At 36.6% G+C, this 57,671-nt stretch carries 44 protein-coding genes, 1 tRNA gene and 1 pseudogene (1 of these 46 running past the window's edge); 20 read left to right on the plus strand and 26 right to left on the minus strand.

What is annotated here, in order from left to right:
- Positions 1-72: 72 nt before the first annotated feature.
- The 3 genes from IIF7_RS03735 to IIF7_RS03745 form a co-directional block, all read right to left on the minus strand.
- Positions 73-145: transfer RNA gene (locus IIF7_RS03735), tRNA-Gly, on the minus strand.
- Between the two features lie 90 nt (positions 146-235).
- Positions 236-2,836, minus strand: a complete 2,601-nt coding sequence (mutS, locus tag IIF7_RS03740; RefSeq protein ID WP_084840550.1) for a DNA mismatch repair protein MutS — start codon at positions 2,834-2,836, stop codon at positions 236-238.
- A 580-nt stretch (positions 2,837-3,416) separates the two neighbouring features.
- Positions 3,417-4,928 (minus strand): GH3 auxin-responsive promoter family protein, encoded by a 1,512-nt coding sequence (locus tag IIF7_RS03745; RefSeq protein WP_084840345.1) that lies wholly within the window; start codon positions 4,926-4,928, stop codon positions 3,417-3,419.
- A gap of 113 nt (positions 4,929-5,041) precedes the next feature.
- Between IIF7_RS03745 and IIF7_RS03750 the strand changes: the two genes are divergently transcribed.
- From IIF7_RS03750 to IIF7_RS03760, 3 genes are read left to right on the plus strand one after another with little or no spacing between them, the layout of a single operon-like run.
- Positions 5,042-5,836, plus strand: coding sequence for a DUF2797 domain-containing protein (locus IIF7_RS03750; protein WP_084840551.1), 795 nt, complete (start codon positions 5,042-5,044; stop codon positions 5,834-5,836).
- A 10-nt stretch (positions 5,837-5,846) separates the two neighbouring features.
- The gene (locus tag IIF7_RS03755; RefSeq protein WP_084840346.1) at positions 5,847-6,407 is read left to right on the plus strand and encodes a sugar O-acetyltransferase; all 561 of its coding nucleotides are present in this window, start codon (positions 5,847-5,849) and stop codon (positions 6,405-6,407) included.
- A gap of 34 nt (positions 6,408-6,441) precedes the next feature.
- Positions 6,442-6,999 (plus strand): hypothetical protein, encoded by a 558-nt coding sequence (locus tag IIF7_RS03760; RefSeq protein WP_084840347.1) that lies wholly within the window; start codon positions 6,442-6,444, stop codon positions 6,997-6,999.
- A gap of 83 nt (positions 7,000-7,082) precedes the next feature.
- Here the strand turns inward: IIF7_RS03760 and IIF7_RS03765 are convergent, their stop codons facing one another.
- Entirely contained in the window at positions 7,083-7,994 is a 912-nt protein-coding gene (locus IIF7_RS03765) for a LysR family transcriptional regulator (protein WP_084840348.1), read from the minus strand.
- A 90-nt stretch (positions 7,995-8,084) separates the two neighbouring features.
- Here IIF7_RS03765 and IIF7_RS03770 point away from each other — a divergent pair, with 90 nt between their 5' ends.
- Positions 8,085-8,675, plus strand: a complete 591-nt coding sequence (locus tag IIF7_RS03770; RefSeq protein ID WP_084840349.1) for an NAD(P)H-dependent oxidoreductase — start codon at positions 8,085-8,087, stop codon at positions 8,673-8,675.
- 137 nt (positions 8,676-8,812) lie between these two features.
- Here IIF7_RS03770 and IIF7_RS03775 read toward each other — a convergent pair whose 3' ends face one another.
- From IIF7_RS03775 to IIF7_RS03785, 3 genes are all read right to left on the minus strand, one after another.
- Positions 8,813-9,454, minus strand: a complete 642-nt coding sequence (locus IIF7_RS03775) for a hypothetical protein (protein ID WP_139801263.1) — start codon at positions 9,452-9,454, stop codon at positions 8,813-8,815.
- A 180-nt stretch (positions 9,455-9,634) separates the two neighbouring features.
- Positions 9,635-12,331: an AsmA family protein gene (locus IIF7_RS03780; protein ID WP_084840351.1), complete on the minus strand. Its 2,697-nt coding sequence runs from the start codon at positions 12,329-12,331 to the stop codon at positions 9,635-9,637.
- A 48-nt stretch (positions 12,332-12,379) separates the two neighbouring features.
- A complete protein-coding gene (locus tag IIF7_RS03785; protein WP_084840352.1) occupies positions 12,380-13,087 on the minus strand; it encodes a queuosine precursor transporter in 708 nt (235 codons plus the stop codon).
- A 110-nt stretch (positions 13,088-13,197) separates the two neighbouring features.
- Between IIF7_RS03785 and folK the strand changes: the two genes are divergently transcribed.
- Entirely contained in the window at positions 13,198-14,328 is a 1,131-nt protein-coding gene (gene folK, locus IIF7_RS03790; RefSeq protein ID WP_084840353.1) for a 2-amino-4-hydroxy-6-hydroxymethyldihydropteridine diphosphokinase, read from the plus strand.
- Between the two features lie 392 nt (positions 14,329-14,720).
- Here folK and IIF7_RS03795 read toward each other — a convergent pair whose 3' ends face one another.
- Complete coding sequence (locus IIF7_RS03795) at positions 14,721-15,290, minus strand: RNA methyltransferase (protein ID WP_084840552.1); 570 nt, start codon at positions 15,288-15,290, stop codon at positions 14,721-14,723.
- Positions 15,291-15,538: 248 nt separating this feature from the next.
- Here IIF7_RS03795 and IIF7_RS03800 point away from each other — a divergent pair, with 248 nt between their 5' ends.
- From IIF7_RS03800 to IIF7_RS03815, 4 genes and pseudogenes are all read left to right on the plus strand, one after another.
- Positions 15,539-18,778 carry a S41 family peptidase gene (locus IIF7_RS03800; RefSeq protein WP_084840354.1) on the plus strand — a complete coding sequence of 1,080 codons (3,240 nt, stop codon included), beginning with the start codon at positions 15,539-15,541 and terminating at the stop codon, positions 18,776-18,778.
- A gap of 301 nt (positions 18,779-19,079) precedes the next feature.
- Positions 19,080-20,909, plus strand: a pseudogene (locus IIF7_RS03805) (ABC transporter ATP-binding protein).
- A 225-nt stretch (positions 20,910-21,134) separates the two neighbouring features.
- Positions 21,135-22,046, plus strand: coding sequence for an alpha/beta hydrolase (locus IIF7_RS03810; protein ID WP_084840355.1), 912 nt, complete (start codon positions 21,135-21,137; stop codon positions 22,044-22,046).
- A gap of 3 nt (positions 22,047-22,049) precedes the next feature.
- Positions 22,050-23,300 (plus strand): ATP-binding cassette domain-containing protein, encoded by a 1,251-nt coding sequence (locus tag IIF7_RS03815; protein WP_084840356.1) that lies wholly within the window; start codon positions 22,050-22,052, stop codon positions 23,298-23,300.
- Between the two features lie 512 nt (positions 23,301-23,812).
- On the opposite strand, the gene hemL is transcribed toward IIF7_RS03815, so the two are convergent.
- From hemL to IIF7_RS03835, 4 genes are read right to left on the minus strand one after another with little or no spacing between them, the layout of a single operon-like run.
- A complete protein-coding gene (gene hemL, locus IIF7_RS03820; RefSeq protein ID WP_084840357.1) occupies positions 23,813-25,105 on the minus strand; it encodes a glutamate-1-semialdehyde 2,1-aminomutase in 1,293 nt (430 codons plus the stop codon).
- 12 nt (positions 25,106-25,117) lie between these two features.
- A complete protein-coding gene (locus IIF7_RS03825; RefSeq protein ID WP_386274148.1) occupies positions 25,118-25,924 on the minus strand; it encodes a glucosaminidase domain-containing protein in 807 nt (268 codons plus the stop codon).
- A gap of 28 nt (positions 25,925-25,952) precedes the next feature.
- Positions 25,953-26,912 (minus strand): 1-aminocyclopropane-1-carboxylate deaminase/D-cysteine desulfhydrase, encoded by a 960-nt coding sequence (locus IIF7_RS03830; RefSeq protein WP_084840359.1) that lies wholly within the window; start codon positions 26,910-26,912, stop codon positions 25,953-25,955.
- 39 nt (positions 26,913-26,951) lie between these two features.
- A complete protein-coding gene (locus IIF7_RS03835) occupies positions 26,952-27,278 on the minus strand; it encodes a hypothetical protein (protein ID WP_084840360.1) in 327 nt (108 codons plus the stop codon).
- A gap of 33 nt (positions 27,279-27,311) precedes the next feature.
- On the opposite strand from IIF7_RS03835, the gene IIF7_RS20795 reads away from it, so the two are divergent.
- The 4 genes from IIF7_RS20795 (at position 27,312) to IIF7_RS03850 (ending at position 32,058) form a co-directional block, all read left to right on the plus strand.
- Positions 27,312-27,479, plus strand: a complete 168-nt coding sequence (locus IIF7_RS20795) for a DUF5522 domain-containing protein (protein ID WP_176218889.1) — start codon at positions 27,312-27,314, stop codon at positions 27,477-27,479.
- Between the two features lie 125 nt (positions 27,480-27,604).
- Entirely contained in the window at positions 27,605-29,587 is a 1,983-nt protein-coding gene (locus IIF7_RS03840; RefSeq protein ID WP_084840361.1) for a urocanate hydratase, read from the plus strand.
- Between the two features lie 31 nt (positions 29,588-29,618).
- Positions 29,619-30,158: a DUF4136 domain-containing protein gene (locus tag IIF7_RS03845; protein ID WP_084840553.1), complete on the plus strand. Its 540-nt coding sequence runs from the start codon at positions 29,619-29,621 to the stop codon at positions 30,156-30,158.
- 139 nt (positions 30,159-30,297) lie between these two features.
- Positions 30,298-32,058, plus strand: a complete 1,761-nt coding sequence (locus tag IIF7_RS03850) for an aromatic amino acid hydroxylase (protein ID WP_084840362.1) — start codon at positions 30,298-30,300, stop codon at positions 32,056-32,058.
- Between the two features lie 238 nt (positions 32,059-32,296).
- On the opposite strand, the gene IIF7_RS03855 is transcribed toward IIF7_RS03850, so the two are convergent.
- From IIF7_RS03855 to alaS, 3 genes are all read right to left on the minus strand, one after another.
- Positions 32,297-32,911 (minus strand): DUF4230 domain-containing protein, encoded by a 615-nt coding sequence (locus IIF7_RS03855; RefSeq protein WP_084840363.1) that lies wholly within the window; start codon positions 32,909-32,911, stop codon positions 32,297-32,299.
- 289 nt (positions 32,912-33,200) lie between these two features.
- Positions 33,201-34,163, minus strand: a complete 963-nt coding sequence (locus tag IIF7_RS03860) for a GSCFA domain-containing protein (RefSeq protein WP_084840554.1) — start codon at positions 34,161-34,163, stop codon at positions 33,201-33,203.
- Between the two features lie 90 nt (positions 34,164-34,253).
- Entirely contained in the window at positions 34,254-36,863 is a 2,610-nt protein-coding gene (gene alaS / locus IIF7_RS03865) for an alanine--tRNA ligase (RefSeq protein ID WP_084840364.1), read from the minus strand.
- A gap of 131 nt (positions 36,864-36,994) precedes the next feature.
- Between alaS and IIF7_RS03870 the strand changes: the two genes are divergently transcribed.
- From IIF7_RS03870 to IIF7_RS03890, 5 genes are read left to right on the plus strand one after another with little or no spacing between them, the layout of a single operon-like run.
- Positions 36,995-37,972 carry a M23 family metallopeptidase gene (locus IIF7_RS03870; RefSeq protein WP_084840365.1) on the plus strand — a complete coding sequence of 326 codons (978 nt, stop codon included), beginning with the start codon at positions 36,995-36,997 and terminating at the stop codon, positions 37,970-37,972.
- Positions 37,972-38,301, plus strand: a complete 330-nt coding sequence (locus IIF7_RS03875; RefSeq protein WP_084840366.1) for a MerR family transcriptional regulator — start codon at positions 37,972-37,974, stop codon at positions 38,299-38,301. The genes IIF7_RS03870 and IIF7_RS03875 overlap by 1 nt, the downstream gene beginning before the upstream one ends.
- Before the next feature lie 3 nt (positions 38,302-38,304).
- Positions 38,305-38,916: a LemA family protein gene (locus tag IIF7_RS03880; protein ID WP_084840367.1), complete on the plus strand. Its 612-nt coding sequence runs from the start codon at positions 38,305-38,307 to the stop codon at positions 38,914-38,916.
- Between the two features lie 21 nt (positions 38,917-38,937).
- Positions 38,938-39,378, plus strand: a complete 441-nt coding sequence (locus tag IIF7_RS03885) for a TPM domain-containing protein (protein WP_084840368.1) — start codon at positions 38,938-38,940, stop codon at positions 39,376-39,378.
- Positions 39,379-40,185 (plus strand): TPM domain-containing protein, encoded by an 807-nt coding sequence (locus IIF7_RS03890; protein ID WP_084840369.1) that lies wholly within the window; start codon positions 39,379-39,381, stop codon positions 40,183-40,185.
- A gap of 225 nt (positions 40,186-40,410) precedes the next feature.
- Here IIF7_RS03890 and IIF7_RS03895 read toward each other — a convergent pair whose 3' ends face one another.
- The 3 genes from IIF7_RS03895 to era form a co-directional block, all read right to left on the minus strand.
- The gene (locus IIF7_RS03895) at positions 40,411-43,158 is read right to left on the minus strand and encodes an outer membrane beta-barrel protein (RefSeq protein WP_084840370.1); all 2,748 of its coding nucleotides are present in this window, start codon (positions 43,156-43,158) and stop codon (positions 40,411-40,413) included.
- 189 nt (positions 43,159-43,347) lie between these two features.
- Entirely contained in the window at positions 43,348-44,652 is a 1,305-nt protein-coding gene (der, locus tag IIF7_RS03900; RefSeq protein ID WP_084840371.1) for a ribosome biogenesis GTPase Der, read from the minus strand.
- A 186-nt stretch (positions 44,653-44,838) separates the two neighbouring features.
- Entirely contained in the window at positions 44,839-45,723 is an 885-nt protein-coding gene (era, locus tag IIF7_RS03905) for a GTPase Era (protein WP_084840372.1), read from the minus strand.
- Between the two features lie 270 nt (positions 45,724-45,993).
- On the opposite strand from era, the gene IIF7_RS03910 reads away from it, so the two are divergent.
- Positions 45,994-47,535, plus strand: coding sequence for a SulP family inorganic anion transporter (locus tag IIF7_RS03910; RefSeq protein WP_084840373.1), 1,542 nt, complete (start codon positions 45,994-45,996; stop codon positions 47,533-47,535).
- 82 nt (positions 47,536-47,617) lie between these two features.
- Here the strand turns inward: IIF7_RS03910 and IIF7_RS03915 are convergent, their stop codons facing one another.
- Positions 47,618-49,129: a carboxypeptidase-like regulatory domain-containing protein gene (locus tag IIF7_RS03915; RefSeq protein ID WP_084840374.1), complete on the minus strand. Its 1,512-nt coding sequence runs from the start codon at positions 49,127-49,129 to the stop codon at positions 47,618-47,620.
- A gap of 214 nt (positions 49,130-49,343) precedes the next feature.
- Here IIF7_RS03915 and IIF7_RS03920 point away from each other — a divergent pair, with 214 nt between their 5' ends.
- Complete coding sequence (locus tag IIF7_RS03920; protein ID WP_084840375.1) at positions 49,344-50,774, plus strand: nicotinate-nucleotide adenylyltransferase; 1,431 nt, start codon at positions 49,344-49,346, stop codon at positions 50,772-50,774.
- Positions 50,775-50,876: 102 nt separating this feature from the next.
- On the opposite strand, the gene IIF7_RS03925 is transcribed toward IIF7_RS03920, so the two are convergent.
- From IIF7_RS03925 to glpK, 7 genes are all read right to left on the minus strand, one after another.
- Entirely contained in the window at positions 50,877-52,826 is a 1,950-nt protein-coding gene (locus tag IIF7_RS03925) for a M1 family metallopeptidase (protein WP_084840376.1), read from the minus strand.
- Between the two features lie 159 nt (positions 52,827-52,985).
- The gene (locus IIF7_RS03930; RefSeq protein ID WP_084840377.1) at positions 52,986-53,438 is read right to left on the minus strand and encodes an RNA methyltransferase; all 453 of its coding nucleotides are present in this window, start codon (positions 53,436-53,438) and stop codon (positions 52,986-52,988) included.
- Between the two features lie 102 nt (positions 53,439-53,540).
- Complete coding sequence (locus IIF7_RS03935) at positions 53,541-53,981, minus strand: MarR family winged helix-turn-helix transcriptional regulator (RefSeq protein WP_084840378.1); 441 nt, start codon at positions 53,979-53,981, stop codon at positions 53,541-53,543.
- A gap of 6 nt (positions 53,982-53,987) precedes the next feature.
- Complete coding sequence (locus IIF7_RS03940) at positions 53,988-54,464, minus strand: glutathione peroxidase (protein WP_084840379.1); 477 nt, start codon at positions 54,462-54,464, stop codon at positions 53,988-53,990.
- A 188-nt stretch (positions 54,465-54,652) separates the two neighbouring features.
- Positions 54,653-55,438: a hypothetical protein gene (locus tag IIF7_RS03945; RefSeq protein ID WP_084840380.1), complete on the minus strand. Its 786-nt coding sequence runs from the start codon at positions 55,436-55,438 to the stop codon at positions 54,653-54,655.
- Positions 55,439-55,442: 4 nt separating this feature from the next.
- On the minus strand, positions 55,443-56,183 hold the full coding sequence (locus tag IIF7_RS03950; protein WP_084840381.1) for an MIP/aquaporin family protein: 741 nt from the start codon (positions 56,181-56,183) through the stop codon (positions 55,443-55,445).
- Positions 56,184-56,197: 14 nt separating this feature from the next.
- Positions 56,198-57,671, minus strand: partial view of a glycerol kinase GlpK gene (gene glpK, locus IIF7_RS03955; RefSeq protein WP_084840382.1) — the 3' portion only. 20 nt of this gene lie beyond the right edge of the window; the window shows 1,474 of its 1,494 coding nt (coding positions 21-1,494); its start codon lies off the right edge, out of view; the stop codon is at positions 56,198-56,200.

Consider the following 57,671-nt stretch of genomic DNA (forward strand, 5'->3'; position numbering starts at 1 on the left):
TTGCTGTTCATTGGATTTTAAGTCCAACGTGTCTACCAATTCCACCATCCGAGCATAATGCTATATATACTGAGCGAAAAACGGGATTCGAACCCGCGACCTCCACCTTGGCAAGGTGGCGCTCTACCAACTGAGCTATTTTCGCGTATTTAAAAGAACTTTCGGTTTTACCGATGCGCAATTGTTTATTGCGGATGCAAATTTAGCACATTTCTTAAAACGACAAAGCTTTTTTTTATTTTTTTTCGTTTTCTCGCTTCTTTTTTTGTTTTACCGAGAGCATTCGTTTTATCTCGTTTAACTTCATTAAAGCCTCAACCGGCGTAAGTGTATCAATATCAATACTTATCAATTCGTCTCGCAAATCTTCCAGTAAAGGATCATCTAAATTAAAAAAACTGAGTTGCATCTCTTCTTCAGCAGATTTTTTTAAAACCTCGCTACTTTCTTCCATTTTATGAGTTTGCTCCAGCTTTTGTAAAATCTTATTTGCGCGATGCAACACCTGTTGTGGCATTCCTGCCATTTTCGCTACATGAATCCCGAAACTATGCTCGCTACCACCGGGAACCAGCTTCCGCAGAAAAAGAACATTATCTTCTAATTCCTTTACAGAGACATTATAATTCTTTATTCGGCTAAAGGTATCGCACATTTCATTTAGCTCGTGATAATGCGTTGCAAAAAGCGTTTTTGGGCGCGATGGATGTTCATGTAAATATTCACTAATTGCCCAGGCGATCGAAATCCCATCATAAGTACTTGTTCCACGACCAATTTCATCCAGAAGCACTAAACTTCGTTCAGAAATATTATTCAGGATATTCGCTGTTTCGTTCATTTCTACCATAAACGTAGATTCTCCCATCGAAATATTATCGCTGGCTCCTACCCTCGTAAAAATTTTATCCACTAAACCTATATTCGCAGCTTTTGCGGGCACAAAACTTCCCATTTGTGCCATAAGTACAATTAAAGCGGTTTGACGCAAAATAGCCGACTTACCACTCATATTTGGCCCGGTAATCATAATCACCTGCTGCTCTTCTCTATCCAAGAAAACGCTATTGGTCACGTAAGATTCCCCAATAGGCAATTGCTTTTCGATCACGGGATGGCGACCGTCTTCAATTTGTAATTCAAATCCTTCTTCAATTTCTGGCTTACAGTATTGCTCGATCTTTGCCTGTTGCGCAAACGAACATAAACAATCTAACTGCGCAATAAGCTGGGCGTTTTGCTGTACAGGCTGAATATAATCGTTCATCCAAAGCACCAATTTCGAAAATAGATTTTGCTCTAGTTGCAATATTTTCTCTTCGGCTCCCAAAATTTTCGCTTCGTATTCTTTTAATTCTTCAGTAATATAACGTTCAGCATTTACCAGCGTTTGTTTTCTAACCCACTCAGCCGGCACTTTATCTTTATGCGTGTTTCGCACTTCGATATAGTAACCGTAAACATTGTTATTCCCAATTTTCAATGAAGTGATTCCGGTTGCAGCACTTTCTCGCTCCAACATATTATCGAGGTAATCTTTTCCCGAAAATGCGATATCTCGAAGTTCGTCCAGTTCCTTATGAAATCCCCTGGCGATCACATTTCCTTTTTGCACCAATACCGGCGCTTCCTCGTTAATACTTTCGGTTATTTTAGATCTAAGCAACTCACAGGCATGTAAATTATCGCCAATCACTTTTAAAGCTTCATTCTCACATCCTAAAGCTGTTTCCTTTACCGGAATAATGGCTTCTAAAGAATTTTTAAGCTGAATAACTTCTCGCGGTGAAACTTTACCCGTTGCTACTTTTGAAATTAAGCGTTCTAAATCGCTCATTTCTTTTACCTGCTCCTGAATTTTATATAAAACCTCGGGATGTTCTAAAAGATAACCTACAACCTCGTGGCGCTTTTTTATTTTTTCTGAATTCTTTAATGGCAGCGCCAACCAGCGTTTTAGCAATCGCCCCCCCATAGGCGAAATCGTCTTATCGATCACATCTAAAAGCGTTACCGCATTGGCGGCATTACTATGATATAATTCGAGATTTCTAATGGTGAATCGATCCATCCAAACATATTCTTCTTCTGCAATTCGATTTATCGCAGTGATATGCTGAAGTTTGTTATGCTGAGTTTCGGCCAGGTAATGAAGAATCGCTCCTGAAGCAATAATGCCTTCCTCTAAATGCGAAACCCCAAAACCTTTTAAAGAATTGGTCTTAAAATGCCCGTTTAAAGTTTCGCTGGCAAAATCATTTTTAAAAACCCAATCTTCCAGATAAAAAACATGGTAATCTTCACCAAAATCTGCCGCAAAATTCTTTTTATATTTCTTCTGAATTAAAACCTCGCTCGGGTTAAAGTTCTGAAGCAATTTATCAATGTATTCCTGTGTTCCCTGAGCGGTTAAAAATTCACCCGTAGAAACATCCAAAAACGAAATTCCAAGATTTCTTTTTCCGTAGTGAATGGCACAAAGAAAATTATTCGATTTACTATTTAAAACCTCGTCGCTTAAAGCTACACCCGGAGTCACCAATTCGGTTACTCCACGTTTTACGATCTTTTTGGTCATTTTTGGATCTTCTAATTGATCGCAAATAGCCACACGCTGCCCTGCTTTTACAAGCTTAGGCAAATACGTGTTTAAAGAATGATGTGGAAAACCTGCAAGCTCGCTACGCTCGCCGCCGTTATTTCTATTGGTTAGAACAATGTTTAAAATTCTGGCAGCTACCACAGCATCTGCCCCAAAAGTCTCATAGAAATCCCCAACTCTAAACAATAACATTGCATCTGGATATTTAGCTTTTATTGCTAAATATTGCTTCATTAAAGGGGTCACTTTTGCTTCTTTTTTTGCTGCCAAACCAAGGAATTTTTAGAAACGCTAAAATACTGAAACCTCTTTGCGATTAGAAAATTTGAAACCGACTTTTATTCACATTTTTTTGACAGTGAACAGTGAACAGTGAACAGTGAACAGTGAACAGTGAACAGTGAACAGTGAACAGTGAACAGTGAACTAAGTTGAATATTCCGAATTGAAAAAGAAAATCTAATTACAAGATTTTATAAACGTTTTCTTTATTCTAAACCTCTCCACTTCAAAATCACATACCCTGTTTGTTTAGTAAACGGACTTGATTTAACATCTTAATAGAATGAAATTTCTCCTGTTTTTTTTTCAAAATTCATCACTCGAAGTGACATGCGATTCAAATCTTGTCATCTCTACCCTGCGTCGCCGGCAGCCAAGCGAAATAGAACTCTCTCTTATATAAACAATATAGATTTCTCGACTAACACCGACAGTTATAGGAATGTTAGAACTAAAAAATATACCAGGATTGTATAATTTCAGCTATGATTCTTTTTAAGACTGAAAGCTGATAACTGTAAACTAAATACTTCTACATCATCCCCAATAATTCCTCTACATAATCTCTAGAATTTGATAATCTTGGGATTTTATGCTGACCGCCAAGTTTTCCGTTTTTCTTTAACCAGTCATGAAATAATTTTTCTCGGGCTACATGAACTTTAGGAGCATTAAGCGTCATATTTAAATAGCGCTTGGCTTCGTAGTCACTATTTACCTGTTGTAGCGCCAAATCTAAATCTACATTAAACTCGTCCATCGATTTTGGCGGATGTTTAAACTCAATAATCCATTCATGCGCACCTTTTTCTTTTCCTTCCATAAAAACAGGAGCAGCCGTATAATCTACAATTTCGCAATTATTGGTAAGGGAAGCTTTTTTTAAGGCAGCTTCAGCATTTTCAACAATTAATTCTTCCCCAAAAACATTAATATGGTGTTTGGTTCTTCCTGAAACCTTAATTCGATAAGGGCTGGTTGATGTAAATCTTACGGTATCTCCTACTTTATAGCGCCAAAGTCCGGCATTTGTAGTAATCACAATCGCATAATTCTTACCAACTTCAACTTCAGATAAAGGAATAATTTTTTCGGCTTCACTTCCGTAGCTATCCATAGGGATAAACTCATAGAAAATTCCGTAGTCCAACATCAACAACATTTCTTTATTGTCGTTTTGATCCTGGCAGGCAAAAAAACCTTCTGAAGCATTATAGATCTCGTAATACCTAAAGTCTTCATTCGGCAAAATCTTTTGGTATTGTACCGCATAAGGATCAAAGCTTACTCCGCCATGAAAATAAACTTCAATATTTCTCCAAACTTCAAAAATGCTTTCTTTACCGGTATGCTCTAAAACATTATTCAGCAAAACAAGCATCCAGGAAGGTACTCCAGCAAGACTGGTTACATTCTCCTGAATGGTTTCTCTAACAATCGCCCCCATTTTGGTTTCCCAATCGTGCATTAGCGAAACCTCATTACTTGGCGTACTACTAAATTCTGCCCAAAAAGGCATATTATCGATTAAAATAGCCGAAAGATCTCCAAAACTGGTTCCGTTTTCTTTATAAATTTCCTTACTTCCGCCAAGACGTAAACTCTTTCCTGTAAATAATTGCGACTCTGGATTGTTATTTAAATACATACAAAGCAAATCTTTCCCTGCCGCATAATGACAATCTTCCAGCGAATCTTCACTTACAGGGATAAACTTACTTTTTGCATTGGTGGTTCCGCTAGATTTTGCAAACCATTTAATTGGCGTTGGCCAAAAAATATTGGTTTCTCCCTGCCTACTTCTTTCAATGGCTTCGTAATAATTTTCGTAGCAATGCACTGGTACGCGACTGGCAAAATCTCGATAATTCTTAATTTCAGAAAAGTTGAATTTTCTACCAATTTCAGTATTTCGAGCTTTATTAATAAGCTCTTTTAGTAGTTCTTCCTGTACCTCGTTTGGATATTTTATAAATAATTCCATTTGATGGATACGCTTCTTTAAGAACCAGGAAGCAATGGAATTTACTAATGGAATTGGCATTTATTTATTATATATTTATCAGCTCTTGGCAGAGCTTTTTGGTTGGTCGGTTAAAAATAATCGATTCTTTGAAGCCTGCAAAAACGCATCAGTTAAAAATATACGAAAAAGCTATGAGATACGAGGGTGTGCTTACCAAAATGAAAACAGAATTACTAGACGAAGTAGAGTATTATCTTGATTTTGAGAATGATTTTTTAAATCTTAATCAACTTTTAGACAAAACTATTAGTCTTAATTTTTTACGTTTTCAATGTTTAAATTGTGGGCAACAAAAGAAGATTTTTCGCCAGGGATTTTGCTATGATTGCTTTAGCTCGATTCCGCAGGCCGGAGATTGGATTATGAAACCCGAATTAAGTAAAGCACATTTAGACCAGGAAGATCGTGACCTTGAATATGAAAAAAGTGTTCAGCTGCAACCTCATATTGTATATTTAGCGAATTCCAGCAATGTAAAAGTTGGGGTAACCCGAAAAACCCAGGTACCTACAAGATGGATCGACCAGGGTGCGCACGAGGCGATTGAAATTGCTGAAGTTCCTAATCGTTATTTAGCCGGAATTACTGAAGTTGCGCTTAAGGATCATGTTTCAGATAAAACCAATTGGCGAAAGATGCTTACCAACGATATTTTGGATCTAAATCTTGAAGAAGAGCGCGAAAAACTGAAAGATTTTATTCCTGAAGAGGCCAAAGCTTACTTTTTAGCCGATCAAAAAGAAACAGAAATTAAATTTCCGGTAAAGCAATTTCCGAAGAAAATAAAGACCTTAAATCTTACAAAATCGCCTTTTTACCAGGGAACATTAAAAGGAATAAAAGGACAATATCTTTTATTTGAAGATGGGACCGTTTTTAACGTAAGAGCCCACGAAGGTTTTGTAGTAGAAATTCAGGTAAGTTAATGCTATAATTATGAAATCTGAAAAGGAAAAAATGCTTGCCGGTGAATTGTATTTCGCCGGAGATAAAGAACTGACTGCCGAGCGGTTAAAAGCTCGCGAGTTAATGAAAAAGTATAATTCCTGCCCAGAAGATGAACCTGAAAAACTAAAATCTATCCTGAAAGAATTAATTCCTGAAGGTGGGAAAGGACTCTTTATACAACCTCCTTTTTACTGTGATTACGGCTATAATATTAAAACAGGAAAAGGAGTTTATTTCAATTTTAATTGTGTTATTTTAGACGGAATGGAAGTGAAAATTGGCTCCAGAAGTATGTTTGGTCCCAATGTGCAAATCTACACGGCTTCACATCCATTAAATGCAAAAGAGCGTGCCTCGATGCTCGAATTTTCTAAAGCCATAGAAATTGGTGAAGATGTTTGGGTTGGTGGAAATGTTACGATTTGCCCCGGAGTTAAAATTGGAAATCGTGCAGTTATTGGTGCGGGAAGCGTAGTGACTAAAGATATTCCAAATGATGTTTTCGCTGCCGGAAATCCTTGTAAAATCATCAAGAAAATAGAGCAATAGTCTGTTTGTTCTTTTATATTGAAAAACTAAAATTATGCTGAAATTATCGAATCTTGCCCTGCTATTTTTTTTAACTTCTGTAGCTTTTGGCCAGGAAATGAATCATTACTCCAAAAAGTATTCTGAAGATTCCGAAATGCAGGTTATAAACCTAATTAATGGAGCTGATGAAGAAGATCAGGTTGCTTTATTTATTGAAGATGAGTTTGTTGGGAATCAGACGATGTATAGTTCATTAAATCCTGATAAAATAGAAAATCTGGAAGTAGACAAAGAGCCTTTTACACTTCATAATATCCAATTTGATGGTAAAATAATTTTAAGCTATAAAGAGGAATATCAGCCTGAATATGTATCTATAAATGATCTTATTTTAGAGCAAACAGATATTAAAAATCCTGTTATAGTCCAAATAGACGAAGAGGTTTTAGATTTAGATTATGTTATCTGTAAGCTAGATAAAAATTATATCCTGAAATTAATTTTAAAGGAAATCCCTACCTCCCAAAAAGGACAAAATATTCTACTGGCAAAGTTCATTACTAAAACACCGGCAAATATCGCTGAAGCAAATACTATAACTATCAAATAAACTACCTCAGGGTATTAAACCCTATGGCGGTGCCAATAAAAAATACCTAATAAGATTGTATAATTTTAGCGGAGTTTTATGAATTAAATTCTTGACATTTTCTTTAAGAATATTTCTTTTATGCTATCTATTTCAGATTTAAATTGAAAATTTTTCTTTGTAGCAAAATGTAGAATATTTATAATATGGTTTGTTCCACTCCACACATGTACGATCTTTTTCTCCTGAATAGATTTCTCTACTAAAAAATCTGGAATAACCGCAAAACCAGAATTTTTTTCAAGAGAACGTATTATAGATCCCATATTCGGTAAGATATAATTAGGTTTAAAATCGGGTCTCTTTTTAAAGTTTTCAAACCAAAATCTGCTAAAATGTTCCATTTCATCATTTGTTGCACTATACCAAGTTTGCTGTTTTAAAAAACTTTCCAGTTTTTTTAGATCACTACGCTGTATAAACTCTTTAACTTTAGTAAGATCTGTAGGCCCTCCTGCCACAAGAATGATCTTTTCTTTTGTAAAGGCTTGATATTCTACCAAAGGATTATTTTTAGATGTGATCTTTGGAGTAATTACTAAGTCTAAAATCCCATCTTCCAGATCTTTAATCAAATTTGAATGGTCACCAAATTTTGCGACAAGATTGAAAGATATTTCTGGAATTTCTGTTTCTAATATAGTTTGAAAAATTTCTGTACACATTCCAATATTAACCGAGGGTTTTATCTTTTTTGAGGTTTTTTTGAAGTGTAATTCAGCTTTTCCCAGGTGCTCTATGGCGTCTATAGTATGATTGTATAGTTGCCTGGCGTGCTCTGTAGGAATCATTCTTCTTGATGTTCTTTCGAAAAGTTTTTTACCGGTATACGATTCTAATGCATTTAAGTGTAGACTTATGCCAGGTTGCGAAGTATAAAGCGATTCTGCAGCCTTAGTTAAAGTACCCATTTTATAAATAGCTATAAAGCTTCGATACCATTCCAGATTTACCATTACTATAATATTAATTATACAAAAGTATAAAATGTATTATTTTAATAATACTCCAATAGAGCTTAATTTTGTCCTTAAACAGGATAAAGTATGAAGAACATATTCATCATAAATGGAGGGTTTCCTTTTGCTCATTCTCCAGGAAAGTTTAATAGAACATTATTAGAGCAAACAAAAGAGTTTTTTGAGACCAGCGGTAATTATCAGGTTAAAACCACTCAAATAGGAAAATATTACGATTTGCAAGAAGAGGTAGAAAAATACCAATGGGCTGATGTTATTATTTATCACACACCAATATGGTGGTTTCAGTTACCGTTCGCTTTTAAAGAATATATCGATAAAGTTTTTACAGCCGGTCACGATAACGGATTGTATAGAAATGATGGTAGAAGCCGTGACAATCCTGCAATAAATTATGGTACCGGTGGTAGTTTACAGGGCAGGAAATATATTCTGACATCGAGTTGGAATGCACCTAAAGCGGCATTTGAAATGGAAGGAGAATTTTTCGATAAAACATCTGTAGATGAAGGGATACTTTTCGGTTTTCATAAGATGAATAAATTTATTGGTTTAGAATATCTAAATTCTATTCATTTTCATGATATGGAAAAGAACGCAGATGTTCCGAAAGAACTAAACCGATATGCCGAATTTTTGAAAGAGAATTTTATTTAATTAATTCCCAAATACATTTAAACCCTTCTGAATTATATAATTTCAGAAGGGTTTATTTTTTTTTAGTTTTGAATAATAAATATTTTGATACAATAGATTTTTAATCTCATTGCACAATTTCCTACTTAAAAACATAATTAATTTTCTTTAGGTTCAAATCTTTCTCCGTTCCATATATATGAAAATTTCTCTGTTTTAACCCATTCGTAATATGGGGCTATTTCTGGATAAATGTTGTATTCTACACAATTATTATCATTTGTTTTTAAACTGTAGCTCGTGTTCATATTAAGCTTTTTTCCATCTAAGCTATCCAGTATCTTTTCTTTCAAAAACTCTTTTGTTTCAATGGTTTTTGGTAGCCCTAGATTCTCAATTGGTTCTAGGGAATTATTTTCATAACTAAAAGTCATTAGAATATGCTGGTCAAAAGCTTTAGGCGAACCACCGAATTTCGAATAAACCACGATAGGTGTACCATCATTCTTTTGGAATTTCTTCAATTCAATAATAAAAAAACCGCTGGGTCCATCCGGAAAGTAATATTGTAATCTAATGTAATTATTTTCGGTCCAGTAGTCAGCTTTCATAGTTTCCATGTAATCCTCAGCTTTCGGAAAAATATAGGTGCCGTTCTCCGATAATGAGTCCTTTGCTTCATTCGTCATTTCAGGTATATACGTTGATGGAAATGATTTAAAGATTTCCTGAATACTCTGTCCAAAACAATAATTAATCCCAAAACAGAAGAGGAAAGTAAGTATCATTAATTTTTTCATCTTAATTGCTTCTAGCTCGCTTTATCACAAGAAATAAACAATAAAGAAATTGAGCGATTTCTACGTCCTTTAAAATTTGCTGAAAGCTGATCGCTAACAGCAAAAAGCTTTCAGGCTAATTGATTATTGTTTATTGAATTTTGTAAACCTGCCAACTGAGACTGCTCTCTGCAAACTGATCTACTGTGCGGTATCTTTCTTCTGTTTATTCCTATTCAGCAAGCCTCCTAAAATAGATTTTGCAGCGTCTTCAATTTTCTTTTCCTGAGTTTTTGTTGAATCAGCTTTAGTTTGCGGCGTTGTAGTCGCTGTGCTATCTGTAGCTGTTTGCTGATTTTGGTTATTTTTACCCAGTTGTTTATTAATAAGATCGTTTAAAGCATTTTTACCTTTGTCTTTCAGGTTATTTTTTTGCTCTTCAACAATCTTTGAAGTTAAACTATTAATCGCCTGCTGCATATTCAAATTAATTTGCGGACTTTGGAAAGTTCCACTCAATCCAACAGGAATTTCAACTTTGGTATCTTGCAAACTCGATCCGCTAAGCTGGCTTAAGGTGTTTCCTACCTGGTTTCCTAAATATTTCGCCGGCACATCCAAATTCAGCTTATAATTCATATTCATATCAAAACCATGACTTCCCGAAATCTGCACCAAAACATCTTTTATTTTAAAATCGAATGGCTGAATATTCACAGCCCCATCTTTAAAAGATAGTTTCGTTTTAAGATTATTAAGATTCAGTTTATCTAAATCAATAAAATTAAGCTGACTGTCTAACTTAGTCAACAACGGCATTTTCTCTGGATTTACATCTGCCGTTAAGATTTGAGCCAAAGCGTCACCAGCTAAACTGGTTAGAATTGGCGTAAGATCGTTATTCAGATTACCTTTTAGATTCAGGTTCGTTTGGATTTTACCCTGCAGTGCGTTGGCGATTGGCGCCAGTCCCTGCATTAATTCTAATCCGTTAAAAGATTCAGCAATACTAATCGCATTTAGATCTAGCGACATATCGAAAGTTGGCGTTTCTGTTTTTGTAGAAACATTACCATTTAGCGCGATATTTCCATTAAAAATATCTGTCGTGATATTTTGCAGTGTCGCGGTTTCATCACGAATAATCAATTTCCCTTTCGCATTCGTAAGCTTCAGGTTGTCGTAAAGAATATTATTCGCGTTGAAAGTAAGTGCTACATCTAAGAAAGACGGGATTTTAATTGCTTCTTCTCCCGTTGCTACTTTTTCAGTTTTAGGTGTTTCAGACGTATTTTCTTCGGAAGTTGCCACCGGCTTTTCTTCAGTTTGAGCCACCATAAAATCGTTCACCGCAAAGGTGTTGGATTTCACATTGAAGTCACCTTTTAATTCCTGATCGGTAAACAGGAAGCCCATTAAATTCTGAATAGAACCTGTTGCCTGCAAATCGGTTTGCCCGGTAGTTAAATTTAGTTCAGGAACAGAAACATTCCCCTGGCTTAAATTGACTCTTGCGCTGGAAATTTTAATTTCATTCGGGATTTCTGGTGATTTATAACTAAAGTTTTTGATCGCTGCCGTACCGCTACTCTTTACGTTTTGATACTGTTCCTTTTCGATACTGTTCATATCAAAACTTGTAGAAGCATCAACAGTTAAAATTCCGTTTAGATCTAGATCCATATCTAAAGGATAAGCTTTATCGAGATTCGCTAAATTTAGCGTTCCATCTAAATCAAGATCAACAAGCATGTTACCCATCAAGTTTTTTACACTTCCGTTAGCTGCAAAACGATCCTGATCGATCCTGAATTTCACATTATTAAAAGTAAGGTAAGTATCTTCTACAATTCCGGTTTCATTTAAAACACGCAAATCAAGATTAATATCTTCAACACTTTTTGGCAAATCTGGATATTTGAAAGAAGCGTTATTTGAAGTTACTTTAATATCTAATTTAGGAATATAAGTTTCATTCGCCGTTCCTTTTATCATTCCATCAACCACAAAATCACCATTGGTTTCTACATTTTCGATATTCTTGGCATAAACTTCAGGAATCACAGCCAGGAAGTTCTTAAAGTCAGATGATGGGGTTTTAAAGGTCAGATCTATATTTGTATCATCACCATCTACCTGAACAAATCCGTCAAAAGTTAAGGGTAATTGATTAATATGCGCTTCGTTTTCAAGGAACGTATATTTCATATTTTCCAGATCCATTTGGATCACGGCATCTAAATCGACTTTATTTCGGCTTAAATAATTAATACTGTCAAACTCAAAAGAAACGATCGCTTCAGTATCGGTATCTAATTCGGTTTGATCTAAAGAAAAATCTCCGGTTCCCTGGTGATTTAGTTCTTCCAGTTTTAAGGTCATTTTGGCGCCTTTATCGATATAATTTAATCTCGAATTATTAATCTCGTAATGCTGAAGATCTAAACTAAAACCTCCGGTAGTATCTGCAGGAGTTGTAGTTGTTGCAGTTGTATCTACTTTTGCAATATCGTAATTAGCTCTTCCCAACGAATCCACCAATATGTTGATATAAGCATTATTTACTTTAAATTCATCAATACGTTTTGGCTCGTCGCTACCTTTAAAAAGTTCTTTGATACTCATTTGCAGGGTAACTTCTTCAACATCGGCAAGTGTATCACCTTCAAAAGGGGCATTATTAATTACGCTCACATCGCTTAAAACTACTGTAGCTTCCGGGAAACTTCTAAACAAGCTAAGGTCGATATCAGCAAATTCAACTTTAGCGTTTACATTATTATTGATCGTCTTTTTAACGAAATTCTCTATTTGAGACGAAAATAGAAACGGCGCTGCAATTAGTAATACTATAATTACAAGCAGTGTTATTCCTATAATTTTAAATACTTTTTTCATCGTAACTAAGGTTAAGTAGTAGTAATTTTTCGGAATATGATTCCCGATTTAATCTTCTTCTTCTAAAACAATTTCTTCGCCTTCAGCCAGCTTAAAACGCTTTCTCATTGCATATACCGCTGCATATAAAAATGGAGTGTCGCAAATCGCAACGATCACTTTAAATAAAAATCCGCTTAACAAAAGCGCTCCAAAACGATCCCATTCAATTTTATTAAAACTACACAGCAAAAACAGTACAGAAAACGTATCTACAAACTGGGATAGAAAAGTCGAAAAGTTATTTCTAATCCAAAGATGTTTCCCTTTGGTGAGTTTTTTCCAAAAGTGAAAAAGCTGAATATCGATGTATTGCGCCAGTAAATAAGCCAGCATCGAAGCAATTACAGCAATAGCGGTTGCGCCAAAAACGGTTTTAAAAAGCTCGTCACCAATTGGCGACCAATCTGTAGCCGGTACAGCATCTGCGGTATAAACGATCAATAAAGAAAAGAGCGAGGCAAAGATCCCGGCGGTGACCACCTGGTTGGCTTTCTTTTTTCCATACACCTCACTAATAATATCGGTAATTAAAAACGTAACCGGATATGGCAAAATACCCACCGAAATCTCGAAAGTATAAATGCCGAAAAAATCCCAGCTAAAAAACTTCTGAAATATCAAATTAGAAACTACCAGTGATGCAATGAACAAAGCGGCCAGAATCAGGTAAAATCTATACGCCGTGAGTTTATCTTTTAAGTAGAGTTTTGCCAAATTATTTTTTTAAAATACTTACCCACAAAATTAAGGGTATGTGCATTTGTTTTGCTTAATTTGCTGTGAAATTATAGCAGATTCCTTATTAAACTTTTCTTAATTACAGTTTGAAATCCCCTAAGATAGTACATATAGCGCTGGGAAGCAATGAAGGAGAGCGTTTTGAAATTTTACAAAATGCCGTAAATAAGATCTTTGAAGAGATTGGTGAGATTGTACAAATTTCTTCGGTTTATGAAACACCGGCCTGGGGTTTTACAGGAAATGCTTTTCTTAATGCCTGTATTACTGTTTCTACCCGTTTTACTGCGGAAGATGTGCTACGGAAGTTATTAGCGATCGAAGCTCATTTTGGAAGAAAAAGAACAGAAGCTAAAAATTACCAAAATCGAACATTAGATCTTGATGTTTTATTGTTTGAAGATGAAGTATGCGAAACTGAAATTTTAACGCTGCCTCATCCACAAATTCAGCATCGGCGTTTTGTATTGCAGCCGTTAAATGATATTGCTTCGAATGAAATTCATCCCGTACTGAAAAAGAAAATTCAGCAATTATTACTTGAAGTAAAAGATGATGCTGAATTATCGAAAATCGATGCAAAGCTAAAAGCACCAAAGATCACAAATAAATTTAGCTCCTGTAATTATATCGCGGTAGAGGGGAATATTGGTGCCGGGAAAACCAGTTTCTCCACCATGGTTTCTCAGGATTTTAATGCGAAGCTTATTTTAGAACGATTTAAAGACAATCCTTTTTTACCTAAATTCTACGAAGATCAGGAACGTTATGCTTTTTCTTTAGAAATGTCTTTTTTGGCCGATCGTTATCAGCAATTATCTGATGATTTAGCGCAATACGATTTGTTTAAAGACTTTGTGATTTCAGATTACGATGTTTTTAAATCACTGATCTTTGCAAAAATTACGCTGGAAGAAGACGAATATTCGCTTTATCAAAAGTTGTTTCATTTAATGTATAAAGAACTGGTAAAACCAGATCTATACATTTATCTCTATCAAAACACAGAAAGATTACTTCAGAATATCAAAAAAAGAGGTCGTGAATACGAGCAAAATATTCAACCTGAATATTTAATGAACATCAATAAAAGTTATCTCTCTTTTATAAAATCTCAAACCAACATGAAAGTCCAGATAATTGATATTTCTGAAATGGATTTTGTGAATAACAGGGCAGATTATTTAAAATTGCTGAAGGAAATTGAGTTAAAGTGAGCAGTTTGCAGTAAACAGTCTCAGTAGGCAGTCTCAGTAGGCAGATCTGAAAAGTCAATAATCAATAAACAATTATCAGTAGAGTTATTAGCGATTAGCTTTTAGCAATCAGCTTATAGTTTCTAAAATAGCTCCTGAAATTATACAATCTTGATATATATTTCTAGGTTAATTTAAAACGATATTTGTTATATCGAGAAGTATGTTTCAGTATACGGTTTGCAGTCAACAGAGTCATAGACATCTTCAAAATAAAATTGGTCTACGAATTCAAAATTCAGCATTCAAAATTCAAAATTTTCCACACAACTCTTGAATCTCTATTTTCTAAGATCTAATTTCTAACAGCGAAGCGATCTAAAAAAACTGCCATCTGAAAGCTGCTAACTAAATTAATGTCCATGCCCGCCAGCAGCATTGTAATCTGCGGCTTTAAGTTTTGAATAGAGATCCCAAAGGATCACGCCTGTACTTACTGAAATATTTAAAGAATGTTTGCTTCCGGCTTGAGGGATTTCGATTACGCCATCACTTGCTGAAACTACTTTTTGCTGCACGCCTTTAACTTCATTCCCAAAAATTACAGCGATTTTTTCACCAATCTCAGGTTTAAAGTCATTAAGCATTACAGCACCTTCAGCCTGTTCTATGGAAAATACTTTTACGTTGTCTTCTTTCAGTTTTTCAACCAAAGTCAGCGTGTCTTCAACATGTTCCCAAACTACGGTTTCGGTAGCGCCAAGTGCGGTTTTCTGAATGTCTTTGTGTGGTGGTTTGGCGGTAATTCCGCATAAATAAACTTTCTCGATCAAAAACGCATCGGCCGTTCTAAACACAGATCCAATGTTATTCAGACTTCTAATATTATCCAGAATAACTATAATTGGTGTTTTTTTAGCTTCTTTAAATTCTTCAACCGATTTACGATTAAGCTCGCTGTTTTTGATCTTTCTGTTCTTCATGCCGTAAAAATAAAAATATTTGTCGGCTTTAACACCCATAACATTCCAGATACAATTTCAGAATTAATAACTGACAACCGAATTTTTAAAAATTTTGAGGCGATTTTATCGAATTTCAGCAAAAAATAAATCTTTTATTAAAAACAAGAAGAAAGCAATAAATCCTGCCAGAGCATGCTATTTCGTACCTCAGCTTTTTTTGGCATCTTTGGAAGGTCAATATCACTTCAAAAATAACAATCCATAACATGAAGAAAATTTTCTTTTCACTTTTCGCGATTCTTTTGGGAATTGGGCAAAGTTTTGCTCAGGTTACTCCAAAATGGATTCGATATCAATCTATTTCTCCCGATGGGGAAACGATTGCTTTTACTTACAAAGGCAATTTATTTACGGTTGCTGCGAGTGGCGGCGATGCAAAACAGATCACATTCCATAAAGCGCACGATTACATGCCGGTTTGGAGCAAAGATGGTAAGCAATTAGCTTTTGCTTCAGATCGCTATGGCAATTTTGATGTTTTTGTAATGGATGCTTTGGGCGGCCCTGCAACCCGGTTAACGTATCACAGTAATGATGAGCAACCTTTTAGTTTTTCCGCAGATGGGAAGTCGGTTATTTTTGGTGCAGTTCGCCAGGATTTAGCAGAACATCGCCAGTTTCCTACCAGCTATCAACCAGAATTATATAGCGTTCCTACTAAAGGCGGACGTGTAGACCAGATTTTTACGATTCCGGCAGAATATGTTCAGGTGAGTAAAGATGGGAAAACTATGGTATATCATGATAAAGTTGGTGGAGAGAACGAATGGCGTAAACATCATGTATCTTCAGTAACTCGTGATCTTTGGAAATACGATGTTGAAAGCGATAAACACACGATGATCACTTCATTTAAAGGAGAAGATCGCCAGCCGATTTTTGATGATTCTGAAGAAAATTTATTTTACTTAAGTGAAGAAAGTGGCAACTTTAATATTCACAAATTAGCTTTAGAAAATCCTGAAGAAACTAAGCAATTAACCGATTTTGAAGGTTTTCCGGTACGTTTTTTAAGCTACGGAAATGGGACTTTAGCCTTTGGTTACGATGGCGAATTATACACCATGAAAGAAGGTAGCCAGCCTAACAAAGTGAATGTAACTATTAGAACGCAATCTCTAGATAATAGCGATAATTATATAAATATTAGAGATGGCGTTCAGGAAATGGAAGTTTCTCCAAACGGTAAAGAGATTGCTTTTGTAGCTCGCGGGGAAGTTTTTGTAACATCGGTAGATGGATCTTTAACTAAAAGAATTACGAATACGCCAAATCAGGAACGTTTTGTATCGTTTACACCAGATGGGAAGTCTGTAGTGTATTCTAGTGAGCGCGATGGAAAATGGAGTATCTATAAAACCGAAATTGTAAGAAAAGAGGAGCCATTTTTCTATGCTTCAACCTTACTTAAAGAAGAGCCGGTTATCGAAGCTGAGACCGATAGTTACATCCCAAAATATTCTCCAGATGGTAAAAAGCTGGCGTATATCTCAGGAAGAAGAACTTTAAGAGTAAAAGATCTTTCTTCAGGAAAAGAAGTTGATCTTTTAACTCCAGATGATCTGTTTACCATGCGTGATGGCGATAAAGATTTTACCTGGAGCCCAGATAGCAAGTGGCTGTTAATGAGCTGGGGAAAGTTACTAAGCAATAATGAAGTTTTATTACTCGCTGCAGATGGAAGTAAGCGTGAAAATTTAACTGAAAGTGGCTACCAGGATTATAATCCAAAATGGGTAAACGACGGGAAGCAAATGTTGTGGTTTAGTAATAGAAACGGACTAAAAAGTTACGCCACCAGCGGTAGAACTGAAGCTGATGTGTATTCGATGTTCTTTACGCAGGATGCTTATGATAAATTCAATATGTCTGAAGAAGATTATAAGCTAATGAAAGCTGTTGAAGAAGCTCAGAAAGCTGATAAAGACGAAGACAAAAAAGACGATAAAAAAGACAAGAAGGATAAGAAAGACGAAGAAGTTAAAGAGCTTAAGTTCGATTGGGATGGCCTGGAAGAACGTAAAAAACGTCTTACCACACATTCTAGCAGTTTAAGCGATGCTGTACTTTCTAAAGACGGAGAAAAGATCTATTACCTATCAAGTTTTGAAGATAGAAACAACCTTTGGGAAACCAATCTTAGAACCGGTGAAACCAAAATGGCTGTAAAACTGAATTCCAGAGGCGGAAGTTTAGTTTGGGATAAAAAACAGGAAAATCTTTATTTATTAAGCGGCGGAAATATCTCTAAGATCGATGCTGATAAAGGTAAATCTGAAGGAATTAAGATCGCCGGAGATATGTATTATGATGAAGATGCCGAGCGTGAAAAAATGTTCGATCATGTTTATATAAGAACAAAGAATATTTTCTACGAGCCAACATTCCACGGTAAAAACTGGGACTCTTTATATGTTCAGTATAAAAAATATCTTCCGCATATTGGAAATTCGTATGAGTTTGCTGAAATGCTTTCTGAAATGTTGGGAGAGCTTAATGTTTCGCATTCGGGAGCGCGTTACAGTAACCGCAGCAACGATGGTGACGAAACCGCTTCATTAGGAATTTTTATGGATTACGATTTTGAAGGCGACGGAATTAAAATTACTGAAGTTATTAAAGGTGGGCCATTAGATAAAGCGGCTTACGATGTCGAACCTGGAATGGTAATTACAGCGATCGATGGCCAAACGATTGAAAGTGATAAGGATATTGCAAAATATCTAAATCATAAAGCTAATAAATTCGTGTTGTTAGAAATTAAAGATCCTGAAGCAAAAGAGCCGAAACAAATTACCATGAAGCCTATTTCTTTAGGACAGGAGCGTAGTTTATTGTACAACCGTTTTGTAAGAATCAACAGAAAAGAAGTTGAAGAAAAAAGTAACGGAAAACTCGGTTACGTGCATATCCCAGGAATGAGCGATGAACCTTATCGTTCGATCTATGAAGATATGATGGGAAAATATTTTGAAACCGAAGGAGTGATCGTGGATACGCGTTTTAATGGAGGTGGAGACCTGGTTGCAGATCTTGCTGCCTTCTTTACAGGAACTCCATTTATCACTTACGAAACTGAAGCTAAAGTTGTAGGTGGTGAGCCAACTTCACGATGGACAAAGCCTACGCTTTCATTATTTAACGAAAGTATGTATTCAGACGGGCATTGCTATGCAAGTGGATATACAGATCTAAACATTGGTACAACGATTGGAATGCCGGTACCGGGAACCTGTAGTTTTGCAGGTTGGGAAGGTCTTGCCGATGGCACACGCTGGGGCGTTGTTCCGGTGAGTGCTAAAAACAAAGCTGGGGAATGGATGGAAAATAACCAAACCGAACCAGATATTATTGTCAAAAACATGCCGGGTGTAATTAGCGAAGGTCGCGACCAACAGTTAGAAAAAGGTATAGAGGTTTTATTAGATCAGGTTGCTGAAGAGTAATTTTCGAAAAACCTCAAATTATAAAAGCTCCGAATTCATTTTCGGGGCTTTTTATTTTCAATTCATAGTAAGGTTTTGGTTAATTTTCAGACCATTTTCAATATATATCCTATTAATTTTTAGAAATAAACCATAGTATATTGCTGTCACCCTGAACTCGTTTCAGGGTCTCATCCTCTAATTTTTTTAGATGATATGAGATTCCACTCTAAACCTCCTGCGTGTAGAGCAGGTGTGTAATGGCGGAAATTAGAAATTATTATAAATTATGTATTATTAAGTCCACTAAAACCAATATCATTTGCCAAAACCAAAAAAGTCATTAGAACCTAATAAGATCAATCTTAAAGAAAGTTTTGCTTCTTTAAAATTTGTCCCTCGATTCTTTAAAGAGATTCGAAAAGTGAATCCGTTTTTGTTTTACGCCAATATTGGTAGCCGAATTTTAAGTGCGGTGATTCCTTTGGCTTTATTATAGATTGGGAAGATCATTATAGATGAGGTTGTGGTACAGATCGATGCTGAAGTAAAAGACCTTTCCAGATTATGGGTTTTTGTTGCTGCAGAATTTGGTTTGGCAATCTTATCAGATCTTTTAAGTCGGGGAGTTTCACTTACAGATGCTTTGCTAGGTGATCAATATTCGATAGATACTTCAGTAAAAATTATTGAAAAAACAGCCGAGTTGAATTTAGATCAATTAGAAGATTCTGAATTTTACGATAAGTTAGAAAGAGCACGACGGCAAACCACCGGAAGAGTCGGTTTAATGTCTAATATTCTTACCCAGGGCGAAGATCTAATTGTGATCATTTCCCTACTTGCCGGTGTTGTGGTTTTTGAACCCTGGTTGCTCATTTTACTCGTAGTTTCAATTGTTCCAACGATTTTAAATGAAATCAAGTTTAGCGGAACCAGTTATTCTTTAGCCAGAAGCTGGACACAAGAGCGCCGCGAACTCGATTATTTACGTTATGCCGGTGCAAGCGATGTAACGGCTAAAGAAGTCAAGTTATTCGGACTTTCGGGATATCTGGCGAATCGGTTTAAGACACTTTCAGATCAATATTATTTAGCGAATAAAAAACTGGCTAAAAAACGTGCAGGCTGGGGTTCGGTTTTTAATGTGATTGGAACTTCGGCTTATTATGGCGCTTATTTGCTTATTGTTTACAGAACGGTTTTGGGCGTATTTAGTTTGGGGGATCTTACCTTTTTATCGGGTTCATTTAACCGTTTACGATCGAAATTGCAGGGATTTTTCACTCGTTTTACAGCAATTACAGAGAGTGCACTTTATCTTCAGGATTACTTTGAATTTCTAGATCTTAAATATGAAGACACCGTAATAGACGGTTTACCACTTCCGAAGGAAATTAAAAAAGGATTCAGTTTTAAAAATGTAGGCTTTAAATATCCAAAATCAGATAAATGGGTAGTTCGGAATATTAATTTTGAATTACGTGCCGGTGAAAAACTGGCTTTTGTAGGAGAAAATGGCGCCGGAAAAACAACATTGATCAAATTGTTACTCCGTTTCTACGAACCAACTGAAGGTGAAATTCTTTTAGAAGATATTCCGGTAAAGCAATATGATAAAACCCAATATCAGCAGTATTTCGGAGTCATTTTTCAGGATTTTGTAAAGTTTGAATTAACACTGCGAGAGAATATTGCAATGGGCGATATTCGTGAAATCGACAATCAATTTAAATTAGATGCTGCAGCCGAGAAAAGTCTGGCAAACCAGGTAATCGATGATGTTCCAAAAGGATTAGATCAGCAATTAGGAAAACGATTTAAGCAGGGAAAAGATCTTTCTGGCGGTCAATGGCAAAAGATTGCGATCGCCAGGGCGTATATGAAAGACGCCGAAGTTTTGATCTTAGATGAACCAACTTCAGCATTAGATGCGCGGGCAGAAACTGAAGCTTTCGATCGTTTTATAAATCTTACTAAAGGCAAAACTGCGGTGATCATTTCACACCGTTTTAGTACGGTAAGAATTGCAGACCGAATCATGGTACTCAAAAATGGCGCGGTTTTAGAAATCGGTACCCACGAAGAATTGATGAAAAACGATAAATTATATGCCGAATTATTTAATCTTCAGGCAGCGGGATATCAATAAAAAGTTAGAAAATCTAAAGTTTGCTGTTTTATTAAAATCAATCCTCACAGGTTTTGAAAACCTGTGAGGATTCTGCTGAAAAAGTTAGACAATACCTAAAGGTTTGAATTGGGAAACCGGCGGTTTCTTTCTTTACTGAAAACTAACCACAGATAGCCGTTTTTCAATTATTCCCCTCTTATCCCCCAAGAATTAATTACATTTATGCTAAATAATTCAATTCTAATGAAAAGCTTTAGTGTTCTCGTCCTGTTTTTAAGTCTGTCAGTTTCGGCACAAATTAAAACTTTACCACTTTGGCCGGAAGGCAAAATGCCTAATTACCAAAAGTCAGACGAAAAGGAAGAGATCGATGTGAATACTATTAGTTGGATCTCCAAAGTACAGCAACCAACTTTAGAAGTTTATCTTCCGCCGCAGGCTTCAGCAAATGGGCAGGCAGTTTTAGTGTGTCCCGGTGGTGGTTATGCTGGTTTGGCTTACGATTGGGAAGGCACCGAAATTGCAAAATATCTAAATTCAAAAGGAATTGCAGCCGGAGTTTTAAAATACAGGTTGCCGGGTTCAGCTTCAGTAAAAGAAAATTTTAAAGCACCGCTTCAGGATGCGCAACGAGGTATTAGGATGCTGCGCGCAAATGCTTCAGATTGGAATATCGATAAAGAGAAAGTTGGTGTGATGGGCTTTTCTGCCGGCGGACATTTAGCGTCGACTTTAGGGACGCATTTTCAGAACGCTTTTTATTCAGCAATAGACGACATAGATTCCGAAGAAATTCGGCCGGATTTTATGATTCTTATCTATCCCGTAATTAGTACGGATCCAAAAATTACCCACCAGGGTTCTCGCGATAATTTACTGGGCAAAAATCCAACTGCTGCATTAGAAAAACAGTTTTCTAATGATCTGCAGGTTACAGAAAACACCCCAACAACATTTATATTACATACCGGTGACGACCAGACGGTGCCGGTTGAAAATAGCCTTAGAATGTACAAGGCTTTACAAGAAAATAAGGTGCAGACAGAAATGCATATTTACCCCAAAGGTGGTCACGGATTTTCGCTGGCAAACGGAGTTTATTACCTGGAAAGCTGGAGTGAGCGATTAACCGATTGGCTGCGGAATTTGAATTAATTTATGACACATATTGCAATTTATGCAGAGGATCACAAGTTGGTTTCCCAGCTAATTGATGATCTGAAAAAGGATAAAAAAGTACCTGGATTTGAAGAATTTCAGCATAAAAAAGGATTAGAACATTCTGAAGCTGTTCTTCAAAGTTTTATAAAAGAAGATCAAAAACATGGAAATTCGGTTTTAGTAAATGGTCAGGATCGCAGCTTTCGGACTTTTTCAAGTGGTGAAAAACGTAAGGCTTTACTCGAGTTTTTACTGAAAAAGGAACCAGAATACCTCATTTTAGACGATCCTTTCGATTGTTTGGATGTACAATCTGTAGCGAGTTTTAAGTCTAGATTGGCTGAAGTAAAATCTGATTTTGCGATGCTGCAAATCTTTAGAAGGGAAGAAGATATTTTAGCTTTTATCGATAAGGTGCTCACTTTTGATTCAGACGGAAAAGTTATCCTGAAAAATAAATCCGATTTTAGCGAAAATAAGAAGCAATTTTTAGATGAAGTAAAAACGATTCCGCCTGCTCCTAAAGTTTTTGAAAATATTCCTGAAAGCCTTATCAAACTGCAAAAAGTTAATGTTTCTTATGAAAATCGCCCAATTTTAACGAATATCAGCTGGGAAGTGAAACGTGGTGAATTTTGGAAACTTACTGGCCCAAACGGTTCAGGAAAAACCACGATTTTGAGCATGGTTTACGGCGATAACCCCAAAGCTTACGGTGTTGATCTTTTTCTCTTCGGAAAGAAAAAAGGCAGCGGTGAATCTGTATGGGATATCAAGAAGAAGATTGGCTATTTTTCTCCTGCTTTAACTGAAATGTTTAATCGTAGAAATACGGTTGAAGATATGGTGATCTCTGGATTGGTAGATAGCGTTGGTTTGTATCAAAAACCAAGCGACAAACAGAAAGCTTTGGCAAAACAGTGGCTGGAAACTTTAGGTTTTCAGGAAAAAGCTAAAAAAGTATTTAACGATCTGCCCAATCTTGAAAAACGAATGCTTCTAATCGCTCGCGCCATGATTAAACATCCACCGTTGTTAATTCTGGACGAACCTTCTACAGCGCTAGACGATAAAAGTGCTTTAAAAATCACTAATCTTATCAATCAAATCGCTGCGCAAAGTGACACTGCCATTATTTATGTTTCCCACAGAAAAGAAAAAGGCCTAAATCCCGATTTTGAATACGAATTATTTCCTTCGGAAAACGGCTCGACAGGAAAAGTGGTTTCAAAAGTCAATAAACAATGAACAATTAGCAGAAAAGCTTTTAGCTTATTTTAAACTGATGTCATTCCGTGCTTGATACGGAATCTCACCCCAATCAGCTTTTATAACTCGATCGAGTCTAACTAATAAGTTAATTGAGTGTCACTTCGAGTGGGAAATTTCGGAATGTAATGGAGAAATTTGTTGTATCGAGAAGTTCTCTTCAGTTGGCAGTAAAAAGTCTCAGTAGGCAGGTTTTTCAAAATACAATAATCAATTAGCAATTATCAGAAGCTTTTAGCTCTTAGCAATCAGCTTTCATCTTTTTAAAAATATGCTCTGAATTTGTACAATCTTGATATTTATCTATCCCAAGTAAAGTACCTCGGGGTATTCACCCTTTAGCGGCGCTAATAAATAAACCTCATAGGTTTTGAAAACCTGTGAGGTTTGCTGTTTAAAAATGTTGAGAAGTCTCATTAACTTAATCCTCAAAACAAAAAAACCGGCATTCTGAAACTCAAAACGCCGGTTGGTTTTATATAAAATCGATATTAATCGAAGTCTTTGGTCACTTTTTCAACCGCTTCGATCGTTTTATCTAGATCTTCATAACTCAACGCATCACTTATAAACCAGGTTTCAAAAGCACTTGGTGCAATATAAATTCCGTTTTCCAGCATTCCGTGGAAAAACTTATTGAATTTACCGTTTTTAGCAGCCTCCGCAGAAGAAGCAAAATCGCTTACCGCATCTTCAGAAAAATGTACTGAAATCATCGAGCCCACACGATTTATCGTATGTTTTACGCCGTTTGCTTTCAATACTTTCTCCATTCCTTCATGAAGATATTCGGTTTTTTTATCGATACTTTTAAAAATTTCAGGATTCTCAGACAACTCGGTTAACATCGCTAATCCGGCAGCCATCGCCAACGGATTCCCACTTAAAGTTCCTGCCTGATAAACCGGTCCAACCGGAGCCAGATAATCCATAATTTCATTTCGGGCAGCGAAAGCACCAACAGGTAAACCTCCACCAATTACTTTCCCAAAACATACAATATCAGCATTGATTCCCAATCGTTCCTGTACACCTCCGGCAGCTAATCTAAAACCAGTCATCACCTCATCGAAGATCAGTAAAATTCCGGTTTCATTACATAGTTCCCTTAAACCTTCCAAAAATCCTTCAGCAGGTGGAATACACCCCATATTTCCTGGCACAGGCTCTACGATAATACAGGCAATTTCATCTTTATTTTGATCTACGATCTGCTTTACACCATCTAAATCATTGTAAGCTGCAAGCAAGGTATCTTTTGCAGTTCCCTGGGTAACTCCCGGACTGTTTGGCGTTCCAAAAGTCATCGCTCCACTACCCGCCTGAATTAAAAACGAATCGCTATGCCCATGGTAACAACCGGCAAATTTGATGATCTTTTCTTTACCGGTAAATCCTCTGGCTAATCTTACCGCACTCATACAAGCCTCGGTACCCGAATTCACCATCCTGATCTTATCGATATTTGGCACCATTTTCACCGCTAATTCGGCAATTTTGGTTTCAATTTCTGTTGGCGTTCCAAAGGAAGTTCCTTTTTTAGCTCTTTCGATTACGGCATCTACCACAGGTTTATGCGCATGACCAAGAATCATTGGTCCCCAGGAATTAATATAATCGATTAGTTTATTTCCGTCTTCATCATAAATATAAGCGCCTTCTGCTTTTTCTATAAAAACAGGATCTCCTCCTACGGCTTTAAAAGCTCTCACTGGCGAGTTTACTCCACCTGGAATTACTTTTTTCGCTTCAGCAAATAAGGCACTACTTCTTTGATAAATCATATTTTGCAATTTTTATCTTCTTTCTTTTACTAATAAGGTTTGGCCAATGTCGATATTGTTCCCGCTTAAATTATTCAAGCGCTTAATCTCTTCAACCGTGGTGTTGTAGCGTTTGGAAATTGAATATAACGTATCTCCTTTTTTCACGATATAACTATCTCCCTTAGCTTCAAAAGTAGTCGTATAACTTGGCGAAGGACGCTCTAAAACATCGGCATCATAGCGGTATAATTCGTAACGTTCTATAAGATCGATCAATTTTTGCGGATATCGGCGATCTGTTGCATAACCGGCCTGCCGCAATCCTTTGGCCCAGCCTTTATAATCATCTTCATCTAAATCGAAAAGCTCGGCATAGCGGCGGCGTTCAGCTAAAAATAAAGAATGATCTCTAAAGGAATATTTTGGATGTTTATATTTTCTAAAACATTCCTGGTTACGATCGTCGTCATGATAGATCTTAGCGCCTTTCCAATCGTGACATTTAATCCCAAAATGATTATTGGCTTGCTGCGCTAATCTTCCTTTCCCAGAACCCGATTCTAAAATTCCCTGCGCCAAAGTAATACTGGCTGGCACTTTATACAAGCGCATTTCCTGTTGCGCGATAGGCGCATAATCTGCAATATAATTTTCTACGGTAAAATCGTAGGTTCTTACCGGCATGGTTTCAGCATCAACCACTTCAGCCGGAGTTTCTGTATTTCTATTTCCCTGATTACGGTTATTAATTACCGCTTCATTTCTATCCTTTCGGTTTTTACGTGTAGTCACCTTTTTTTTACTTCCGCAGGAAGCCATAAAAAGTGCGAAAACCATCAAAATCAGATAAGGTTTTAACCTCATATTATTCAATTATTAAACTCATTTTCTTTTTCTCCAATCGGCGGTTCATCCCAGCAATTCCTTGCAAACCGCCCGTATGGATCGCTAAAATACGGGAATTTTCAGGAACTTGTTTTTTTTTGATCATCTCGAAAACTCCAAACATCATTTTGCCGGTGTAAACAGGATCAAGCTGAATCCCAAATTCGGTTTTAAATTCATTTATAAAACTTACCAGCTCTTCATTTATTTTAGCATAACCACCAAAATGCTCATCGCTAACGAGTGTCCAGTTTTTTTTATTGCTGAAACGACCAATTTCGTCTTTTAGAAAATCACCTTTTAATGCTGAAAATGCCAAAACCTTTTGATTTTCGCCTGAAGCATTTATTACTCCTGAAGCCGTGCCGCCAGTACCCACTGCTACACAAATAAGATCAAAATTCTTATCTTCTTCGCTCAACATCTCTTCACAACCTTTTATAGCAAACTCATTAGTTCCACCTTCAGGCACCAGATAAAAATTTCCGAATTCAGCATACAGAGATTCGATAAAATCTGGATCATTTTTTCTTCGGAAATCTTCTCGCGACACAAAATGAAAATCCATTCCGCATGATGAAGCAAATTTTAAAGTTGGATTCGATTTTAGCGTTTGCTGAAGATCTCTGGCAAGCTCTTCTCCTCTAATCACTCCGATTGTAGGAAGGCCATACAACTTTCCGGCCGCAGCTGTCGCGGCAATATGATTAGAAAATGCACCACCAAAGGTCAAAATTCGTTGTTTTTGAAGCTTTTTTGCTTCAAGAACATTGTATTTAAGTTTTCTGAATTTATTTCCGGAAACTTCAGGGTGCAGCAGATCTTCTCGTTTTAACCAGACTTCAATATTCTTCTCTTCAAACTTTTTAATAAAATCGTTACGAGAAAAAACAGGTTCATTTTTATCGAATATCGACTCGATGTTTTCCGCAGCATTCATAATGCAAAGATGAGAAAGGCTAAAATCGCTGCAAAGAATTTAGCGATAATATTTTAGGAAAGAAAAGGCTTTTCTCGATCGTAGATAGTCTTCATCTTTTTCGTGCGCATACGCTTCAACCTCAAAACTGATGTTTCGATAAGCGGTCATTGCATTTTTATGTTTTATCCATCTAAAGATAAATTCCGCAGTATAAAAAATATAGAAGAAAACCACCAAAAGCTCTAATTGCTGGCGCAGGTGAATTTTTTCATGATTCAGCAACATCTCATCCTGCTTATAAGCTGCATTTTTTACAAAAATTATAGGCCAGATGGTAACGGCAATAAAATTCTTGCCTAAAATATGTTTATTCACCAAAATCATAATCTTCAATATAAGAATTGTAATTTTGTTTCTATGAGTTTTTCAAGAAAAAGAATACCGCTAGAGGAAGGCGATTATTATTTAACGCCAGAGGGTTATCGTTGTTTTACCGAGCAATATCATTTAAAGCGCGGCTATTGCTGTGAGAGTGGTTGCCGGCACTGCCCTTACGGCTACAATAAAAAAACCAACACGCAATAAACTACCTTGGGGTAAGCCCTCAAGGCATTCGTTGGAAACAAATTTTGATTTCGAGGCAAGCCTCGGGGTATTATACTCTTTGGCGGTGCCAATAAAGTTTAAACTATTCATCAAACCACACAAAAATGACGTTTAAGGAACAGCTATTACAGGGAATTCCCAACGAACTTCCAGAACCTAAACCACTGGATCCTGAAGTCAACCACGCACCAAAACGCAAAGCAATTTTAAATCCTGAAGAACAAAAACTGGCTTTGCAAAATGCGCTCAGGTATTTTAAACCTGAACATCACAAAACACTTTTACCAGAATTTAAGCAGGAATTAGAAGATTTTGGTCGCATTTACATGTATCGCTTTAAACCCGATTATAAAATGTATGCGCGACCAATCGAAGAATATCCAGGAAAAAGCACACAGGCAAAAGCTATTATGCTTATGATCCAAAATAATCTGGATCATGATGTTGCGCAGCATCCAGACGAGTTAATCACTTATGGCGGTAATGGTGCGGTTTTCCAGAACTGGGCGCAGTATCTTTTAACGATGCAATACCTAGCGACGATGGAAGAAGATCAGACACTGGCGATGTACTCTGGCCACCCAATGGGTTTATTCCCAAGCAACGAAAATGCACCGCGAGTGGTAGTGACAAACGGAATGATGATCCCGAATTATTCACAACCTGATGATTGGGAAAAATTCAATGCGCTTGGTGTAACGCAATACGGGCAAATGACGGCGGGAAGTTATATGTATATTGGCCCACAGGGAATTGTTCACGGTACCACGATCACCGTTTTAAATGCGGGAAGGAAAATTGCTAAAAACAACGAAGATCTCTCCGGAAAACTTTTTGTAACCTCGGGACTTGGCGGAATGAGCGGTGCGCAACCCAAAGCCGGGAACATTGCCGGATGCATTACGGTTTGTGCCGAAGTAAATGAAAAAGCAATTAAAACCAGGCACAGCCAGGGCTGGGTGGACGAAGTAATTGCTGATATTCGGCTTTTAGCTGAGCGTATTTTAAAAGCAAAGCAGGATAAAGAAGTGATTTCGATCGCTTACCACGGTAATATTGTAGAGATTTGGGAGTATTTTGCTGAAAATGATATTTATATCGATCTGGGAAGCGACCAAACCTCCTTACATAATCCTTGGGCTGGCGGCTATTACCCGGTTACACTGTCTTTTGAAGATGCTAAAGAAATGATGGCGAATGATCCTGAGCAATTTAAAGCTGAAGTTCAGGAAAGTCTAAGACGACAAACTACCGCAATTAATAAACACACCGAAAAAGGCACTTATTTTTTTGACTACGGAAATGCGTTCTTATTGGAAGCCTCACGCGCAGGAGCAAATATTCTAGCTGAAAATGGCGATTTTCGGTATCCGAGTTATGTTCAGGATATCATGGGGCCAATGTGTTTTGATTATGGCTTTGGACCATTTAGATGGGTTTGCGCCAGTGGAAAAGAAGAAGACTTAACCAAAACCGATAAAATTGCCACTGAAGTTCTAGAACGACTGAAAAAGGATTCCCCTGCGGAAATCACTCAGCAAATGGAAGATAATATTCGCTGGATAAAAGGAGCTCAGGAAAACAAACTCGTGGTAGGTTCTAAAGCCAGAATATTATATGCCGATGCTTTAGGCCGAATCGAAATCGCAAAAGCTTTTAATAAAGCTATCGAGAATGGTGAAATTGGAATGGTTATTTTAGGTAGAGATCATCACGATGTTTCTGGAACCGATTCTCCTTACCGTGAAACCTCTAACATTTATGATGGTTCAAGCTTTACCGCAGATATGGCGATTCAAAATGTAATTGGCGATAGTTTTCGAGGTGCTACCTGGGTAAGCATTCACAATGGCGGCGGCGTTGGCTGGGGCGAAGTAATTAACGGTGGTTTCGGCATGATTCTTGAAGGTAATAAACAGTCTGAGAAGCGATTAGAATCTATGCTTTTTTGGGACGTAAATAATGGAATAGCCAGAAGATCCTGGGCGAGGAATAAAGGAGCAGTTTTCGCTGCTACTCGAGCTATGCAAATGGAACCTAAGCTAAAAGTTACACTCCCAAATATGGTAGATGATTCCCTTTTTTGATATCTTTATTAACCATAAAAATATAACACCTATGAAAGTTCTAAAATTTACTCCTGTGTTGCTACTACTAGCAATTTTTGTGACTTCATGTAGCACCGTAAGAGTAGCTTCAGATTACGATCACGAAGCTAATTTTAATTCTTATAGTTCTTTTGCATTCTTTAAACCTGGAATCGATAAAGCTGAAATTTCAGACCTTGACAAAAAGCGTATCATGAGAGCTATCGAAGGTACCATGTCTCAAAAAGGATTTGATAAATCGCAAAGCCCAGATTTACTGGTTAGCATATTCACTAAAACTCATGAGAACATTAATATCTACCAAAATAATCCAGGTTGGGGTTATGGATGGGGATGGTCTCCCTGGTATTGGAATACAGGATTTAACACAGTAAACAGAACTAGCGACGGTACTTTATATATCGATCTTATCGATGCCAACACAAAAGAATTAGTATGGCAAGGAATGGGAACTGCTGCTCTTGCCGAGCGAGTAAGTAAAAAACAAGAAAGAATTGATGAGATCGTTTCTAAAATTTTCGAAAAATATCCTCCGGGATCAGAAAAATAAGACCTATAGATCTTTAATTTTTTAAGATCACAATAAAAAAGCCTCTCGATTGAGAGGCTTTTTTATTAGCATATTTCCTACAAGTAGATTGCTTTTTTATAAATTTCGTATATTTATTAGCTAAATACGGGATAAATTTATGCTTAATTCAATTGAGTCTAACGAAATACTAAATCGCTTACCGGCACATCTTCAGCAGTATATTAAACCGCAAAACTACGAAGATTACACGCCTATCAATCAGGCGGTGTGGCGTTATGTGATGCGTAAAAATGTTGAATATTTAAGCAAAGTTGCACATAGATCTTATCTAGACGGACTCAAACAAACGGGAATTTCTATAGAACATATCCCGAATATGTACGGAATGAACCGCATTTTAAAAGCTATTGGCTGGGCGGCTGTTGCGGTAGACGGTTTTATTCCGCCGGCTGCTTTTATGGAATTTCAGGCCTATAATGTTTTAGTGATTGCCAGCGATATTAGACAGCTAGAAAATATCGAATACACTCCTGCTCCAGATATTATTCACGAAGGTGCCGGCCACGCCCCAATTATCGCAAATCCTGAATATGCTGAATATCTGCGACGATTTGGAGAAATTGGCTGTAAAGCGATATCCAGTTCTCATGATTACGAAGTGTATGAAGCTATTAGAAAACTTTCAATATTAAAAGAAGCTGAAGGCACTCCGCCTGAAGAAATTTCTAAAATTGAAAAACTTGTTGAGGAACTTCAGCAAAAAGAAGTGATACCAAGCGAGATGTCCTTTATTAGAAATTTACACTGGTGGACGGTAGAATATGGTTTAATTGGTACTCCGGAAGATCCTAAGATCTATGGTGCCGGATTATTATCCTCGATTGGAGAAAGTAAATCCTGCTTGACCGATAAGGTAAAAAAGATACCTTACTCGATCGAAGCTATGCACCAGGAATTTGATATTACCAAACCGCAACCTCAGCTTTACGTAACTCCAGATTTTGCACATCTAAGTTTGGTTTTAGAGGAATTTGCCAATAAGATGGCACTGAGAAAAGGCGGTTTAAGCGGAATTAAAAAACTTATCGATTCTAAAGGATTAGGGACGATCGAATTTAGTACCGGTTTACAGGTTTCTGGGAATTTTGAGAATGTGATCGAGTTTGAAGGAAAACCTATTTATATTCAAACAAAAGGAAAAACAGCTTTGGCTTACCGGGAGAAAGAACTGGTTGGTCACGGCACAAAATCGCATACCGAAGGTTTTGGATCGCCCATCGGAAAATTAAAAGGTATCAATTTAGCGATCGAAGATATGAGTCCGCGTGATCTAAAAGCCTACAATATTTACGAAGCCGAAAATGTTAGCTTAGAGTTTGAAGGTGGCATTACGGTAAACGGAGAAATTATTACCGGAACACGAAATCTTCAGGGGAAAATTACACTTATCAGTTTTAAAAACTGCAGCGTTAAATATTTTGACCAGATTTTATTTAAACCCGAATGGGGACAATACGATATGGCTGTAGGTAAAGAAATAGTTTCGGCATTTGCCGGGCCGGCCGATCATCATTCGTTCGATTTAATTACTCATAAAACAAGCTCGACCACTATAAAATCTGATAAAACTGTGAAGCGTACAGAACTTGAAGATCTATATGAAGCAGTCCGAAATTTTAGAGAAGGGAAAAACACAAAATACAGCCTTCAGGCAGTTTTTGATATTCTGAAAAAAGATCATCAAGAAGATTGGTTATTAACTACTGAGATTTATGAACTGGCTTTAGAACACGACCCGAAATTGGCCAAAATCACCAAAGATTATTTAGAAAAACTTCAGCAAAAAAGATCGAATATCGCTCATCTTATTGAAGACGGAATTTCTATGGCAGAAACAAAACTGGTTAGCGAAAAATAAAATTTTAAAATAGAACTCTTATTATTAAATACTTATGACGATTTTGGTTTTGTCATTCCGGACTTGATCCGGAATCTCATACATATCTAAAAACACCATTTTGAGGATGAGACCCTGAATCAAGCCCGCCAGCCGGACGGGCAGGTTCAGGGTGACTTCACTGCTTTTGATTCATTACTAATGCACAAAATGAATACTAATTATTTGAAATAAAAGAATCAAAAACCGCTATGAAAGACTACAGTTTAATATCGCTAAAATCGTTCTGAGAATTTACCGGCATGTCGTTATATTCTAAGGTCCAGCCCATACTATTAGTAAGAATATAGATTTTAGAAAGTTCGCTAATTAAGCGATTTTGAGCATTAGATTTTATCGTTGATGCTTCTACTTTTTTCTTTATCGAAGCTGTCACTTTCTTTTTAATCGTATTATAATCTGAAGCTTCAAATTGATTTAGATAATCTTGCGTAACATCATAGTATTGAATGTCCGGATAAATATTTAATTCTTCCTTGGGGATACTTTTTATGATCACGCGCTTATTTTCTTCATCAATTTCGGTTTCTAATTCACTAAGATCATAACTAACGGTTACTTTCGCGTTAACCACGATCAGTGCTTTTTTTCTTGCTGAAAAAACATCTAAATAAAACTTTTTAGAATCTTTATACGACCAAACCTGGGAAAAATTACCTTCAGTAACCACCAATTTGCCCACATTTTTAATTTGCTCCTGGATAAGTTGTGAATTTTGCTCTAACTGTTCACGCTCACTTTGGCGATTTTCGCAATACCGAACTCCGAATACAATCAATAAAACCACAGCAGCACCCAGCAGGAACCTTTTCATTTTGTAAAGATTAAAGTTGAATTTAAAGATAAGGATTTAAAAATAGGAAAGTGTTATAAAAAACTTATGGACGGCCCCACCCGTCCATAAGATTAAAATTTCTAAAATCTACCCCAAACAAATTTTAGAAAAGAAAGTTTAATTAATCATTGTATTCATAAGGCGAATACTTCAATCAATAAATTAGAATTAATTTACAGTGTGAATTTACGATTATTTTACAATATTCAAAATAAATATTACACTTTTTTAATAGTACTCAACATTTCAGGCTTTTAAAATGACAAATTCAAAATTTAATTGAAGGATTTTTGCGCTGTATATTTTCCATTTTAAGGCTTAGTTTATCAAGAAATTCGCGGTGTTTCGGGCTATCTTCATTAAAAGGACGATGCTCTAAACCTTTTTGGATCGTACTTACTTCTTTCATGACAGAAAAAATTTCAGGATCGATCCAACTATCTTTAAATTTCTCCCAGATATAATCTATTGCCACTTCAGAAAGATGAATCATGTCTTTTCCGTAAAAGCGATAATCTCGTAGCTCGTCTATCACTATTTCGTAGCTTGGAAAATATGCTGTTTTTTTATCGAATTTCAGCTTTACTTCTTTTCGAAATTCGTGCAAGGCACTAATAAGATTGGCCTTACTTAATTGATTTTCTACAAAACCGTCTTTTAAATGTCGCACCGGTGAAATGGTAAAGATGATCTTACAATTATTATTAAGCTTCCAGATGATATTGGAGATTTCAGCGATACTTTTTTTTATTTCTTCCGAAGAGAAAATCTTTTTAGTAAAATTAGATTGCGCAACTTTATGGCAATTGGCAACTAAACGCTCATCCTGATTTAAAACATAGCCCCAAGCCGTCCCAAAGGTGATAATTACATGAGAACTTTGTTGTAAGAAAGACCGAGTGGTTTCCAGCGAATTATTTAACCTATTAATCATTAAAGATCGATCTGGATGACTCATTTGAGAATGCACATCGAAGCAGGAATACAGATCATTTAGCTGAAAAATATCACGCTCTGAATACACGTAATTTTCATCGATTCTTCGGAATAAATTACGCAAAGCGACAGGATGAAAAATAATTCCGAATGGGTTTTGTAGCGCATTAAACTTAAAATACTGAAGTTTATCGCCTATATTTTCTACAAAACAAGAACCAAATAATGCAATATTAGCATTGTAATCGATCTTTGGGGATTGATTTCTAACCGGGACAATTGTTCTGAAATCCATAACAATAAAATAATAAAGGCGTATAGAGATCATTCTTCCATACGCCTATCCTTTTCATAAAAGAAAGATACTAAATTTCTTAGAATCTTGTTATTCGATATATTTTTTAGCTTCAGCTAAAGCCTCTGAAATTCCAGCCGGATTTTTACCACCTGCTGTAGCAAAAAATGGCTGGCCACCGCCACCTCCCTGGATATATTTGCCCAGCTCGCGAACAATGGTTCCAGCATTTAGATCTTTAGTTCCCACCAAATCTTTAGAAATATAGCAAGAAAGTAAAGCTTTGCCTTTTTGCTCGGTTCCAAAAAGAAGGAATAAATTATCGATCTCTCCTCCTAATTGAAAAGCAAGATCTTTAATTCCGCCGGCATCAAGATCTACTTCTTTAGCTAAAAATTGAATTCCGTTAATTTCCTGAATCTCATTTTTAATCTCAGATTTTAGGTTTTTAGCCTTATCTTTTAGTAAAGTTTCTACCTGCTTTTTAAGCTCGGCATTCTCGTCCTGCAATCCAGAAATAGCTTTCACAGGATCTTTAGCATTTTTAAGCAAGCCCTGCACCTCTTCTAAAAGTTCGGTTTGCTTTGTAAAATATTCTTTTACCGCATCGCCGGTAATTGCTTCGATCCTACGAATTCCTGAAGCTACAGCACTTTCCCCGGTAATCTTAAAATACCAGATATCTGCCGTATTTTTTACGTGCGTACCACCACAAAGCTCCATTGATTTCCCAAAACGAATCGCACGTACGCTATCACCATATTTTTCACCAAAAAGTGCAATTGCACCCTGATCTAAGGCTTCCTGGTGTGCTATATTTCTTTGCTCTTCTAATTCTAAACTTTCCTTAATCCTATCATTTACAAACTCTTCTACCTGTTCTATTTCTTCTGAAGAAAGCTTGCTAAAATGACTAAAATCGAATCGCATATAATTTGGCTGCACCATAGAACCTTTTTGCTCTACGTGCGTTCCAAGAATTTGGCGCAATGCCTGGTGAAGTAAATGCGTAGCCGTATGATTTGCCGCAGTTTTTGCTCTTGCTGAAGCATCTACAACAGCGGTAAATTCTGCTGAAATATCCTGTGGTAACTTCTTTGCAAAATGAATGATCTGGTTACTTTCTTTTTTAGTATCGATAATACTAATTTTCTCATCTCCAGCTTTCAAATACCCTTTATCACCAACCTGGCCACCACCTTCTGGATAAAAAGGAGTTTTAGTTAGCACAATCTGGTAAAGTGTTCCCTGTTTCTTGGTTTCAACTTTACGATATTTGGCGATTTTAACCTGAGTTTCTAATTGATCGTAACCTACAAAAGCATTTTCTTCAACATCAGTGATCTCTTCCCAATCTCCAGAGGTTACTTGCGTTGCTGCTCTAGAACGTTCTTTTTGCTTTTTAAGTTCTGCTTCAAATTCAGCAATATTAAGACTAAAGCCCTTTTCTTTTAAAATAAGTGCAGTAAGATCTATAGGAAATCCAAAAGTGTCGTATAATTCAAATGCTTTTACCCCAGAGATCTCTTTATCTTTAGATTCGGTTACAATATTTTCCAACATTACCAATCCCTGCTCTAAAGTTCGAAGAAACGAAAGTTCTTCTTCCTTAATAACATTTTCGATAAGTTGTTGTTGCTTTACCAATTCTGGGAAAGCATCTCCCATTTGGTTTTTTAGTCTTTCAACTAATTTATAAATAAAAGCTTCTTTAGTATCTAAAAAAGTAAAACCATAACGAATGGCACGACGTAAAATTCTACGAATTACATAACCCGCACCACTGTTGCTTGGCAGCTGCCCATCTGCAATACTAAATGCAACCGCACGAACGTGATCTGCTATTACACGAATAGCAATGTTTGTTTCCTCTGATTTACCGTAAGTTGAATTTGTAATTTTTTCGATCTCGGCGATAAGCGGTGTAAAAACATCGGTATCGTAATTAGACTGCTTGCCTTGCATTACCATACACAAGCGCTCGAAGCCCATCCCGGTATCGATATGTTTTGCTGGAAGTTCTTCTAAAGAACCATCTGCTTTACGATTAAATTGCATAAAAACCAGGTTCCATATTTCAACCACCTGTGGATGATCTGCATTTACAAGTTCTTTACCCGATTTTTTAGTTTTTTCTTCAGCTGAACGAATATCTACATGAATTTCTGAACAAGGCCCGCAAGGTCCCTGGTCTCCCATTTCCCAAAAGTTATCCTTTTTATTTCCGTAGATAATTCGGTCTTCAGGAACAATCTTTTTCCAGATTTCCAAAGCTTCAGTATCTAAACCTACACCATCTTCTTTGCTACCTTCAAAAACCGAAACATATAAACTCTCTTTATCAATCTTAAAAACTTCGGTTAATAATTCCCAGGACCAGCTTATGGCTTCTTCTTTAAAATAGTCTCCAAAACTCCAATTCCCCAACATCTCGAACATGGTGTGGTGATAAGTATCGTGACCAACTTCTTCAAGATCGTTATGCTTACCACTTACGCGAAGACATTTTTGTGAATCCGTTACCCTGGTATTTTTTGGTACAGAATTCCCTAGAAAAAACTCTTTAAACTGCACCATCCCGGCATTGGTAAACATCAGGCTTGGATCGTCTTTAAGCACCATAGGCGCTGAAGGCACAATGCTATGTGATTTTGCTTTAAAAAATTCTAAAAAACTTTTACGAATTTCCTGAGATTTCATGTACTATATTTTCTTGTAAATATTATTAAATTATGCAGGCTATAAAACAATTGCTATCTTTGTTCGTTACCGTATAAACTTGCACGCTTTTTGTGCACTTTACGGCAACAAAAATACTATAAATTTAACTCATGTCGAAGGTTAAATATTATTACGATAGCGAGACGCTTTCCTACAAAAAAATCGAGCGCAAAAAAGGCCATCGATTTGGGATTGTCCTGCTTAGTATCTTCGGAAGTTTTCTTGCCGGTTTCCTATTGCTGGTAGTTTACCTTAACATTCCGCAGATAGAAACCCCCAAAGAAAAGGCTCTTAAACGAGAACTGCAAAATATGCAGTTGCAATATGGATTGCTAAATAAGAAAATGAACCAGGTACAAAATGTGCTTGGAAACATCGAAGATCGAGACAACAATATCTACAGATTATATTTTGAAGCTAACCCAATCCCAGATGAAACCCGTAAAGCAGGTTTTGGAGGGATAAACAGGTATAAAGATTTAGAAGGTTTTGATAATTCTAAATTAATTATAGAAACCACTAAAAGAATGGATGTACTAACCAAACAACTGGTGGTGCAATCTAAATCTTTAGATGAAATTGCAGAATTAGCGAAAGAAAAAGAAGATCTTTTAGCAGCTATTCCTGCTATCCAGCCTGTAAAAAATGAAGATCTTACCAGGATTGCATCTGGTTACGGCTGGCGTACAGATCCTTTCACGAAAGTAAGAAAGTTTCATTTTGGGATGGATTTTACAGCTCCCAGAGGCACACCCGTTTATGCCAGCGGGGATGGACAGGTAATTAGAGCCGACAATCGCAGTACTGGTTACGGAAATCATATAAGAATAGACCATGGCTATGGTTATACCAGCCTTTATGCTCATCTTTATAAATATAATGTGCGACGAGGACAAAAAGTAAAAAGAGGTGATATTATTGGTTTTGTAGGAAGTACAGGAAGATCTGAAGCTCCACATTTACATTACGAGATCTTTAAGGATGACGAGCATATAAATCCTATTAATTTTTATTACGGAAATCTTTCTCCGGAAGAATTTGACGAGGTGCTGAAAAAAGCACAACAAGAAAACCAATCTTTGGATTAATGCAAGTCGAGCTACCTGAAAAAAGATATTACAGCATTGGTGAAGTTGCCAGAGCATTTAAGGTAAACACTTCCCTAATTAGGTTTTGGGAGAAAGAATTTGATGTTATAAAGCCGAAGAAAAACGCTAAAGGAAATCGCAAATTTACTCCTGAAGACATCAAAAACCTTGAGCTTATTTATCACCTGGTAAAAGAGCGCGGTTTTACATTAGAAGGTGCTAAAACACACCTTAAAGAGGAAAAGCAAAAAACACTGAGCAATTTTGATATTGTTCGTAAATTAGAAAAAATAAAAACTAGCCTAATCAACATCAAAAATCAATTATAGAAAATGAAAAAATGGTTAATTCCAGTTATAGTAATAGCAGTACTTGTTGCAGGATTTTTTATCATCAAAATGATATTTGGAGTAACTGTAAATAATAAGGCTATAGACTTAGAGGAAAATGCAAAAAATTCTATGGCAAATGTTCAAAGTGCTTACCAAAGAAGAAATGACCTTATTGGCAACCTGGTAAAAACCGTACAGGGCGCTGCAGATTTTGAACGCGGAACCTTAACCGATGTGATCGAAGCCCGTGCCAAAGCAACTTCTGTAAACGTGGATGCTTCTAATTTAAGTGCTTCTCAAATAGAGCAATTTCAACAGGCGCAAACAGGACTATCTTCAGCTCTATCTAAATTACTGGTAAGTGTAGAACGTTATCCTGAACTAAAAGCGAGTCAAAATTTCTCTCAACTTCAGGCTCAGATCGAAGGAACAGAAAATAGAATAAATGTAGCGCGTGACCGCTTTAATGAATCTGTAAAAGAATACAATGCCTATATCCGAAAATTCCCTTTTAGCTTTTTTGGAGATAAATCTGAGTTTGAAAAAATGAGCATGTTTAAAGCCGATGCAGGTGCTGAAGAAGCTCCAGATGTAGAATTCGACTTCAAATAAAAACTCTTCAAAATAACCAATATGAGCCGCAAAGACTTTTCTCTAAAGACCGAAGATGAAAATGAAATCGTTGAGGCGATAAGAACTGCTGAAAAAAGCACTTCAGGAGAGATTCGCGTTCATCTTGAAAAAACAGCTGGATCTCAGGATATTTTTGAGCGAGCGATGGAAGTTTTCCATCAATTAAAGATGGACAACACCAAGGAAGAAAACGGAGTGTTGATCTATGTTGCTACAGAAGATCGAAACTTCGTTATCTATGGCGACAAAGGCATTAATGATAAAGTTGAGGACGACTTTTGGGAAAGCACAAAAGATATAATCCTTAATCACTTTAAAAAAGGTGATTTTAAACAGGGACTTGTAGACGGCATTTTAATGGCCGGCGAGCAATTAAAGCGACATTTTCCCTGGCAGGAAGATGACGAGAATGAACTTTCAGATCAAATTTCAAGAGGATAAATGCTACAATTTAATAAAAAGCTTAGCCGCTTAACAAGCTGCATAAGTCTGCTATTTTTACTTATAAGTTTTGTTGGATTTGCCCAAAGGGATATTCCGCCAAAACCAAATAAAGAAACAGCAGTTTATGACGGGGCAGATCTTTTAACTACTTCAGAAGAACAACGACTTACCCAAAAACTGGTGAGCTACGCTGATACAACTTCTACTCAAATAGTTATTGCAACCATAGAATCTTTGCAAGGCGAATATGCTGGGACTTATGCCACGCATTGGGCAGAAGAATGGGGTATTGGAATGGACGGAAAGGATAACGGATTGTTTATTCTTGTTGCTGAAAAGGAACGAAAGATCCAAATCCAGACCGGTTATGGTTTAGAGCCATATATGACTGATGCCTACACTTACCAGATTATTCAGAATATTATTTTACCTGAATTTAAAGGTGGTGACTATTATGCTGGTTTAGATAAAGGAACTACTGCCGTTTTCGAGGTTTTAGCGGGTACTTTTAAAGGAACACCTCAACGAAGAGGTGGCTCAGGAAACTCAGCTAAACCTATTGCCATTTTTATTATTGTATTCATCATCATAATCATTTCGCTTATTGGCAAAAGCCGTGGCGGCGGAAGAGGCGGCGGTCGTCGTGGTCGTAGCACGCTTATGGATGCCATTATTTTAAGTTCTCTTGGTCGCGGTAGTTTTGGCGGAGGAGGATTTGGTGGTAGTTCTGGCGGTGGATTCGGCGGAGGCGGCGGATTTGGCGGAGGAGGATTTGGCGGCGGTGGCGCCGGTGGAAGCTGGTAACTTCAGAAAAAAATATTCAGAATTATACAATCTTGATATTGTATAAAAATGATGGCCTTTTTTAAAGAATTTCGCCTTGTAGCTTTTTCAGATTAAATGCCTGGTAAGCAAAAAGCTGCTCGATAAATTTTATAATTTTCTCTTTAAGAAGTAAAATAATCACTAATAAAAAAGCCCAAACTTAGATTTAAGTTTGGGCTTTTTTAAATGCTTTTATTTAGCAGACTATCTTGGTGGCGGTGGGCCTCTTCTTCCTCCTCTGCCTCCAAAGCTTTGTCCTCCAAAATTCTTCAGGTTATACGTAAAACTCAACATTGCATATTGCGTAAGCACTAAACTATTAGAATCCTGAATATAATCGTCACCTATTTGTCTTCTGGTATTAATTACCTGGTCTAATACATCATAAACCTTCAGTTTAATATTCGCTTTTTCATTCCAAAATTGATATCCTAAACTGGTGATCCACATGATAGAAGTATTATCAAATTCAGAAGAAACATTTCCGAATTTATTGTAAGAAATATCGTTTCCAAAAACAACATTCTTAGGCCAGTAAGTGGTTACTTCTAAGCCAGCACTTTGATTAATAAACTCCTGGTCGTTAAGCGTGCTTATACTGTAATTCGAATTATTATATTCGATCCCAATGTTAGGATTAAGTTCGATAACATCGTCTATAGCATAGGTAAATCTAACTCTAGGCTCAATAGTTACGTTTTCTGAATCAAATTGCACTCCGTTTGAGAAACCAACATTTTTTCGATAACTAGAATTTAAAGACAGGTTATATCTAAACTCTTTATTTTCGTTTTTCTTTTGTTTATTATAAAACACTCTTAAATTAGCAGACATTGCTCCATCAACGTTTGTATACGTTGTGGTTCTTAATAATGTATTAGGATCTGTTACCGTTCTTGCAACAACACTATTTTCTGTAAAATTTAAACTGAAAGAACTAAAAATCCCGCTTCGTTTAGAAAAATCAAAATTACGATACCCGGCACGAATGTTATGGCTATAAGAAGGTCTTAAGTTTGGATTACCCGTAATAATGTTATTAGGGTTTGTTTGATCTATTACCGGTTGCAATTGTCTTACAGATGGCACATTGGCATCTGTAGAATAATCTAACGAAAGGCTTTTAGAACGCTGTACTTCATATCTAATTCTTGCACGCATATAAAGGTTATTATACGTGTTATCGAAAGAAGTTTCAGAAAGGTAATTTTCATTTTCTAAAGTAGTGTTTAAAAGACCAATATTGGTATCTACTCGCCAAACATCACCTTCAAAGTTTATCCCGGCATTTGGAATGTGTTGTCTACTTTGCACTTCAAAATTACTACTTAGTTCTTCGTTATAAGTATTGTAATTTCCGTTAGCATCTGCATCGTAAACATAGCGCTCATTGGTATTATTCTCTGATCTAAAATCGTAAGAAAGGTCTAAGAATAAATCATCAGACAATACACTACGTTGTGATACGCTAAACGAATAATTTTGAGTATTTCCATCTTCATCGATATATTGATCCTGAATATCTACATCATCGCCAGCATCGTTATACACTACCCTTTCAGAATAAAAATAGTTATCGTTTTCCTGAACATCGTAAGAGTTTCTAAACTCTAATTGAAGAAATGCCCCTCTTTTCCCAAAACGCTTAATGAAGTCGATATTATTACTAAAACTTGTACTGTAAATATCTTCAGATTCACTGGTAGTAGCACTGTTGGCTAACTCACGATCTTCAGTTAAACTCTCAGATAAGCTTCCCCTTTCAGATAAACCGGTGTTCGCCGTAAATCTTGGAGAAATCGAAAGTTGGGTTAGCGTATCAAATTCGATTTCGAATCTTGCATTTGAACGATGGCTATCGTTTTTAAGATCACTAAAGCTTGAAGAGTTTGTAAAATATCTTTGATCTGGAAGAATATTTTCTCTTTGGATAGACGTTTCCTGCCTGGTATCATTTCTTCCGAAGAAATAATCACTATTAAGCTCGTATTTATCATTCCATTCGTTTGTGTAATTTGCTCCGGCAGTTTCGGCTTTAGTGATACCACCGCCTCCACCTCCGCCAAAAACAGAGCGTGCTCCAGATCCTCCCATCATTCCGTAAACCTCATCAAAACTAAATCCAGAGCTATTAATGTTGTTAGAACTAGCAAGAATACTCAAACGCATATCATCTTTAAACATATTGGCAATACCACTAAGCTCGTATCTATCGTTTGTACCGCCACCAGCAGTAGCTCTGGCAAAATATCCTTTATTCTTATCTTCTTTAAGGGTAATATTTATGGTTTTGTTATCTGGATCTCCAGCTTTTCCCGTAAACTCTTCAGATCTGGTTTTTTGATTAGAAACCTGAATCTTTTCAATAATTTCCTTCGGAAGATTCTTGGTTGCGATCTGAGGATCGTCTCCAAAAAATTCTTTCCCGTTTACCTTTATGCTCGAAACGGGTTTCCCATTAATTGTAATCGCTCCATCTGAATCTACTTCTACACCCGGTAATTTTTCCAGTAATTCTTCAAGATTTGCATTTTGTCTGGTTTTAAAACTATCGGCATTAAACTCTAAAGTGTCTTTTTTAAGTGTTAAAGGAGGTCTGGAAGCAACAACGGTTACCTCACCAAGTTGGTTATCTTCAAGCTCTAATTTTAGATTACCAACATCCTGAGTACCTTCTTTTACTTCTACAACCTTTTTAAAAGGCTTAAACCCGGCATAAGAAACCAGAAGGTTTAACCGCTCTTCTTTAGAGCTTCCAGAAAGAACAAAAGCTCCGGCGGTTTCAGAGATAGTATAAGTTACCAAAGTACTATCGGTTTGTTTTTCTACATAAACTGTAGCAGATTCTAATGGATTCCCATCTGGATCCAAAACTTTCCCAGTGATTTCAAAGTTCTGAGAAAAACTTATCGCAGTAACAAAAAGAAACGCGACAAAAAGATAAAATTTCATTGATCGATGTTTTAAATTTTCGGTTATGGTTCTACTTCTATATACGTGGTGTGAGCTTGTATGTTTTTAGACTTCCTAAAACCAAAAACGTTTAATAAAACATCAAAATATTTTAAAATTTAACTAAAAAAGGATCCCCAATGCTGCTACAGCACTAAGAATCCTTAATCTATTAAGAGTATTATTTTATTATTTCTTCCTGAAATACACGGTTATCGGCACGCCATTAAAATCAAATTCTTCCCGTAGCTTGTTTTCTATAAACCGCTTGTAAGGATCTCTTACATACTGGGGAAGGTTACAGAAAAAGGCAAACTGAGGCTGCGGAGTAGGCAATTGCATACAAAACTTAATTTTTACAAACTTCCCTTTATAAGCCGGTGGTGGATTATTCTCGATAATAGGAAGCATTATATCATTAAGCTCTCTTGTTTTTAATTTTTTGCTTCTGTTCTCGTAAACTTTAACTGCAGTTTCTATAGCCTTAAAAATACGCTGTTTATTTAAAACCGACATAAATACAATAGGCACATCTGTAAATGGCTCTATCTCCCTACGAATCATTTGCTCGTAAGTTTTCATGGTATTGGTTTCTTTTTCTACCAAATCCCATTTATTTACCAGAATCACAATCCCTTTACGGTTACGTTGCGCCAGCCAGAAAATATTTTGCACCTGCCCATCAAATCCACGATTGGCATCTAAAACAAGTAAACAAACATCTGCATTTTCAATAGCTCTTACAGATCGCATTACCGAGTAAAACTCTAAGTCTTCTTTTACTCTGGATTTTCTACGAATCCCTGCAGTATCTACAAGGTTAAATTCGAATCCAAATCTATTGTATTTAGTATCTATAGAATCTCTGGTAGTCCCTGCTATATCTGTAACGATATAACGATCTTCACCAATCAATGCATTTATAAAAGAAGATTTTCCTGCATTTGGACGTCCAACAACAGCAAATCTTGGTAATTCACTTTCTTCTTTATAAGTTTCTTCTGGTAAAGCCTCGATCACAGCATCTAATAAATCTCCGGTTCCACTACCATTGGTACTGGCAATAGGAAAATATTCGCCCAAGCCTAAAGCATAAAACTCTACTGCGTTTTCTAAACGCTTATTGTTATCTACTTTATTTACTGCAAGAAAAACGGGTTTATTTACTTTTCGAAGTAATATGGCAACATCTTCATCCATTGGTGTAATACCAGATTCGACATCTACCATAAAAATTAGAACATCGGCTTCATCGATCGCCAGTTCTACCTGCTTATCGATTTCAGCTTCAAAAACATCGTCACTACCAATCACATAACCACCAGTATCGATTAAAGAGAATTTACGACCATTCCAATCTGATTTCCCATAATGGCGATCACGGGTTACACCGCTTACTGAATCTACAATCGCCTCACGACGTTGGATTAAACGATTAAAAAAAGTAGATTTCCCAACATTAGGCCTTCCTACGATAGCAACAATACCACTCATATCTAAAAATTATTGGCAAAGGTAGTATTTAACAACCGAACTTTAAACAATAATGTTTCAGGAATTTAAATAGGTATTTTATGCTATAGTCTCAAATTGTACTCAAAAAGCAATTCAACTAATACAGGAATAAAAAAACAATTTTAAAAAAGTGGCTTAGATTTATCGAATATTAGCGCTATAAAATTAGTCTTTAGAATAGCCAAAACGGCGTAACTGCCTATCGTTACTTCGCCAGTTTTTGTTCACTTTTACGTATAATTCTAAATGCACCTGTTTTCCAAAAAACTTTTCAAGATCTGCTCTAGCCTCTACTCCTACTCTTTTTAAAGCGTTTCCTTTATGGCCAATAATAATCCCTTTTTGGGTATCGCGCTCTACCATAATTACACTACGCATTCTTATAATTTTCTCCTCTTCAAAAAACTCTTCAGTTTCTATTTCTACGGAATAAGGAATCTCTTTTTTATAGTGTAATAAGATTTTTTCTCGCACAATCTCGTTTACAAAAAATCGCTCTGGCTTATCGGTAAGACTATCTTTTGGATAAAAAGCAGGACTTTCTGGAAGCAATTCTACAATTCGGCTAAAAACTTCAGAAACATTAAAACCTTCTAACGCAGAGATTGGATAAATTTCAGCATTTGGAACCTTTTCTTTCCATAGGCCCACCTGTTCTTCGAGTTGCTCCTGATTAGATTTATCAATTTTATTCAGCAATAATAAAACAGGAATATTGGCATTAACGATTTTATTAAAAAACGACTCGTCTTTTAATTCTCGTTCACCAATTTCAACCATGTACACCAAAATATCGGCATCCTCGAAAGCAGATTTTACAAAATCCATCATCGATTCCTGTAATTCGTATGCTGGTTTTATAATTCCCGGTGTATCACTTAAAATCACCTGAAAATCTTCACCATTTACAATTCCTAGAATCCTATGTCTTGTAGTTTGCGCTTTTGAAGTTATAATTGATAAGCGCTCACCAACAAAAGCGTTCATTAACGTAGATTTCCCAACATTTGGGTTTCCTATAATATTTACAAAACCTGCCTTATGTGCCATACTGAAATTTTTTACAAAGGTATTTTATTTAATTGCTGCATCCTAAAACGAAGCTATAATTAAAAAATATCTGCTAAAAAACTGAAGCCAAAATTATACAATTTGGATGCGAATTATATAATTACCAGCATTTTATATTACGATACCATTAAAACTTGAAGCCTTTTAAGCGCTATCCTTTCTTATTAAATTTAATTCTATAATTTTGCGGCTTCTAAAATTTAAACCTAAGAGTTTAAATATCAGGATTACGACGCAAAAATTCACAATATGAAACAAGTTTTCAACCTCTTTGATTTCTCACAAAAAGTAAATTATAAAACCGAGATTCTGGCAGGGCTAACCGTAGCCATGACGATGATTCCAGAATCCTTATCCTTTGCAATTCTTGCAGATTTCCCGCCATTAGTAGGATTATACGCCGCTTTTATCATGGGAATAATCACGGCTATTTTTGGTGGCCGCCCAGGTTTGGTTTCTGGTGGTGCCGGTGCAACGGTGGTGGTTTTAATTGCTTTAATGCAATCACATGGTTTAGAATATGTTTTTGCAGCTGTAGCCATGGCCGGTATTATCCAGATTGCAGTTGGTGTTTTTAGGCTTGGTAAGTTTATACGATTGGTACCACAACCCGTTATGTTTGGTTTTGTTAACGGTTTGGCGGTTATTATCTTTTCGGCACAGTTAGAACAATTTAAAGTAATGGTAAATGGTGAAGCCGAATGGTTAACCGGTAGCCCGCTTTTAATTATGCTTGCCCTGGTAGCTCTAACTATCGCAATTATTTTAGTTTTCCCTAAGATCACCAAAGCAGTACCGCCATCTTTAGTAGCGATATTGGTTGTTTTTGCGATCGTTTATTTCTTCGGAATCGACACTAAACAGGTTAAAGATATTGCTTCGGTAAGCGGAAGTTTACCTCCGTTTCACATTCCGCAGGTACCGCTAACTTTAGAAACACTAAAGATCATTTTCCCATACGGACTTATCATGGCAGCGGTTGGATTAACTGAAGGTTTACTTACCTTAAACCTGGTAGACGAAATTACAGGAACCCGCGGCCGTAGTAATAAAGAATGTGTTGCACAGGGAACCGCGAATATTGCTAATGGATTTTTCTTTGGAATGGGTGGCTGCCCTATGTTGGCACAAACGCTGGTAAATCTATCTTCTGGATCTCGAGCCAGACTTTCAGGAATTATCGCTGCAATTACTATTTTGATAATTATTCTTGTTGGTGCCCCGGTAATCGAATTATTACCAATGGCTGCACTTACGGGTGTAATGATCATGGTAGCTTTTGGAACTTTTGAATGGGCGAGTTTTAAAACGCTTAACAAAATGCCTAAACACGATATTTTTGTGATGGTTGTGGTGACTTTAATCACCATTCTACTTCATAATCTTGCGCTTGCTGTACTTATTGGAGTGATTATCTCGGCATTGGTTTTTGCATGGGATAACGCAAAAAGAATTCGTGCAAGAAAACGTATTGATGAAAATGGTGTAAAACATTATGAGATTTACGGACCACTTTTCTTTGGTTCTACCACCGCTTTTAATGAAAAATTCGATGTTTTAAACGATCCTAAAGAAGTGATCGTAGATTTTTCTGAAAGTAGAATTGTAGACATGTCTGGTATCGAAGCCGTGAACAAACTAACCGAACGTTATGCTAAACAAGGCAAAAAACTACATTTAAGACATCTTAGCCAGGATTGCCGACAATTATTAAGCAATGCTGATGCTATTATTGAAGTAAATATTATAGAAGATCCTACGTACCGAGTAGTTACCGATAAGGTGCAGTAGATTTCTCTTAATGAAATAAAAAAAGGGTTTCAAAATACCGAAATTCGATATTTTGAAGCCCTTTTTTAGTATTAAAAACTCTCTATTCTGCTTCTGCAGATTCGTCTAAAGAACTGAAGGATTTAATCGCTTCGTTAGGTTCCATGATATTATATCCATCCCAAAACTCAGCATTATACTTTTTAAATTCCTTATAATCGAAATTATTATTGGTTTCTAAAGATGCATACGCGTCTTTACTTAAGCTTTCGTCATCGTAAATGATCCACTGTGATTTAGAAACATTACTGGCGATAATATCCATTTCCAGGTCTAATTCTTTAAGACGCTTGTTCCAGATCCAGCTTCCTTTTTTAACCAGTAGAGTTAAAGGTCGATCTACACCAAAGGTATTGCCAGCGCTTCTTTCGATGTATTTAGGATTATATTTTCCGCTTTCATTCTTAGCAAAGATCATTTTTCCGCTATACACATCTTCTTTATTGCTTACCCCAAAAAGCTTGAATTTCTTTAGCGGTTTTACATTTTCGTAATCCAGGCGATACAGCCCAAAATCTTCGGTACTCACAAACATTTTCCCTTTAAAATCGGCACCGCGTTTTGGTTCAAAATTAATAACATAGGCAATATCATTCCCAATTTGAGTATAGCCCGCCACCTCGAATTCGTATTTCCTGGATTTTTCAAAAACATCTAAAGTGAGATCTTCTTGCCAGAACATTCCTTTTAAGTTACTACCTATTCGATATTTGAGTCCTTTTGCGATACTTTCATAGCGTTTTATACTGTCTTTTGCTTTCTCCTCGGGTGTTTTTTCTTTAGGCTCGGCAGCTTCCATATCTTCAAGAAATTCTTCGCTATCCATTTTTACACCCAAAAGACCCGATTTTACTTTTACGTAAGTATCTTCTCCCAAATTGTCTTTAATAATTTGTTCTAAACGCTCGCCCAGTTCTTCGACACCTTCCTCGTTAGTTGGATTGTAGAGATTAGCTATTTTTATAGGCTGAATTTTTTGCTCTTCATAATTTCCGTAGAAATCACCAAGATATTCAGTATAACTATCTACATATCGCGGAATCTGGCTAAGCGCATTATTCACAAATTTCTGGTCGATCTCTGGGATGGTACTTTCTTCAACTTCCATATCTAAACGGCTTATATTGTTGAAAAAAGAGCTACGATAAAAGAAACGTTTTTTAGTTAAATCGAAATTATAATTAGAATCGATATTGGCCATTACGCGCTCTAAAATTTCTTCGCCTGTAAGGTTTTTATCTGAAAGAAAAACTTCGGTTAAAGCTATAGAAGACGGCTTAATAAACAGCGTATCCTTTAAAGCTGAAACGGCGATCTCGGTTTCTTCGTAACCTAGGGAAGAGATTTTAATTTTGGTCTCGGCTAAAGTTCCTTCGGGAAGCACAAAAACTCCCTCGTCGTTAGTAACCACTCCTTTGTTTTCGCCATACTGGATAGTTGCAAAAGGAATAATTTCTTTAGTTTGAGCGTCGGCCAGCACGGCAGAAATTTCGAGTTGCTGACTAAAAACACTAGACGAAATAAGCAAAAGCGCCTTAATAATCAATGTTCGCATTTTGATGATGGTTTAGTTAGATGAACTATCTAAAAAGACGTTTACAGTTAAAAACCGTTACACAAATTTTAGATTTTTAATAGATGTTATAGATTGAGTTTGTTTACTTAACGCACAATCATCAATAAATATTATAAAATATCTAACATTGGTTTGGGCTACACTCTTCAGAATAATTGTATTTTTAAGCAAAGAATGCCTAAAGGTCTAATCTATGCCAATTAACGTTCAGGGGGATAAGGAGTTTCAAAATATAACTTCTATTCAAAATAAAGCCCTTCGTATTAATCTTAATGAAAACATCTACGGAACTTTTGCTGAAATTGGCGCAGGCCAGGAAACGGTAAGAAACTTTTTTAGAGCACCTAATCCTACCGGCACTATTGCCAAAACCATGAGTGCTTACGATAAGGATTTTAGTGATGCGATTTATGGCGCCGAACCTGCTAAGAGATACGTAACAGAACCTCGCCTTAAAGCTATGATGGCTTACGAAACCGGACTCATAGAAAAACGTATTTCCCGGCTAAAGCACCCCAATAAACTCTTCTTTAGTTTTGCAAATACGGTTGCGACTATAGATTGGGCAAAAAAATATAAAGGTCACGGTTGGATTGGGATTAGATATCAAACTACGCCAAAAGAAGAATATAACGAGATTATAATGCATGTGCAGCTACATGAAAATAAGGCCGCACAACAGCAAATAAGCCTTGGGATTATGGGCGTAAATCTAATTTATGCAGCTTATTATCATCACGACGATCCTAAAACCTTACTTAAACATCTTTATGATCATTTAAGTCCAGATAAAATTGAAATTGACACCATTAATTTTACGGGTCCAACTTTTAAAGATGTAGACAATCGCTTAATGAGTTTACAACTGGTTAGAAATGGAATGACAGATGCGGTGATGTTTGCCCCGTCTGGTCACAATGTGCTACCAGCAAACCTATTATATAAAAAGAATATTCTTACACTTCGCGGAAGTTTTAGACCGGTTACCAATGTAAACATTAGCATGTACGAAAAATCATTGCAAATGTTTATGGAAGAACACGAAGTAGAACGAGCTGCCACAGAAGTTATCTTTGAAATGACACTTTTTAACCTGAAGGCTGAAGGTGATGAAATCGATGAGAAAGACTTTTTAAATCGTGCAGATTTGCTTTGCGCTTTGGGACATACGGTGATGATCTCTAACTTTCAGCAATATTATAAAGTTGTAGATTATTTTGCTCAGTTCACTGCAGAACAGATTGGGCTTACCATGGGCGTAACCACGCTAATTGATATTTTTGACGACAAATATTATAAAGAATTAAGCGGCGGAATTTTAGAGGCCTTCGGAATTCTATTTGCCAGAAATGTGAATATTTACCTTTATCCGGCCAAAGACGAAGAAACGGGAGAAATCTTATCTACCAAAAACTTAAGGGTTAATAATAATACCCGCGGATTGTATAATTTCTTTAAACAGAACGATCGTATTATCGATATTACAGATTTTGAAGAGCAATCTTTAGATATTAACTCCAGAAAGATCCACGAAATGATTATTGAAGGTAAAGATGGTTGGGAAACCATGCTTCCAGAAACTGTAACCAAACTAATTAAAGAAAAACAGATGTTCCATAAGTAATTACCTCTTAAAAAAACATCTCTAAATTATCGAATATCGCATCATAGTTAAAACAAAAATCCCGGCAGTGCCGGGATTTTTTATGATATGATTAAAGTTATTCTAGTTTTGATAGAAAGACTGTGCTGGCCAGCTATCGTTAGAATAATCTACATCTGGTAAGATTTTATCTGGATCGATCTCGACACTTTTTGGAGCTTTATCTGTTTCCACTAAGTGACTCCAGGTATCGCCACGTTGCCAGATTTCTACAGGAAGCGTAAGATCTTCAGTAGATCCATCCTGATAAGTGATTTTCAGTTTAACCGGCATTGGTACTTCACCTTTATTTGCCAGGTTGATGATGAAACCTTTTCCTTCTCTATTTCCACGAATACCTTCGATAGCAAGGTCGATATTTCCTGTTCCGTAGAACCAGCTACCAAAGAACCATGACAGATTTTCGCCTGCTACATTTTCGATGTGATTAAAGAAATCTTTTGGTTGTGGGTGCTTGTATGCCCAGGTTTTAATGTAAGATTTAAATGCATTATCAAATCTTTCGTGCCCTAACACATATTCTCTTAGCATATATAAACCAACTGCTGGTTTGTAATAAGCCACCATCCCAAGATTTCTAAGATTTGCTACATCTGGATACGTATCGATTCCCTCACGAGTATCAGACTTAAACCAACCTGTCATATTTCTGGTTTGATTAAGGCTTGTTGGATATTCCCCAAATTCCTGAGTACTATAATAGTTAATAAAGGTATTAAAACCTTCATCCATCCATGCGTATCTTCTTTCGTTAGATCCTACGATCATTGGGAACCAGTTGTGACCAAATTCGTGATCTGTAACTCCCCAAAGCGAAGCTCCTTTACTTCTCCAACCACAAAAGTTAAGACCAGGATATTCCATCCCACCAATTTCAGCAGCAACGTTAGTAGCTACCGGCCAAGGGAACTCAAACCATCTGTTAGAGTAATTCTCTATTGAATGTTTACTATATTCTGTAGATCTTCCCCATGCGTCGTTACCTGCACTTTCTTTTGGATATACAGATTGTGCTAAGATATCTTTACCGCTTGGCAAATCGATCTTTGCAGCATCCCAAATAAATGCATTAGAAGAAGCAAAAGCAATATCGTGAGAGTTCTCCATTTCAAAATGCCACGTAAGTGTTCCTTCCTGTTTTGCTCTTAAAGATGCATCTTTAATTTCGTCTTCGCCAACAATAGTTACAGTCTCGTCACTTTTTCTGGCTTTATCCAAACGCTCTCTCATTTTAGCTGAAAGTACCTGGCGTTCGTTTACTAATTCACCAGAACCTACAACAATATGATCCCAAGGTGCTGTGATTTCGTAATCAAAATCACCATACTCTAAATAAAATTCTCCTGCACCAAGATATGGCTCAACATTCCAACCTTCGATATCATCGTAAACCGCTGTACGAGGATACCATTGTGCCATCGCATAAATAGTACCATCTTCTACGGCCAATCTTCCCATACGATCCATTCCTTTTACCGGAATCTTATAGGTAAAATTCATAGAAACTGTTGCAGTACCACCATTTGCTTTAATTGGCTCATCAAACCAAACCTGCATTCTGGTATCATTAATAATATGCTTAGAAGAAGTACTTCTTCCTGTTTTAGCCTGAAGGTTTGAAATTTCGTAACCACCATCTACATCTCCATTATACCTGTTACCTCCAATTGGAGTAGTTAATGTTCCGCGAGAATTTTCTGTAAAGCGGTTTTGCTCTAAATATAACCAGATAAAAGGTAATTCATCTGGACTGTTATTGGTATACGAAAGCGTAACTTTTCCGGTTAATGTATGTGCCTCGTCGTCTAAAGTTGCTTTAATTTCGTAATCGGCTTCGTTTTGCCAGTAATCTGGACCTGGAACTCCTGAAGCTGAACGGTAACGATTACCGGTACGATTCATAAATTCATCAAAATCCTGCTGATTGCTCCCTACTACTTCCTGAGCCTGAGACATAAAGCTAAAAGCTCCTGTGAAAGCTAAGGCAAGTACAGCCTTTGAAAAATATTTCATTTTTAAAATTTTTATTTAGTCGTCGCTAATTTAAAGAAAGTATTAAGAAAAATGTATTAAAACATTAAGGAAAATAAGCAAGTAAATCGATTAACTAATTATTGCTGAAATTCGATAATTTCAGGATAAATTTATTTTGCATAAAAATGAGGAAAATTATTATTGCTTTGCGCTGCGATCGTACATGATGATACTTCCTGCTACAGAAACATTTATACTTAAAGTTGACTTGAATTTCACTAGAAAATGAGATTTTTCTATAGCTTGCTTAGAAAGACCGTGATCCTCGGCTCCTAAAAGATAAACGCAGCGACGCGGATGTTTAAAAGTTTCTAAATCTTGCGCTTTTTCATCTAATTCTACCCCAACTAACATAGCGCCTTTGGGTAAATGCGCATAAAAATCCTCAAAAGTCTCGTAATGAAAATACGGCATTGCGCCAACTGCTTTATGCGTATCACAAGCCTGCTTTGCATAGCGATTACCAATGGTAAAAATAAAACTTGCCCCCATATTTTGGGCAGAACGCCATAATACGCCTAAATTTTCAGGAGTTTTTCCATTCTGAATTCCAATTCCGAAGAAACCTTGTTCTAGATTATCCACTTTCATGGCCGCAAGGTATTATTTTAGATTTAAACCTGAAATTATATAATTTCAGCATAAAATCTTAGAATTTTGATTCAGAAAAATAAAGGTTTAAATTATCGAATCTTACCTCTTTTTTTCGAAACGGCTAAGAAAATTTTTAATAAGCAATTGCATGCTTCCCAATTCTTCAACTGGCGTATTTAGCACTCTGGATAAAGAAAACGGAATACGTTTTGCCTTAGTTTTTAACGCCAGCCCGGTTTTAGTGATGCTAACTTTTGCTTCTAGCGTATCTGGATCCTGATCTTGTAATGTGATAAAAGATTTTTGTTGAAGTGCATTTAAAATTGGTAACAAACTTTCTTTATTTAAATAAAGTTGTCTTCGAATTTGGCCAATATTAACTTCGTTATTTTCCCATAACATTAGCATCACCAAATATTCTGGATAACTTAACTGAAGCTTTGCCAATACTGGCTGATAAAGTCTTGAAATAATTCTGGTAGAACCATAAACGGGAAAGCATAGCTGCTCGTTTAAGGTAAGGGTAGATTTAGTAGTCATTTTACGCTATTTTAGAAGTTGTTGGATATCCTTTTCTATTTTATCTGGTGAAGTTGTTGGAGCATATCTTTTAAATGGTTCGCCATTTGGAGCGATTAGAAATTTGGTAAAATTCCACTTAACTCTTTTTCCTAGCATTCCTGGCAGAGCTTTTTTAAGATACTTAAAAATGGGATGAGTATCTTTACCGTTTACATCAATCTTTTTTGTGAGCGGAAAAGTAACTCCGTAATTAATTTTACAGGTTTCTTCCATCGTTTCGTTAGATAATGGCTCTTGTCCTGCAAATTGATTACAGGGAAAACCAATTACTACCAAACCCTGGTCTTTGTATTCCTGATGTAATTTTTCCAGACCTTCAAACTGTGGGGTTAGTCCACATTTTGTAGCGGTATTTACAATTAAAATAGGTTGATTTTTAAACTGATTAAATTGAAGAGACTGCCCGCCGGCAGTTTTAATATCGAAATCGTAAATTTTCATAGCAACTAATTCCCATCTTCTTTTTCAAGCACGAAGTTCATCAAATCGTACTGTAAATTAAAAGAATCCTCATAAATAAACTTTATGAGGATATTATGTTTTTCTTACTTCAAATTTAAATGAAAATACCGAATAATAGGTTTTCTCAACAAAGAAATAATATTATTTAAAATACTGATGATCAGAATCTAAAATAAATTAAAAGCTACCTGTATGGCTCCGTAATCCTGTACTGGATTCCAGCTGGCCGTAGCCGATACCGGAAGGGTGAACTTATCGAAAATATTGAGGTCTCTATTATAAATAAATCCAACATTGGTTATACCGGGTTCGTCTCCATAAAAATGAGCTTCCTGTGGCGCAAAAGACCATGATCCACCTACAAGTCCAGATAAAGACCAGTTGCTTTTATCAAGAATCACATAACTGGCTTCTACATAATTTGAATAGGCGTTTCTTAACTGTCCATCGTCATTTATAAAAGTATCCCTACCCTGTACAATTGTACTCCAGGATAATTTTAAAGGTACTTTTTGAAATTGATACGCCAGGGTTACATCTACAAAATGTGAGGTTGTACTGCGATCGTAGTCAAAGATCTTAGCATCTGGAAAATCACTATAATTATTAATGTCCCAAATTGCCAAAGACCAACCTTTATGCATAAAACTTACGTAGTAATCAAATTCGGTATAATCTCCATTGAAACCTCTACCACCCCACACACCGGCTTTAAAAAAACCATTTTTAGAAGTATAGTTTAGATCGACTGCCGTCATTGGGGCATCGGTAACATGCAAACCTTTCCAAAGGTGCATATTCTTTAACTGAAGATTGAAATGAAACAACTTAGTATCGTCTTCAACTTCATCTTCATTTCGCTCTTCTACGATATTCTCTTCACTCACCTGAGCCCGAGAAATATTACCTGCCAGCATCATAGCCAGCAGGCATATATAATGTATCTTTTTCATTGAATTACTTTCCTAAAATTAAAAACAAGACTGCTGCTATGGTTGCTCCAATAAGTGGCCCAACAATAGGAATCCATGCATATCCCCAACCACTATCGGTTTTTCCTTTAATTGGTAAAAGCGCGTGTACTATTCTTGGGCCAAGATCACGTGCAGGGTTAATTGCATAGCCTGTTGTACCTCCTAAAGAAAGGCCAATTGCCCATACAATAAATGACACAGGAATCGCTCCTATAGCTCCAAGTCCTACTTTGGTAGTTCCTCCCGTTTGTGTTTCGAATGAAGCATCTGCAAAATAGAATACACAAATAATTAATACGAAAGTTCCTAGAATCTCACTTAAAAGATTCCTGAAATTGTTGGGGATTGCGGGAGCTGTACAAAATACAGCTCTTTTTGCTCCACCATCTTCAGTAGCATCAAAGTGACTTTTATACATTTGATATACCAAGAATGCTCCTAGCATTGCCCCTATAAATTCCCCTGCAAGGTAAGTGGGCACATCTTCCCACGGGAAAAGTCCTCCTATAGCCAGACCAATAGTTACCGCCGGATTTAAATGTGCCCCGCTATAAGGTCCCGAAACTACAACTCCGGCAAATACCGCTAAGCCCCATGCTGTAGTAACTACAATCCAATCACTTCCCTGACCAATAGTTTTGTTCAGGTTTACGTTGGCAACTACTCCGCCTCCCAAAAGGATAAGTATTGCCGTTCCTAGAATCTCTGCAATAAATGGTGTCATTACTTCTTAAAAATTTAAAGTTTTGTCCATTCTTCTAAAGCCTTAACAGCTTTATACCATCCTTTGATTCCGTCTTGTACAGCATCCTGATTTTCTGTTGGCTGAAATTCTTTTTCTACCTGCCAGATCTCTTCGATCTCTTCCATACTATCCCAGTATCCAACAGCTAAACCAGCAAGATAAGCTGCACCAAGTGCTGTAGTTTCTGTAATTTCTGGACGTACTGTTTCTGTATTTAAAACATCGCTTTGAAATTGCATAAGCATATCGTTTACAGATGCTCCTCCATCTACACGAAGTTGTTTAATATCGATACCGCTATCTGCTTCCATAGCTTTAAGAATATCCATAGTTTGGTAAGCAATTGCTTCTAAAGAAGCTCTCGCAATATGGGCATCTGTAGTACCACGGGTAATACCAAACATAGTACCCTGAGCTTTTTGATTCCAATGTGGCGCCCCCAATCCAGAGAATGCAGGGATAAAGTAAACGCCATCTGTACTATCTACAGATCCTGCAAGTTGCTCTACATCTTTAGATCTCTTAATAATCCCTAGACCATCACGAAGCCATTGTACTACCGCACCAGCAATAAATATCGATCCTTCTAAACAATATTCGGTTTTACCGTTAATTCTCCAAGCGACGGAAGTAAGTAAGTTATTTTCTGAAACAATTGGTTCTTCACCTATGTTCATTAGCATAAAACAACCTGTCCCATAGGTGTTTTTAACCATACCTTTTTTGGTACACATTTGCCCAAATAAAGCTGCCATCTGGTCTCCGGCAATACCTGCAATAGGAATTTTTGAAGCAAAAACGGTGGTCTTGGTATGCCCGTAAATTTCGCTGGAATCTTTAACTTCTGGCAACATACTTTTTGGCACATCGAAAATTTCTAATAATTCGTCGTCCCAATCCATCGTGTTAATATTAAAGAACAACGTACGACATGCGTTTGTCACATCAGTTACGTGCAATTCTCCCTTAGTAAAGTTCCAGATAAGCCAGGTATCGATGGTTCCCATAATAAGATCTCCGGCTTCGGCTTTTTCTCTGGCTCCTTCAACATTATCTAAGATCCATTTTACTTTAGTCCCAGAGAAGTAAGAATCGATAACAAGACCTGTTTTTTTCTTAATAAGATCTGCTTTACCATTCTCTTTTAATTCATCACAATATTCAGAAGTTCTTTTATCCTGCCATACAATTGCATTATACACAGGATCGCCTGTATTTTTATCCCAAACTACAACGGTTTCGCGCTGATTTGTAATACCAATACCTGCAATATTTTTTCCATTCATCCCATGCTTTGTAGTCGCCTCGGCAGCTACACCAGCCTGAGTTGACCAAATCTCACTTGGGTCGTGCTCTACCCATCCAGGCTTTGGAAAATATTGTGTAAATTCTTTTTGAGCTACAGACACAATCGTACCTTTCTTATCGAAAAGGATTGCGCGAGAGCTGGTAGTACCCTGATCTAGG

Origin of the sequence: Zunongwangia atlantica 22II14-10F7 (assembly GCF_002094855.1) — a bacterium.
In the GTDB taxonomy this organism is placed as follows: Bacteria; Bacteroidota; Bacteroidia; order Flavobacteriales; family Flavobacteriaceae; genus Zunongwangia; species Zunongwangia atlantica.

Bases quoted from the DNA above. Each gene is read 5' to 3' on its own strand.
- mutS (WP_084840550.1), bottom strand. From the start codon at position 2,836: ATGAAGCAATATTTAGCAATAAAAGCTAAATATCCAGATGCAATGTTA.
- IIF7_RS03745 (WP_084840345.1), bottom strand. From the start codon at position 4,928: ATGCCAATTCCATTAGTAAATTCCATTGCTTCCTGGTTCTTAAAGAAG.
- IIF7_RS03750 (WP_084840551.1), top strand. From the start codon at position 5,042: ATGAGATACGAGGGTGTGCTTACCAAAATGAAAACAGAATTACTAGAC.
- IIF7_RS03755 (WP_084840346.1), top strand. From the start codon at position 5,847: ATGAAATCTGAAAAGGAAAAAATGCTTGCCGGTGAATTGTATTTCGCC.
- IIF7_RS03760 (WP_084840347.1), top strand. From the start codon at position 6,442: ATGCTGAAATTATCGAATCTTGCCCTGCTATTTTTTTTAACTTCTGTA.
- IIF7_RS03765 (WP_084840348.1), bottom strand. From the start codon at position 7,994: ATGGTAAATCTGGAATGGTATCGAAGCTTTATAGCTATTTATAAAATG.
- IIF7_RS03770 (WP_084840349.1), top strand. From the start codon at position 8,085: ATGAAGAACATATTCATCATAAATGGAGGGTTTCCTTTTGCTCATTCT.
- IIF7_RS03775 (WP_139801263.1), bottom strand. From the start codon at position 9,454: ATGAAAAAATTAATGATACTTACTTTCCTCTTCTGTTTTGGGATTAAT.
- IIF7_RS03780 (WP_084840351.1), bottom strand. From the start codon at position 12,331: ATGAAAAAAGTATTTAAAATTATAGGAATAACACTGCTTGTAATTATA.
- IIF7_RS03795 (WP_084840552.1), bottom strand. From the start codon at position 15,290: ATGAAGAACAGAAAGATCAAAAACAGCGAGCTTAATCGTAAATCGGTT.
- IIF7_RS03800 (WP_084840354.1), top strand. From the start codon at position 15,539: ATGAAGAAAATTTTCTTTTCACTTTTCGCGATTCTTTTGGGAATTGGG.
- IIF7_RS03810 (WP_084840355.1), top strand. From the start codon at position 21,135: ATGAAAAGCTTTAGTGTTCTCGTCCTGTTTTTAAGTCTGTCAGTTTCG.
- IIF7_RS03815 (WP_084840356.1), top strand. From the start codon at position 22,050: ATGACACATATTGCAATTTATGCAGAGGATCACAAGTTGGTTTCCCAG.
- hemL (WP_084840357.1), bottom strand. From the start codon at position 25,105: ATGATTTATCAAAGAAGTAGTGCCTTATTTGCTGAAGCGAAAAAAGTA.
- IIF7_RS03825 (WP_386274148.1), bottom strand. From the start codon at position 25,924: ATGGTTTTCGCACTTTTTATGGCTTCCTGCGGAAGTAAAAAAAAGGTG.
- IIF7_RS03830 (WP_084840359.1), bottom strand. From the start codon at position 26,912: ATGAATGCTGCGGAAAACATCGAGTCGATATTCGATAAAAATGAACCT.
- IIF7_RS03835 (WP_084840360.1), bottom strand. From the start codon at position 27,278: ATGATTTTGGTGAATAAACATATTTTAGGCAAGAATTTTATTGCCGTT.
- IIF7_RS20795 (WP_176218889.1), top strand. From the start codon at position 27,312: ATGAGTTTTTCAAGAAAAAGAATACCGCTAGAGGAAGGCGATTATTAT.
- IIF7_RS03840 (WP_084840361.1), top strand. From the start codon at position 27,605: ATGACGTTTAAGGAACAGCTATTACAGGGAATTCCCAACGAACTTCCA.
- IIF7_RS03845 (WP_084840553.1), top strand. From the start codon at position 29,619: ATGAAAGTTCTAAAATTTACTCCTGTGTTGCTACTACTAGCAATTTTT.
- IIF7_RS03850 (WP_084840362.1), top strand. From the start codon at position 30,298: ATGCTTAATTCAATTGAGTCTAACGAAATACTAAATCGCTTACCGGCA.
- IIF7_RS03855 (WP_084840363.1), bottom strand. From the start codon at position 32,911: ATGAAAAGGTTCCTGCTGGGTGCTGCTGTGGTTTTATTGATTGTATTC.
- IIF7_RS03860 (WP_084840554.1), bottom strand. From the start codon at position 34,163: ATGGATTTCAGAACAATTGTCCCGGTTAGAAATCAATCCCCAAAGATC.
- alaS (WP_084840364.1), bottom strand. From the start codon at position 36,863: ATGAAATCTCAGGAAATTCGTAAAAGTTTTTTAGAATTTTTTAAAGCA.
- IIF7_RS03870 (WP_084840365.1), top strand. From the start codon at position 36,995: ATGTCGAAGGTTAAATATTATTACGATAGCGAGACGCTTTCCTACAAA.
- IIF7_RS03875 (WP_084840366.1), top strand. From the start codon at position 37,972: ATGCAAGTCGAGCTACCTGAAAAAAGATATTACAGCATTGGTGAAGTT.
- IIF7_RS03880 (WP_084840367.1), top strand. From the start codon at position 38,305: ATGAAAAAATGGTTAATTCCAGTTATAGTAATAGCAGTACTTGTTGCA.
- IIF7_RS03885 (WP_084840368.1), top strand. From the start codon at position 38,938: ATGAGCCGCAAAGACTTTTCTCTAAAGACCGAAGATGAAAATGAAATC.
- IIF7_RS03890 (WP_084840369.1), top strand. From the start codon at position 39,379: ATGCTACAATTTAATAAAAAGCTTAGCCGCTTAACAAGCTGCATAAGT.
- IIF7_RS03895 (WP_084840370.1), bottom strand. From the start codon at position 43,158: ATGAAATTTTATCTTTTTGTCGCGTTTCTTTTTGTTACTGCGATAAGT.
- der (WP_084840371.1), bottom strand. From the start codon at position 44,652: ATGAGTGGTATTGTTGCTATCGTAGGAAGGCCTAATGTTGGGAAATCT.
- era (WP_084840372.1), bottom strand. From the start codon at position 45,723: ATGGCACATAAGGCAGGTTTTGTAAATATTATAGGAAACCCAAATGTT.
- IIF7_RS03910 (WP_084840373.1), top strand. From the start codon at position 45,994: ATGAAACAAGTTTTCAACCTCTTTGATTTCTCACAAAAAGTAAATTAT.
- IIF7_RS03915 (WP_084840374.1), bottom strand. From the start codon at position 49,129: ATGCGAACATTGATTATTAAGGCGCTTTTGCTTATTTCGTCTAGTGTT.
- IIF7_RS03920 (WP_084840375.1), top strand. From the start codon at position 49,344: ATGCCAATTAACGTTCAGGGGGATAAGGAGTTTCAAAATATAACTTCT.
- IIF7_RS03925 (WP_084840376.1), bottom strand. From the start codon at position 52,826: ATGAAATATTTTTCAAAGGCTGTACTTGCCTTAGCTTTCACAGGAGCT.
- IIF7_RS03930 (WP_084840377.1), bottom strand. From the start codon at position 53,438: ATGAAAGTGGATAATCTAGAACAAGGTTTCTTCGGAATTGGAATTCAG.
- IIF7_RS03935 (WP_084840378.1), bottom strand. From the start codon at position 53,981: ATGACTACTAAATCTACCCTTACCTTAAACGAGCAGCTATGCTTTCCC.
- IIF7_RS03940 (WP_084840379.1), bottom strand. From the start codon at position 54,464: ATGAAAATTTACGATTTCGATATTAAAACTGCCGGCGGGCAGTCTCTT.
- IIF7_RS03945 (WP_084840380.1), bottom strand. From the start codon at position 55,438: ATGAAAAAGATACATTATATATGCCTGCTGGCTATGATGCTGGCAGGT.
- IIF7_RS03950 (WP_084840381.1), bottom strand. From the start codon at position 56,183: ATGACACCATTTATTGCAGAGATTCTAGGAACGGCAATACTTATCCTT.